Origin of the sequence: Iningainema tapete BLCC-T55, assembly GCF_014698965.1 — a bacterium.
GTDB classification, from domain to species: Bacteria; Cyanobacteriota; Cyanobacteriia; order Cyanobacteriales; family Nostocaceae; genus Iningainema; species Iningainema tapete.
This window is the reverse complement of sequence record NZ_JACXAE010000063.1, coordinates 1-57,671: the sequence shown is the minus strand read 5'-3', so window position 1 is coordinate 57,671 and position 57,671 is coordinate 1. Positions and strand designations below refer to the sequence as shown.

General features: G+C 43.2%; 45 protein-coding genes. 24 read left to right on the top strand and 21 right to left on the bottom strand.

Annotated features, from left to right (window positions below; genetic code table 11):
* The first annotated feature begins 74 nt into the window (after positions 1-74).
* Positions 75-1,265, top strand: a complete 1,191-nt coding sequence (hpsP, locus tag ICL16_RS18610) for a hormogonium polysaccharide biosynthesis glycosyltransferase HpsP (RefSeq protein WP_190830525.1) — start codon at positions 75-77, stop codon at positions 1,263-1,265.
* A 139-nt stretch (positions 1,266-1,404) separates the two neighbouring features.
* On the top strand, positions 1,405-2,043 hold the full coding sequence (locus ICL16_RS18605; protein ID WP_190830522.1) for a peroxiredoxin: 639 nt from the start codon (positions 1,405-1,407) through the stop codon (positions 2,041-2,043).
* A gap of 78 nt (positions 2,044-2,121) precedes the next feature.
* On the opposite strand, the gene ICL16_RS18600 is transcribed toward ICL16_RS18605, so the two are convergent.
* Complete coding sequence (locus tag ICL16_RS18600; RefSeq protein WP_190830520.1) at positions 2,122-3,201, bottom strand: alpha/beta hydrolase; 1,080 nt, start codon at positions 3,199-3,201, stop codon at positions 2,122-2,124.
* 148 nt (positions 3,202-3,349) lie between these two features.
* Between ICL16_RS18600 and ICL16_RS18595 the strand changes: the two genes are divergently transcribed.
* The gene (locus ICL16_RS18595) at positions 3,350-3,934 is read left to right on the top strand and encodes a Uma2 family endonuclease (protein ID WP_190830518.1); all 585 of its coding nucleotides are present in this window, start codon (positions 3,350-3,352) and stop codon (positions 3,932-3,934) included.
* A gap of 101 nt (positions 3,935-4,035) precedes the next feature.
* Positions 4,036-5,016: a cysteine synthase A gene (locus tag ICL16_RS18590; RefSeq protein ID WP_190830516.1), complete on the top strand. Its 981-nt coding sequence runs from the start codon at positions 4,036-4,038 to the stop codon at positions 5,014-5,016.
* Between the two features lie 179 nt (positions 5,017-5,195).
* On the opposite strand, the gene ICL16_RS18585 is transcribed toward ICL16_RS18590, so the two are convergent.
* The 4 genes from ICL16_RS18585 to ICL16_RS18570 all read right to left on the bottom strand — a co-directional run bounded on the left by ICL16_RS18585 (position 5,196) and on the right by ICL16_RS18570 (position 9,278).
* On the bottom strand, positions 5,196-6,518 hold the full coding sequence (locus ICL16_RS18585; protein WP_190830514.1) for a cytochrome c peroxidase: 1,323 nt from the start codon (positions 6,516-6,518) through the stop codon (positions 5,196-5,198).
* A gap of 55 nt (positions 6,519-6,573) precedes the next feature.
* Positions 6,574-7,536: an N-acetylglucosamine kinase gene (locus tag ICL16_RS18580; protein ID WP_190830513.1), complete on the bottom strand. Its 963-nt coding sequence runs from the start codon at positions 7,534-7,536 to the stop codon at positions 6,574-6,576.
* 13 nt (positions 7,537-7,549) lie between these two features.
* Positions 7,550-8,827: an MFS transporter gene (locus ICL16_RS18575; protein WP_190830512.1), complete on the bottom strand. Its 1,278-nt coding sequence runs from the start codon at positions 8,825-8,827 to the stop codon at positions 7,550-7,552.
* A 61-nt stretch (positions 8,828-8,888) separates the two neighbouring features.
* Positions 8,889-9,278, bottom strand: a complete 390-nt coding sequence (locus ICL16_RS18570) for a GxxExxY protein (protein WP_190830655.1) — start codon at positions 9,276-9,278, stop codon at positions 8,889-8,891.
* A 128-nt stretch (positions 9,279-9,406) separates the two neighbouring features.
* On the opposite strand from ICL16_RS18570, the gene ICL16_RS18565 reads away from it, so the two are divergent.
* The gene (locus tag ICL16_RS18565; RefSeq protein WP_190830510.1) at positions 9,407-12,397 is read left to right on the top strand and encodes a valine--tRNA ligase; all 2,991 of its coding nucleotides are present in this window, start codon (positions 9,407-9,409) and stop codon (positions 12,395-12,397) included.
* 5 nt (positions 12,398-12,402) lie between these two features.
* Entirely contained in the window at positions 12,403-12,846 is a 444-nt protein-coding gene (locus tag ICL16_RS18560) for a hypothetical protein (RefSeq protein ID WP_190830500.1), read from the top strand.
* Positions 12,847-12,889: 43 nt separating this feature from the next.
* Here ICL16_RS18560 and ICL16_RS18555 read toward each other — a convergent pair whose 3' ends face one another.
* Complete coding sequence (locus ICL16_RS18555) at positions 12,890-14,914, bottom strand: ABC1 kinase family protein (RefSeq protein ID WP_190830497.1); 2,025 nt, start codon at positions 14,912-14,914, stop codon at positions 12,890-12,892.
* A gap of 267 nt (positions 14,915-15,181) precedes the next feature.
* On the opposite strand from ICL16_RS18555, the gene recN reads away from it, so the two are divergent.
* Positions 15,182-16,930, top strand: a complete 1,749-nt coding sequence (recN, locus tag ICL16_RS18550; RefSeq protein ID WP_190830495.1) for a DNA repair protein RecN — start codon at positions 15,182-15,184, stop codon at positions 16,928-16,930.
* Between the two features lie 25 nt (positions 16,931-16,955).
* On the opposite strand, the gene ICL16_RS18545 is transcribed toward recN, so the two are convergent.
* Positions 16,956-19,967, bottom strand: a complete 3,012-nt coding sequence (locus ICL16_RS18545; RefSeq protein ID WP_190830493.1) for a UPF0182 family protein — start codon at positions 19,965-19,967, stop codon at positions 16,956-16,958.
* Between the two features lie 76 nt (positions 19,968-20,043).
* Positions 20,044-21,615, bottom strand: a complete 1,572-nt coding sequence (locus tag ICL16_RS18540; RefSeq protein WP_190830491.1) for a cation:proton antiporter — start codon at positions 21,613-21,615, stop codon at positions 20,044-20,046.
* A 105-nt stretch (positions 21,616-21,720) separates the two neighbouring features.
* Between ICL16_RS18540 and ICL16_RS18535 the strand changes: the two genes are divergently transcribed.
* Positions 21,721-22,602 (top strand): universal stress protein, encoded by an 882-nt coding sequence (locus ICL16_RS18535; protein ID WP_190830489.1) that lies wholly within the window; start codon positions 21,721-21,723, stop codon positions 22,600-22,602.
* A gap of 3 nt (positions 22,603-22,605) precedes the next feature.
* Here ICL16_RS18535 and ICL16_RS18530 read toward each other — a convergent pair whose 3' ends face one another.
* Together ICL16_RS18530 and ICL16_RS18525 are read right to left on the bottom strand one after the other, a co-directional pair.
* Entirely contained in the window at positions 22,606-23,634 is a 1,029-nt protein-coding gene (locus ICL16_RS18530; protein ID WP_190830487.1) for a DUF389 domain-containing protein, read from the bottom strand.
* 57 nt (positions 23,635-23,691) lie between these two features.
* Entirely contained in the window at positions 23,692-24,228 is a 537-nt protein-coding gene (locus ICL16_RS18525) for a general stress protein (RefSeq protein ID WP_190830484.1), read from the bottom strand.
* Between the two features lie 782 nt (positions 24,229-25,010).
* On the opposite strand from ICL16_RS18525, the gene ICL16_RS18520 reads away from it, so the two are divergent.
* From ICL16_RS18520 to ICL16_RS18495, 6 genes are all read left to right on the top strand, one after another.
* On the top strand, positions 25,011-26,660 hold the full coding sequence (locus tag ICL16_RS18520) for a fasciclin domain-containing protein (protein WP_190830482.1): 1,650 nt from the start codon (positions 25,011-25,013) through the stop codon (positions 26,658-26,660).
* A 71-nt stretch (positions 26,661-26,731) separates the two neighbouring features.
* Positions 26,732-28,018 carry a TIGR00341 family protein gene (locus tag ICL16_RS18515; RefSeq protein ID WP_190830480.1) on the top strand — a complete coding sequence of 429 codons (1,287 nt, stop codon included), beginning with the start codon at positions 26,732-26,734 and terminating at the stop codon, positions 28,016-28,018.
* 9 nt (positions 28,019-28,027) lie between these two features.
* Positions 28,028-28,840, top strand: a complete 813-nt coding sequence (locus tag ICL16_RS18510) for an ion transporter (protein ID WP_190830477.1) — start codon at positions 28,028-28,030, stop codon at positions 28,838-28,840.
* Between the two features lie 163 nt (positions 28,841-29,003).
* A complete protein-coding gene (locus ICL16_RS18505; RefSeq protein WP_190830474.1) occupies positions 29,004-30,005 on the top strand; it encodes a mechanosensitive ion channel family protein in 1,002 nt (333 codons plus the stop codon).
* Positions 30,006-30,013: 8 nt separating this feature from the next.
* Entirely contained in the window at positions 30,014-31,348 is a 1,335-nt protein-coding gene (locus ICL16_RS18500; RefSeq protein WP_190830471.1) for a DUF2254 domain-containing protein, read from the top strand.
* A 60-nt stretch (positions 31,349-31,408) separates the two neighbouring features.
* Positions 31,409-31,681: a hypothetical protein gene (locus tag ICL16_RS18495; RefSeq protein ID WP_190830661.1), complete on the top strand. Its 273-nt coding sequence runs from the start codon at positions 31,409-31,411 to the stop codon at positions 31,679-31,681.
* On the opposite strand, the gene ICL16_RS18490 is transcribed toward ICL16_RS18495, so the two are convergent.
* The 4 genes from ICL16_RS18490 to ICL16_RS18475 all read right to left on the bottom strand — a co-directional run bounded on the left by ICL16_RS18490 (position 31,627) and on the right by ICL16_RS18475 (position 38,235).
* Entirely contained in the window at positions 31,627-32,523 is an 897-nt protein-coding gene (locus ICL16_RS18490) for an S-layer homology domain-containing protein (RefSeq protein ID WP_190830468.1), read from the bottom strand. The genes ICL16_RS18495 and ICL16_RS18490 overlap by 55 nt on opposite strands.
* A gap of 91 nt (positions 32,524-32,614) precedes the next feature.
* Positions 32,615-34,474, bottom strand: a complete 1,860-nt coding sequence (locus ICL16_RS18485; protein WP_190830465.1) for a response regulator — start codon at positions 34,472-34,474, stop codon at positions 32,615-32,617.
* Between the two features lie 186 nt (positions 34,475-34,660).
* Positions 34,661-36,001, bottom strand: a complete 1,341-nt coding sequence (locus ICL16_RS18480; protein WP_190830462.1) for a fasciclin domain-containing protein — start codon at positions 35,999-36,001, stop codon at positions 34,661-34,663.
* A 170-nt stretch (positions 36,002-36,171) separates the two neighbouring features.
* On the bottom strand, positions 36,172-38,235 hold the full coding sequence (locus ICL16_RS18475) for an ATP-binding response regulator (RefSeq protein ID WP_190830460.1): 2,064 nt from the start codon (positions 38,233-38,235) through the stop codon (positions 36,172-36,174).
* Positions 38,236-38,518: 283 nt separating this feature from the next.
* Between ICL16_RS18475 and ICL16_RS18470 the strand changes: the two genes are divergently transcribed.
* From ICL16_RS18470 to ICL16_RS18435, 8 genes are all read left to right on the top strand, one after another.
* Positions 38,519-38,872, top strand: coding sequence for a hypothetical protein (locus tag ICL16_RS18470; RefSeq protein WP_190830457.1), 354 nt, complete (start codon positions 38,519-38,521; stop codon positions 38,870-38,872).
* A 27-nt stretch (positions 38,873-38,899) separates the two neighbouring features.
* The gene (locus ICL16_RS18465; protein WP_190830455.1) at positions 38,900-39,166 is read left to right on the top strand and encodes a hypothetical protein; all 267 of its coding nucleotides are present in this window, start codon (positions 38,900-38,902) and stop codon (positions 39,164-39,166) included.
* Positions 39,163-39,543, top strand: a complete 381-nt coding sequence (locus ICL16_RS18460) for a response regulator (protein WP_190830453.1) — start codon at positions 39,163-39,165, stop codon at positions 39,541-39,543. Before ICL16_RS18465 ends, ICL16_RS18460 begins: the two co-directional genes overlap by 4 nt.
* 71 nt (positions 39,544-39,614) lie before the next feature.
* Positions 39,615-40,757 (top strand): mechanosensitive ion channel domain-containing protein, encoded by a 1,143-nt coding sequence (locus ICL16_RS18455; RefSeq protein WP_190830451.1) that lies wholly within the window; start codon positions 39,615-39,617, stop codon positions 40,755-40,757.
* Positions 40,758-40,766: 9 nt separating this feature from the next.
* Positions 40,767-41,891: a mechanosensitive ion channel family protein gene (locus tag ICL16_RS18450; RefSeq protein ID WP_190830449.1), complete on the top strand. Its 1,125-nt coding sequence runs from the start codon at positions 40,767-40,769 to the stop codon at positions 41,889-41,891.
* 205 nt (positions 41,892-42,096) lie between these two features.
* Positions 42,097-42,735 carry a hypothetical protein gene (locus ICL16_RS18445; RefSeq protein WP_190830447.1) on the top strand — a complete coding sequence of 213 codons (639 nt, stop codon included), beginning with the start codon at positions 42,097-42,099 and terminating at the stop codon, positions 42,733-42,735.
* A 45-nt stretch (positions 42,736-42,780) separates the two neighbouring features.
* Positions 42,781-43,350 (top strand): DUF3611 family protein, encoded by a 570-nt coding sequence (locus ICL16_RS18440; protein ID WP_190830445.1) that lies wholly within the window; start codon positions 42,781-42,783, stop codon positions 43,348-43,350.
* Between the two features lie 31 nt (positions 43,351-43,381).
* Positions 43,382-44,020, top strand: coding sequence for a Rossmann-fold NAD(P)-binding domain-containing protein (locus ICL16_RS18435; protein WP_238360831.1), 639 nt, complete (start codon positions 43,382-43,384; stop codon positions 44,018-44,020).
* A gap of 24 nt (positions 44,021-44,044) precedes the next feature.
* On the opposite strand, the gene ICL16_RS18430 is transcribed toward ICL16_RS18435, so the two are convergent.
* On the bottom strand, positions 44,045-45,127 hold the full coding sequence (locus tag ICL16_RS18430) for an AI-2E family transporter (RefSeq protein ID WP_190830443.1): 1,083 nt from the start codon (positions 45,125-45,127) through the stop codon (positions 44,045-44,047).
* Between the two features lie 260 nt (positions 45,128-45,387).
* On the bottom strand, positions 45,388-45,936 hold the full coding sequence (locus ICL16_RS18425) for a M48 family metalloprotease (protein ID WP_190830441.1): 549 nt from the start codon (positions 45,934-45,936) through the stop codon (positions 45,388-45,390).
* Between the two features lie 503 nt (positions 45,937-46,439).
* Between ICL16_RS18425 and ICL16_RS18420 the strand changes: the two genes are divergently transcribed.
* Together ICL16_RS18420 and ICL16_RS18415 are read left to right on the top strand one after the other, a co-directional pair.
* The gene (locus ICL16_RS18420; protein ID WP_190830439.1) at positions 46,440-46,949 is read left to right on the top strand and encodes a PRC-barrel domain-containing protein; all 510 of its coding nucleotides are present in this window, start codon (positions 46,440-46,442) and stop codon (positions 46,947-46,949) included.
* A gap of 22 nt (positions 46,950-46,971) precedes the next feature.
* Positions 46,972-47,829: a DUF1206 domain-containing protein gene (locus tag ICL16_RS18415; RefSeq protein WP_190830436.1), complete on the top strand. Its 858-nt coding sequence runs from the start codon at positions 46,972-46,974 to the stop codon at positions 47,827-47,829.
* Positions 47,830-47,869: 40 nt separating this feature from the next.
* Here the strand turns inward: ICL16_RS18415 and ICL16_RS18410 are convergent, their stop codons facing one another.
* The 5 genes from ICL16_RS18410 to ICL16_RS18390 form a co-directional block, all read right to left on the bottom strand.
* Positions 47,870-53,428: a translocation/assembly module TamB domain-containing protein gene (locus ICL16_RS18410; protein ID WP_190830434.1), complete on the bottom strand. Its 5,559-nt coding sequence runs from the start codon at positions 53,426-53,428 to the stop codon at positions 47,870-47,872.
* A gap of 125 nt (positions 53,429-53,553) precedes the next feature.
* Positions 53,554-54,060, bottom strand: a complete 507-nt coding sequence (locus ICL16_RS18405) for a PRC-barrel domain-containing protein (RefSeq protein ID WP_190830431.1) — start codon at positions 54,058-54,060, stop codon at positions 53,554-53,556.
* A gap of 163 nt (positions 54,061-54,223) precedes the next feature.
* Entirely contained in the window at positions 54,224-55,306 is a 1,083-nt protein-coding gene (gene pstS, locus ICL16_RS18400) for a phosphate ABC transporter substrate-binding protein PstS (RefSeq protein WP_190830429.1), read from the bottom strand.
* Between the two features lie 138 nt (positions 55,307-55,444).
* Complete coding sequence (locus ICL16_RS18395) at positions 55,445-55,882, bottom strand: hypothetical protein (RefSeq protein WP_190830427.1); 438 nt, start codon at positions 55,880-55,882, stop codon at positions 55,445-55,447.
* Between the two features lie 374 nt (positions 55,883-56,256).
* Positions 56,257-57,492 (bottom strand): HhoA/HhoB/HtrA family serine endopeptidase, encoded by a 1,236-nt coding sequence (locus tag ICL16_RS18390; protein WP_337907081.1) that lies wholly within the window; start codon positions 57,490-57,492, stop codon positions 56,257-56,259.
* Positions 57,493-57,671 lie beyond the last annotated feature (179 nt).

Here is a 57,671-nt window from a genome sequence, read left to right as displayed (position 1 = left end):
AAGTGACGCTTCGGAGTTAGATAGAGTATCTTTTATTATATGGTGTGATCTTAACACCTAACTCCTAACAAATAATGCGCATCCTGCAAATTGTCCCTTCAATTTCTTTAATTTACGGTGGTCCTAGTCAAATGGTACTAGGACTAGCACCAGCATTGGCACGGGCAGGAGTGGAAGTCACAGTTCTCACAACCGACAGTAATGGCGATATAGATCAAAAACCTTTGGATGTTCCCCTCAATTCCCCAGTGCAACAGGATGGCTATCAAATAATTTACTTCCGTTGCGCCCCGTTTCGTCGCTACAAATTTTCTCTTGACTTATTAAAGTGGTTAAATCATCACGCCCACGAGTTTGACTTAGCCCATATTCACGCTTTATTCTCCCCTGTAAGTAGTTTTGCGGCAACTGTGTGTCGTCGGCAAAAACTACCTTACATTCTGCGTCCTTTGGGAACTCTCGATCCAGCTGATTTACGCAAAAAAAGGCAGCTAAAACAGCTATATGCCGCACTTTTAGAACGTCCCAATTTAGCTGGTGCAGGGGCAATTCATTTTACTAGTGTTCAGGAGGCGAAAATCTCCGAAAGATTTGGTGTAACTACGCGAGATTTGGTGATTCCTTTGGGTGTGAACCCCCCTCAGTCCCCCCTTAAGAAGGGGGGAAGTGTGGTGCGGAGTCAGTTTGTGATAGCAGAGGATGTGCCTTTGGTGCTGTTTATGTCGCGCATCGATCCGAAAAAGGGGTTGGATTTGTTAATTCCAGCTTTATCCAAGCTTTTAGAGCAAGGGTTGAATTTTCACTTTGTCTTAGCTGGTACTAATCCTCAAGATCCAAATTACGAGAAGAAGATCAAATTGCAGATCCAGAATTCTCCCTTACGATCGCACTCTACCATCACTGGTTTTGTCTCTGGTGAATTAAAGTCTGCCCTATTGCAAGCTGCTGACTTATTTGTTTTGCCATCCTACTACGAAAACTTTGGTATTGCCGTAGCCGAAGCGATGGTAGCAGGAAAGCCTGTTATTATATCCGACCAAGTACATATTTGTCAAGAAGTGCTTGAAAGTGAGTCGGGATGGATAGGCGCCACAGATGTGCAAGCAGTTTTTGAGTTACTGCGAAACGCTTTGCAAAATCCGGAAGAACGTCATCGACGGGGATTAAACGCTCAAGAATATGCATTGAAACATTACAGTTGGGATGCGATCGCCAGTCAAATGATCCTGGCATATCAACAAATTTTATCCAAATCAGGGTTATAATCTTAACTCAGTTTCTTGTGATATGTTGCACATCTTAAAATTTTGTTGCAAACAGCCCAAGCTCAATCGGTGAACCGGGGATATATGTCATGATGGCAAAGTATAATACACATGGCATTTTGACCACAGGGAAACTCACATGGCTCTCCGTCTAGGTGATACAGTACCGAACTTTACCCAAGCATCTTCACACGGCGACATAAACTTTTACGATTGGGCAGGCGATAGCTGGGTAGTCTTGTTCTCTCACCCCGCAGACTTCACACCTGTTTGCACAACCGAACTAGGGACAGTTGCTAAGTTGAAGCCAGAATTTGACAAGCGTAACGTCAAGGCGATCGCTCTGAGCGTTGATGACGTTGAATCTCACAAAGGATGGATAGGAGACATCGAGGAAACTCAGAACGCCTCCCTCAACTACCCCATCTTGGCAGACGCAGATCGTAAAGTTTCCGATCTTTACGACATGATCCACCCCAACGCCAACGCAATGTTAACAGTGCGTACCGTCTTCATCATCGATCCTAACAAGAAACTGCGTTTGAGCTTAACCTATCCTCCCAGCACCGGACGTAACTTTGATGAGATTTTGCGCGTAATTGACTCACTGCAATTAACCGACAACTACAGCGTAGCGACACCAGCAGACTGGAAAGACGGCGATGATTGCGTGATTGTCCCCTCACTTAAAGATCCCGAAGTACTCAAGGAGAAATTCCCCAAAGGATATCAGGAAATTAAACCCTACCTGCGGATGACTCCACAACCCAACAAGTAAGTTTTGAATTGAGCACAAATCTCACCTCCATTTACGGTGGTGAGATTTTTGGTCATAAGCATAGTATTTGCGCATCACTCATATACTGCCAAAGGCATTTTGCAAGGCACTAGCAGACTGTTGAATCAATCGCTTACCTGCATCAGTGGCTCCTGCCATGAGGAAAAAATCATGAATCATGCCAGGGTAAACTGTTGCTGTCACAGGAACACCAGCCGCTTGCAAGCGCTTAGCGTAAGTTTGACCTTCATCACGGTAGGGATCAAATTCACCATCAACAACTAATGCTGGGGGCAACCCTTTTAAGTTTGGTGCGAACAGAGGGGAAACGTAGGGTTGCTTAGGATCGATACCCGCAGGTAAATACAGCTTGTGGAATCCTTCGTACTCGCCATCCCTAGTTAACCACGGTCCGTTGGCAAATTCCTGCCAAGATTGGGAACTGAGGGTAACATCAGTCACGGGGTACATCAACAGTTGAAAGACAAGTTTTGGTCCTTTTTGATCACGTGATCGCATGGCAGTTACCGCTGCTAAATTACCGCCTACACTATCGCCTCCCACAGCAATTTTCTCAGCATTAGCCCCGATGCGTGCTGCATTTTCTGCTACCCACTTTAACGTAGTAAAGGCATCATCAATCTGCGCTGGAAACTGATGTTCTGGGGTGCGACGATAATCAACAGCTACAATTAAACAACCAGCGCGATTAGCAAGGGAACGCAGTGCGGCATCGTGGCTATTTAGATCACCCTTGTTAAATCCGCCACCATGATAGTAGACTAGAACTGGTAGCTTACCCTCCTTCGGGCGGTATAGCCGAATAGGCAGTTTTCCCCCGGAACTGGCAATCGTCAGGTTTTCTACTTTCAAGATAGCTTCTGGCGGTCCTGAGAGCAGATTGAAGATTTTGTTAAAAGCAGCACGCTTGCCGGGAATATCGGTGGGAGGTGGTCCCCCTTGTGCTACTTTAGTAAGCACTGCTAGAGCCTGCGGATCAAGTCGCTGGTTAATAACCTCGCCTGTAACCAAATTCTTGAAGCTTGGTTGCGTCGTCATCTTGACTTGGATACTGGAAGAACCTGGTAAAGCCAAAAGATTGATAGCAGGAATCAACAGCAATACTGCCACTAACGATGCCACGGTTGTGGTTTTCATAGGCGATCGCGTAACTACATCTTTCCATTGAACGCTGATTTGGGTCAGATGAAAAGAGGCAGTTTTTTAGAGAGGCGATACCTTAGCTTTCAAGGTCTATTTGGGTCAGAATAAAAGCATATTGGAAAGGCACTTTGAGGAAACAATCATGCTTTCATCTCCTATAGTGTTACGGATGCCACCAGAGTTGCACATGACAGACGAGCAGTTTTTTGAGTTCTGTCAAATTAACCGTGACTTACGCATTGAGCGGAATAAATTTGGAGAAATATCAATTAAGTCCCCCACTGGTGGAATAACAGGTAATCGCAACTTCGGTATATTAGGAGAACTATATATTTGGACAAAGCGAGATGGTACAGGACTTTGTTTCGACTCTAGCACAGGATTTAAACTCTCAACAGGTGCAGACAGATCGCCCGATGCTTCTTGGATGAAACTGGAAAGATGGAATAGCTTATCACTAGAACAGCAAGAAAAGTTTGCCCCAATTTGCCCAGATTTTGTAGTTGAACTTAGGTCGCCTTCCGACAATCTTAAACCTTTACAAGAAAAAATGGAAGAATATATGAGGGAGCCTGGTGTACAACTGGGCTTGTTGATTGACCGAAAAAACCGTAACGTATATGTTTACCGTTCTGGTTTGCCAGCAGAATGTTTAGAGAATCCTGCTAGTGTCAGTTGCGATCCAGTTTTACCAGGTTTTATTTTAAGCATGAGTACGGTTTGGTAGAGCGTGGATGGAATTGGCTTGTCTTATGACATCGCACTCACAAAAACTGATACCACTAGAAGCCAGAATTTTTATAGGTAATAAATAAGGTAACTTGAACAATGGATATTAAAAATGGATTTATAGGCGCTGTCGGCAACACACCACTGATTCGCTTAAACAGCTTTAGCGAAGAAACAGGTTGCGAGATTCTTGCCAAAGCAGAATTTCTCAATCCTGGTGGTTCCGTCAAAGATCGTGCCGCACTATATATTATCAAAGAGGCAGAAGAAAAAGGCTTGCTCAAACCGGGCGGTACTGTAGTCGAAGGAACTGCTGGCAATACTGGTATAGGACTAGCACATATTTGTAACGCCAAAGGTTACAAATGCTTAATAATTATTCCTGATACTCAATCCCAAGAAAAGATGGATGCCTTAAGAGCATTAGGCGCAGAAGTTCGTCCTGTTCCCGCAGTTCCCTACAAAGACCCCAACAACTACGTCAAACTATCTGGTAGAATAGCAGCCGAGATGGAAAACGCCATTTGGGCAAATCAATTTGATAATCTGGCAAATCGCCGCGCCCATTATGAAACCACAGGACCAGAAATTTGGACACAAACAGACGGTAAAGTAGATGCTTGGGTAACTTCTACCGGAACAGGTGGTACTTATGCAGGCGTAGCAATGTACCTCAAGGAAAAAAATTCCGCCATCAAATGTGTTGTTGCCGATCCAATGGGTAGCGGACTTTACAGCTACGTTAAAACAGGCGAAATCAAGCTAGAAGGCAATTCCATCACTGAAGGCATAGGCAATAGTCGCATCACAGCGAATATGGAAGGCGTACCATTTGATGACGCCATCAGAATTGATGACCAAGAAGCCTTAAAAGTAGTGTATCAATTACTACAAAAAGATGGATTATTTATGGGTGGTTCCACAGGCATTAACATCGCCGCAGCCGTTGCCATAGCAAAACAAATGGGACCAGGACACACCATAGTAACAATCTTATGTGATAGCGGTTCCCGTTACCAGTCCCGTATATTCAATCGTGATTGGTTGGAATCAAAAGGACTACAAGATTTTGGATTTTAGATTTTAGATTTTAGATTTTGGATTTTGGATTTTGGGAGACGGGACTCAGGAGACAGGAGCCAGGAGTTACAGAAATTCTCTGTTGTCTCACTTGTCTTCTCAGGTATTCAAAAATCCCACAGCCAAAAGCTGTGGGATTTTCAACTTAACCAAGCAGTATTACATGAGTTGTATTTTCACTACTCCAGGAAATTTCGCGGTGGAGTAGCAACACCATTTCTGCCAACGGCTGGTATTTCCAGTAGTTGATCTGTGGCAGTAGGAGTTCCATTAGTATTACCACTGGGAGTAACTGAAAATTGATTACCAGGATGTCCATTGGGGATGAACAGTTGTGGATGGTCAAAGGGTGCTTTCTCGTAGAGAACTCGCTCATCAGTAAGTCCGGTTCTCAAGAAAGTGACTAAATCAGCTTTTTGAGCATTGCTTAAGCCCAAAGGCGCTGCTGTTCGTCCACCGTCGTCACCTCGACCACGATTGTAAAAGTCAACAACTTGCTCCAGAGTTGCCATCCCACCATTATGCATATATGGAGCTGTCAAGGCAATGTTACGGAGGCTAGGTATTTTGAATCTTGATGTGGTAAAATCTCCGGCTCCTGGATCTTCTGAAGCTGGTCTGACACCGTAGTTAGCAATGAAGCCATTGGCAGCATTATTAATGAGTGGATTGCCAGAATCAGTTGAAGCAATTCCTGCGGTTCTTCTCACTGAAGCTCTGGTGAATTCTGGAATTGTATGGCAGGTGTTACAATTTCCACCACCATTAGTTCCAGGAGTTGTAGCTGTGCCGTTTGTAGCAGTGACAAACACACTTAAACCTCTTTTTTCCTGATCTGACAGAGCAGTGGTATCTCCCGCCTGGAATTCGTCAAAAGGTGTTTGGTCAGACACAAGAGTAGAGATATACTTTTGCATTGCTAACCCAGCAAACAACGAGAAGTTCCAATCCCTCAGTTCAAACTGATTTTCCGGTAAAGACTGTCCAACTGCACCTTGTTGTAGAATTGTTCGACTTCCATCGGCATTAACTCTAATAATTCTATTAGAGTTCCACCATTCGTTCTTAAAGGCTTGCTTAATAAGATTGTCGTAGCTTGGTATGTTCAGACCGAGCTGAGGTGATCTGCTGTCAGCACCTAAAACACTGTCTTGCGGATGTACAATTTGCTTGCCTAGTGGTCTGAGGGTTTTTAATTTCTTACCTGCTCTCGACAGAAACTTACTGCCGATTTCCCTTAACTCACGATCGCTCGCAGACAGCTCAAATGGACTCAATGGTGGTTCTGTGATTAGAGAAGCTAGAGAGGAATTGTTGAGGGCAACTGAAACTTCAGTTAGTGTGTTTGGTCTGTCTGCTTTGTAGACTTTAGCATTAGAGTCAGCTGCACCTTTGCTATTCACTCCATTGAAGGTTTCCTTGGCGCGACCATCCCAAAACTGAAGTTTATTAAAGATAGCATCAATTACCGTTGGAGTATTACGCGGCTCAACTCGGCGCACATTGATTCCATTGACTTGAAAGCCGTCATGATCAGGCGTAGATCTAACATTAAGATTAGGAGTTACAGATATCTCTATTCAAAGCCAACAAACCAGCCCCAAATGCAGGTTCATAGCGAGGAAAAATCACTTTTGCCAAAGGAAAACTTTTGACAACAGATGCTGCAAATTTCTCGTGCATCTTAGCTGTACCTTGCCAGACACTTCCCGTTGTTACTACTTCAAAAACTGACTCAGGGCTAAAAATAGCATCAATAACCGTACAGGTAGCTTTTACCAAATCTTGCACAGCTTCCTCAATAATTTTACTTGCTACTTCATCGCCCTTAGCTGCAGCACCATCTACAATCGGTGCTAAAGCAGCTATTTCTTTGACACCCCATTCTCGTCGATATATTACTTCCACCAAATCTTCAATACTTGCCAAATTAAAATACTGTTGGAAATCGTCTACAAGACTTGTTGACATCTCACGTCCATCATACGCTTTTAATGCTGCTTGCATCCCAGCAACAGCAATTTTATAAGCACCACCTTCATCCCCCAAAATATGTCCCCAACCACCAACCCGCTTAGTATCTCCCTGATGATTTCGCCCAAATACAATAGAACCAGTACCAGCAGCAACCACAATTCCAACAGGTTCACCAACTCCCCCCACTAAAGCGATCAAAGCATCGTGACAAATTACTACATTGGATGGTTGCAACGCCCAGTTAATAGGTAGTAAAATACTATTTTGTAACTCTTGTACTAAACCTTTTACTACTGCGATATCGTCTGCACGACCTACACCTGCTAATCCCAAACAAATAGCCTCTACCCTAATAGTATTTGTTTGCGCGGAGGCGATCGCCGACAAAATTGCCGATTGAATTGATTGTAATGTTGCCTCGATACCAATAGTTTGATAATTAGATGCTCCTGCTTCACCACGACCTAAAACCTTTGCCGTATCATCCATTAAGATGCAAATGGTTTTGGTGCCACCGCCATCAATTCCTAAAACGTAAGTCATAGGATTTTAGATTTTAGATTTTGGATTTTGGATTAGTAGAGTTGTTAGCTTCGTGCAAAGGAATGAAAAATAGAGTAATCATACCGGGAATGGTTAATAAACAAACCAAGATAAAGAATAAGGGATATCCTACTTGTTGCTGAATCAAACCACTAATTATACCTGGTAACATCATGCCTAAAGCGACAATACCAGTGGAAATGGCAAAATGGGAAGTTTTGTATTCTCCTTGGGAGATATACATTAAATAAACACTAAAAGCTGTATACCCAAAACCATAACCAAATTGCTCTAAAGAAACCAGAGGATAAACTAAAGTAAGCGTAGGTTTTGCATAAGCCATGTACACATAAAATATATTAGGCAAATTCATAGCTAAAGCCATAAGCAAAAGACACTTCTTTAACCCATATCGAGAAATCACCATTCCGCCTAAAATTCCTCCGGTAATTAGGGAAATTACTCCAAAAGTACCGTATACTAAACCTACATCTGATGTGGATAGACCCAAGCCTCCTGCCGCTGGTTTATCTAGGAGAAATAGAGAAGCTAATTTAAGCAGCATTGCCTCACCTAATCTGTAAAGTAAGATAAATGCTAAAATAGCTCCAATCTTCTCTTGCTCAAAATATGAACCAATGATAGTCCAAAAAGGAGTGTTTGCTTGTGTTTGACGTTGGTAATCTGATTCAGGCAAAGGAATAATTAGACGATGAAAAATAAAAAGTATTGCTAAAATAAAAGCAGAAAAGCCGATAGCTACAGTCCAGCTTAAAGGAATATTATTAAGCTCTTTTTCTAGTTGTCCTGCTAAAAATACCAAACCACCCGAACTGAAGATCACAGCTAGTCTATAGAACAGGGAGCGAATTCCGACAAAAAATGCTTGTTGCTCTGGATTTAAAGCTAGGAGATAGAAGCCATCAGTAGCAATGTCGTAGGTGGCAGAAATGAAAGCTCCTATTGTGAATATTACCAGGGAGACGAAAAAGAAGTTGGGTAGTTGTAGAGAGAGGGCGACTAAACCTAAACAGCAGAACATGGCAAATTGAGTGGCAAGTATCCATGTTCTTTTGGTTGAGTATATATCCACAATTGGTCCCCAGAACATTTTGATTACCCAGGGTAGGTAGAGAAAACTTGTCCATAAGGTGATTTGAAGGTTAGTTATTTCTAATTTTTTGTATAAGATTCCAGAGACGTTGTTGATGATGATGTAGGGTATGCCGGAGGTAAAGTAGAGGGTGGGGATGAAGATCCAGGGGGAACGGGATGTGGGTGGGTTTTTCATGTATTGAACCGCGTTCGCGAAGCGTCTCGAAGAGAAGACGCGAAGTACGCGAAGAAAGAGTTTAAGAGGAGAGGATGATGCGTTTGATGCCTTCTTTGAGGATGGGGACGTTGAAGTTGATGAGGAGGGCGAGGTGGTTGCTTGTTGCTCTCAGGTAAGAGATGGTTTGAGCTTCATGGATGGGAGCAAATCTCTCAACTGCTTTGAGTTCAACAATTAGAATATCACCAACAAGAAAATCTGCTTCGCCCTCCCCGACAAGATGACCTTTGTAGTTCACTGCCACAGGATACTTAGAATAATGAGGTATCCCCCGCATCTTAAATTCCAATTCTAAAGCCTTGTGATACACTGACTCCAAAAACCCAGATCCCAACACCCGATGCACCTCAATCGCCGCCCCAATCACAGCATACGCCAGCCGCTCCACCTCATCACCAAGCTGCCTCATCCTTCTTTCTTCTTCCTTCGCGTACTTCGCGCCTTCTCTTCGAGACGCTTCGCGAACGCGGTTCAAATCCATAAAATCACTCCTGTGGCAAAATTGATAAAAGTCCTTCCACATTTAGTATTCCCAACATGACCGCAACAACCAACCTCCCCAGTCTTTACGATCCCTTCTCAACCGAAGCCAAATGGCAAAAATTTTGGGAAGAAAATCAAATTTACAAAGCCGATCCCAATAGCGGTGGCGAACCATACTGCATCGTCATTCCCCCACCCAACGTTACCGGTAGCTTACACATGGGACACGCCTTCGAGATGGCAATAATTGATACCCTTGTGCGCTACCACCGCATGAAAGGATTCAATACCCTGTGGCTACCCGGAACTGACCACGCTAGTATCGCTGTGCAAACAATTCTGGAGAAGCAACTCAAGGCAGAAGGTAAAACTCGCTACGATTTGGGTCGCGAAAAGTTCTTAGAACGCGCTTGGCAGTGGAAGGCTGAGTCTGGGGGGACGATTGTTAATCAGTTACGGCGCTTGGGTGTATCGGTAGACTGGACGCGAGAACGGTTTACCTTGGATGAAGGTTTATCTAAAGCTGTTTTGACGGCTTTTGTTCGCCTTTATGATGAAGGGCTGATTTATCGCGGTCAGTATTTGGTAAATTGGTGTCCAGCGTCACAATCTGCGGTTTCCGATTTGGAGGTGGAAAACCAGGAGGTTAATGGTAATCTGTGGCACTTCCGTTATCCTCTTACGGATAAGTCTGGTTATGTGGAGGTGGCGACTACTCGCCCAGAAACTATGCTGGGTGATACTGCGGTGGCTGTGAATCCTGGTGATGAACGCTATCAGCATTTGATTGGTAGGACTTTGACTCTGCCAATTATGAATCGGGAAATTCCAATTATTGCTGATGAGTTGGTTGATTCTTCTTTCGGCACTGGTTGTGTGAAGGTGACTCCGGCACACGATCCTAATGATTTTGAAATGGGTCGGCGTCACAATTTGCCGTTTATTAATATTATGAATAAGGACGGCACTTTGAATGAGAATGCTGGGGAGTTTCAAGGTCAAGACCGTTTTGTTGCTCGCAAGAATGTGGTTTCTCGTCTTGAGGCGGACGGTTTTTTGGTGAAGGTTGAGGATTATAAGCATACGGTTCCTTATAGCGATCGCGGTAAAGTCCCTATTGAACCTTTGCTTTCTACTCAGTGGTTTGTGAAGATTCGTCCTCTGGCTGATAATACTTTGGCATTCCTTGACGAGAAAAATTCTCCGCAGTTTGTCCCTCAGCGCTGGACTAAGGTTTATCGTGACTGGTTGGTGAATCTTCGCGATTGGTGTATTTCTCGTCAATTGTGGTGGGGACACCAAATTCCTGCTTGGTACGCTGTTAGTGAAACAAATGGTGACATTACTGATAGTACGCCGTTTGTTGTCGCCCACAATGAAGTGGAAGCAAAGGAGAAATTAGCGGCACAGTTTGGTGAAAATGTCAAGCTTGAACAAGACCCAGATGTGCTGGATACCTGGTTTTCTGCTGGTTTGTGGCCCTATTCTACCTTGGGATGGCCTGAACAAACCAAGGATTTAGCGACTTATTACCCGACTGCTACCCTTGTGACTGGCTTTGATATCATCTTTTTCTGGGTAGCACGGATGACGATGATGGGTGGGCATTTTACGGAGCGAATGCCTTTTAAAACTGTTTACATTCACGGCTTGGTACGGGATGAAAACAATAAAAAGATGTCTAAGTCGGCTAATAATGGGATTGACCCACTGTTACTGATTGACAAGTATGGTACGGATGCTTTACGCTACACTTTAATTAAGGAAGTGGCTGGAGCGGGTCAAGATATCCGCTTGGAGTATGATCGCAAAAAGGATGAGTCGTCATCGGTAGAGGCTTCCCGTAATTTTGCCAATAAGTTATGGAATGCTGCCAGATTTGTGATGATGAATTTGGATGAGCAAAGTCCCCAACAACTGGGTAAACCAATCGCTACTGAACTAAGTGACCGCTGGATTCTCTCGCGTTACCATCAAGTTGTCAAACAAACTACTGGTTACATTGATAACTATGGATTGGGAGAAGCTGCTAAGGGGTTGTATGAATTCTTCTGGGGTGATTTTTGCGATTGGTATATAGAACTTGTTAAATCTCGCCTGCAAAAGGGTGCTGATGCCCAATCCCGGGGGGTAGCACAACAAACTCTCGCTTATGTATTGGAAGGGACTTTAAAGTTACTTCATCCCTTTATGCCTCATATTACTGAGGAGATTTGGCATACTCTTACCCAGCAATCAGTAGATTCTGGGCAAAGTTTATCTTTGCAACCTTATCCAGAAGCGGATATCAATTTAATTGACGCCGCGTTGGCAGAACAGTTTGAATTGCTGATTGGTACAATCCGGACAATACGCAATCTACGCGCTGAAGCGGATGTTAAGCCTGGGGTGGCAGTGCAGGTGAATTTGCAGCCCGGTAGTGAAAAGGAACAGCAAATTCTTGATGTTGGGCAGTCTTATATTAAAGATTTGGCAAAGGTCGAGACTTTAGCGATCGCTCTGGGGCAAAATAAAGATGCTGTTGCTAAAACTCAGTCGGGTTGGATCAAAATAGGAGCGATTATCGGCGCAATTTTCTTACTTAGAATTGGTTACGTAGTCGCAGATGCGGTTGATGATATTCCTTTTGTTGGGACTTTCTTTGCCAGCGTTGGTTTTGTTTATTCAAGTTGGTTTATGAGCCGAAATTTTGTCTTGGCTCAGGCTAGACAAAAGTTTTGGCAAGATTTGTTGAAACAAACTGTTGGCAAGCAACAACAAGAACCAGTGAAAGAACCACAAAAGGCGATCGCCTCAGTTGTTGGTACAGTACAAGTTACACTTCCCCTTGCTGGAGTGGTAGACATTGAAGCGTATACTGTTAAACTACAGAAGCGTTTGGAGAAAATAGAAAAAGAAATCACGTCTCTGACAGCTAGATTAAGCAATTCTAATTTTGTGCAGCAAGCCCCAGCGGACGTTGTACAAGGAGTTAAAGATAATTTAGCAGAGGCTCAAAAACAAGCAGAAATTTTGCGCGATCGTTTGCGTGAGTTGGCATATTAAAAGTCATGCTCTATCTAGCTCAGGTGCATAGAAACGAATTTTTAGATCAGCCCCAGTTGCGGTTATTGGCACGTCAGGAAGCTGAACACATGTGGGCGATAATTCCCGAAGAGTCTTTGATTCTACTGGGAAAAGGCAACACTCTCACTGAGAATTTGCTCGTGTTAGTTGAGCTTTCGTCTACAGGTAACATTGAAAGACTCGAAGACGCCACCAAGTGGGTGCTTTATTTAGTGGAAACCTACCTGACTACTGGTATTACTCCAGAGTTTCTCCAACAAGAAACAGAACGAGCCGAACAATGGCGACAAACCCTGACATTGCAAAACCAAGACTTGGCACGTCGTACCTTAGAATTGGAAGCACGTCGGGAACAAATTCAAGCCCTAGAAGAAAGTCTCAAACGAGATAAAAACGGTGTTCACAAAGACGAGGAAACCGAGTCTTAAATTTTACCAAGAACCCCGACTTCTTGAAGAAGTCGGGGTTCTGTTACACGCTTGCCGGAGGCAAAGATAACCTTGCTGGTTCTAACTCAACATTGTTCTTACTATTTACTTGCTCCGCTGCCAGTAATTCTCGAATCAACTTTGCTACAGCTTTTTGCACTAACTGGTTAGCAACTTGTTGCCCTAAACGTTGTACTCCTGGGTTAACAATTAACTGCGCAATTTGAGGGACAAGTTTTGCTGAATCAAAACCACGGGTTTCTTGGAGAATTTGTAATATACGTTTAATATGCTCCAAAGTTTGTTGTTGCTCAATAGTAGCGCCGGGAGTTTCATTGACTGCTGTCAAACCAACTCTTTCCCTTAGTAAATAAGTAACTCTGTGCAACGCATTTTTACTTAAAGCATCAATTCCCTTGACAACTTCATCTACTAATTTATCGCGAATAAAAGAGCCGCGATCGCTAGACAAAAAGTCTACAGTTTGATTCAGCACCAAGTTAAAGTCGTAGTCTTGACTGCTACGAGCATTACGTAGTAAATTTTCTAAACGATTCCATCTAAATTTCCCATCTTTGAATAGTAAATCTCGCAAAGATGCTCTTAATTCTGGTGATGAATCAGTTAACAAGCGCTTGGCAACGTAGGGATAAGCTTCACTAAGAACTTTAAAATTGGCATCAATATTAATGGCGATACCTTCGAGCGTTACCAAAGAACGAATAATCAAAGCATAGTAAGCTGGTACGCGGAAAGGATACTCATACATTAGTGCTGATAGTTCATCAGTGATGCTTTTGATGTTCATTTCAGCGACGCTAGCGCCTAAAGCGTTGTTAAACACTCTAGCAAATGCGGGAATAATTGGTCTTAAATCGGTATCTGGTGTCAAAAATTCCAGCTTGACGTAATCATAAGCCAAAGCATCAAAGTCACGGTTGACTAAGTGGACTATAGCCTCAATTAAACCATAGCGCTGCGGTGGTTTAATCTCGCTCATCATTCCAAAGTCGAGATAAGCCAGTTTACCATCCAGTGTGGCTAGCAAATTACCTGGGTGAGGATCGGCGTGGAAAAAACCATGTTCCAATAACTGACGTAGGGAACAATTTACACCCACTTCAATTAGATAACGAGCGTCTATACCTAAAGAGTTAATTTCTGCTGTTTGAGTTAATTTAACTCCATTAATCCACTCCATCGTCAAGACGCGACGATTAGTGTATTCCCAGTATATTTTCGGAACATAAACGTCTTTAAGATGACCATATAACTGGTAAAAACGTTCAGCATTTTCTCCTTCGTGAATGTAGTCCATTTCTTCAAAAATGCGACTACCCAATTCATCTAGAATAGCTGCAAGATCGCTGCGGATCCGTTTAATGTTTGTTTGCGCCCATGTTGCTAGTCGGCGTAGGATGAACAAGTCTATGGTGATGCGTTCTCTTAAGTCGGGACGTTGAACTTTGACAGCAACTTCCTCACCTGTTTTCAGCTTACCTTTATAAACTTGCCCTAAGGAAGCAGCAGCAATTGGTTCTGGTGAGAGTTCGGCGTAAACCTCATTTGGTGGCTGACCCAGTTCTTCTTCTATAAACTGGTAAGCTATTTCATTGGGAAAGGGTGGTAATTTGTCTTGTAGTTTGGTTAGTTCCTCTAAATACACCGGAGGAACCAAGTCTGGTCGGGTGGACAATGCTTGTCCTATTTTAATGTAAGCAGGTCCCAGTTGCGTCAAAAGTTCTCGCAGCCCAATTGCGCTTCGACGGTCATTTTTAACGACAATTCCCCTTTTGCTCTTCCACCATAATCCAAAAATAAAGGCAAAAGTTGGTGTTAAAACTGAGAAAATACGCCGCAAAACTTGCAGGGGTCTGTTTTGGTAATATGCTGTTATTACCTGAGCATCGTATCTTAACTCAGTTTGAATATTTTTGGTCACTACCGCCTTGTATTCTTGGGCTTGTTCCAAGGTGGGTAAGGTGACGACTTTAACTATTGCGCCGTTTTCCGGCGTGTGTTTTGTCTCTATTGGTTCATTCAGGGGGGGATCGGTCTTAGCTATCATGCACTTACCACCGCGTTGGAATATATATGTTAAGTATTGTAACAATTTGTGGCGCTAGGGACGCTTGGACGCTTGGACTAGTTCGGAAACTATAATTTGTGTCTCGCTTACTCCATCTTCTTTAAACTCAATTTAATCTAGGTTTGGTACACTCGGATAAGCATACTTATTCAATAGTATTAGGTATTGCTGCTTGCTCAAAGTTAATCCTTAGTGTCCCTTATTTTGGACATATCCGGCGTCTGTCCTGACGGAGAATTTAGCTAGATGTTGCTCTCCCTGCGAATAGAAAATTTTGCCTTAATTGACCTACTAGAGTTAGAATTTGGCGCTGGACTAAATGTTTTAACAGGTGAAACTGGCGCAGGAAAGTCGATTATCTTGGACGCGATTGATGCGATCCTGGGTGGAAAAGTCTCTAGTCGAGTAATTCGCACCGGGACTAATCGGTCGATGGTAGAAGGTACTTTTACCTCAAACTCTGCTTTAGCTGCTTGGTTAAGCGAACAAGAAATTGATGCGCTTGATGAAAATTCGGTAGTTATCAGTCGAGAAATTACAGCCACCGCTAGTAATATCCGTTCTCGATCGCGAGTAAATGGTGTACTAGTAAATCGCCAAGTGATGAACGGATTACGAGAACGCTTGGTGGAAATTACCGCCCAAGGTCAAACTGTACAAGTGGGACAGTCGGCACAAGTTCGTGATTGGCTAGACGTTTATGGTGGGGAAGCTTTGTTACAACAGCGCTCAATCGTTTCTTCTAGCTTTGCTGCTTACCAACAAGTGCATCATGCTTTAGAAACACGCCGGAAATCAGAACGCGATCGCTTACAACAACTTGATTTGCTCACTTATCAAGTCAAGGAACTGGGAGATGCTAATCTGGGTGAACCTGATGAATTAGAACAGCTGACGCAAGAACGGGAACGTCTCAATCATGTTGTAGATTTGCAACAAATGAGTTACAAAATCTACCAGGCTTTGTATCAAAATGACAATGAAGCACCCGCAGCAGCAGATTTGCTGGGAGACAGCGAGGTGACATTGAATGACATGGTTGAGTATGACACTCAGTTACAACCGCTGTTGGACTTAGTCAGGGATGCTCAAGCTACTGTGGTGGAAGTAGCACGACAAATTAATGCTTATGGGGAAGGTTTGGAAGCAGATCCCCAACGTTTGGAAGAAGTGGAAGAACGGATACGGGAGTTAAAGCAAGTTTGCCGTAAGTATGGTCCTACGTTGACTGAGGCGATCGCCTACTACCAACGTATACAAACAGAATTATCTCAGCTTAATGATAGCGAACAATCGATTGAAAGTCTAGAGCAACAAGAGCAAGAGTGTTTTGACAAGCTGACTCACAATTGTTACCAGTTAACTCAATTGCGGCGTGCTACTGCTTCTGGCTTGGAAGCGGAACTAATTAGGGAACTTAAACCCTTGGCGATGGAAAAAGTGCAGTTTCAAGTGGAAATTGTACCTTTGACTCCAACCGCAGCCGGAGCAGACAAAATTACGTTTATGTTTAGTCCTAACCCAGGGGAACCACTACAACCTTTAACAGAAATTGCTTCGGGTGGGGAAATGAGCCGCTTTTTACTGGCGCTTAAGGCTTGTTTTTCTACTGCAGATACTATTGGAACACTGGTGTTTGATGAAATTGATGTTGGAGTTTCCGGAAGAGTGGCGCAAGCGATCGCCGAAAAATTACACCAGCTAAGTCAAGGTAATCAGGTATTATGTGTTACACACCAACCTTTAGTAGCAGCAATGGCAGACCGTCATTTTCGAGTTGCTAAGCAAGTTATTAATCAAGCCAAAGGTAAAAAAGAAAACAACGGGCATAGTGAGGAGCGTACCGTTGTGCGCGTAACTACCTTGGACAATTTAACCAAGCGCAGGGAAGAATTAGCTCAGTTAGCAGGGGGTAAATCAGCGCAGGAGGCGATTGCTTTTGCCGACTCGCTGTTAACTCAAGCGGCAAACCATCGACAAAAAATTAAAAATTAAGGTCGTTCTCACAGCTATTATTCGGTCATTGTGCTGGTTCTTCCAAAGGACGGACAATCGGAGGAGCAGTGATTTCTTTTTCTTGGAAGATAGTTCGCAATGCTTGTTCTAGAGTTTGTGCCATTACAATCCGGTTTTCGTATGCCACAATCACTCTCACCAAAGTTGGCAGGCTATTCTGCTCTGCTTCCAAATAAATTGGTTCCACATAAAGCAACGATTGTTCAATGGGAATTACCAGAAGATTACCTTGAATAGCTCTTGAACCTTGTCGATTCCACAAAGAAATTTGCTGCGAAATTATCGGATCTTGGTTAATTCGTGCTTCAATTTGTTCAGGACCATAAACCAATCGCTGCTTGGGAAATTGGTAAAGCAACAACTTACCGTAGTTTTCGCCGTCTGCTCTAGCTGCCAACCAAGCGATTAAATTAGTCCGTTGCCTGGGAGTATAAGGTAGAAGCAGAATAAATTCTTCAAAGGGTACTGTTGGCAAACTCGTAATCAAGTAGTATGGTTCTACTAGTTGGGGTTTATTACCGTAAACCTCATTAGGTATCTGCCATTGGTCTTCCCGATTGTAGAAAACTTGTGGATCGGTCATGTGGTAGGTTTTCAATCGTTCAGACTGAATCGTGAACAAGTCCACTGGGTAGCGAATGTGACTGCGCAGAGTCATTGGCATAGCACTAAATGGTTTAAACATTTCAGGAAAGATGCGCTGCCAAGTGGCAATAATTGGATCGCGTGTATCGGCAATGTAGAAGTTAACGGTGCCGTGATAGGCATCAATCACTACCTTAACAGAGTTACGGATGTAGTTAATTCCCTCTTCTCCTGTGTCGGAATAGGGATAGCGATCGCTCGTTGTATAAGCGTCAACAATCCAGTAAAGATAACTTTGTTGTTGCTCCCCCTCTTGAGTATCAGCGACTACTAAATACGGATCGCGGTCATACTGTAAAAAAGGTGCGATTGCCTGAATCCTTTGGTTGATGTTACGTCGGAACAATAGCTTTGTTTCTGGCACAAATTCTCTAGTTAGCAGCATTTGCCAGTCATTCAAATACTTAGCAAACAAACATTGCCGCCAAAAAGAACCAATATTAATCCCACCCCGACCATCGTAGGTGTTGTAAACATTATCACTACCGCTGGGGTAGTCTAATTCTTTAGCAAGTGTACCCGTCATCACATAGTTATTGGTTATTTCTCCGTAATAAATTCGGGGTTGCCCAATTGGGATACTTGCCCGGATGGCTGGGCTAGAAGTACTTAAAGAGCTACCTTCACTCACACCAATATCTTTGATAAAATACTCAGGCAACCCCCCTGGGGCAACAGTATTTACTGGGCTAAGGGTAAAGCCGTAACCGTGGGTATAAATCAGGTGTTTGTTCACCCATGTCTGTGCTTCCTGAGGCACTGCACTGTAATCTAACTCCCGTGCGGCAATTAGTGTCTGTTGCCTTTCTGTGTTTGCTACATTCGCAGAAGTTCGCGCAGGCTGAGTTTGCTTTTCGGGGGCACTTGGTTTTTCACCAGATACATTTTGTTGCAAAGTATAACGGTCAATATCGGCATCAGGAAAGCGGTAGTAGGGACGAATTTGTTGCAACTGGCGGTTGGTTTCTAGGAGTGGGCGCTGATCCCAAAGACGAATATTGCGAATCGTCAAGTCGTTTGCTTGAATGTCAGCGTAAGTCAGTTGACCTTGAGGAGCGAAGGTTCTGGCATCAATTTTTTCTAAATCAAAGGCTTGTCGAGTCAGGGCAATACTGCGCTCAATGTATGGTCGTTCTAATGCTAGTTCGTTAGGTTGTACTATAAAACGTTGGACAAGTGTGGGCAATACTGAACCAGCACCCACTGCCATCACCGTATAAACTCCTAATCCATAAAGTAGAAACCTACGGTTAGTTGCTTTAGGTTGCCAGAAAATCATTTGCCAGAATAAAAAAGTGGCGATCGCCGCCGCGATCAGACTAAGAGCGGTATAAACTGGCACATCTACTCTTACATCTGTATAGCTGGCACCGTAAGCTACGCCACGAGGGGAATACAGCAGTTTATAACGACTAATCCAATAGCTCAGGGCTACCACTAGCATCCAGCAACCAGCCAAGCCGTGTATATGACGCCTCTGTGGGAGCGAAAACCCGCGAAAATTACCTTCACTCAGACTGTTGCCTGATAGTAAGTAGGTAAGGGCGACAGCTAGTAGACTATACAAAAATAGTCCCCAAAACCAAAATTCTAATAATTCCCAAATTGGTAGGGAAAATATATAAAAGCTGATATCGCTATTAAATACAGGCTCAGATTCTTTGAACGGAGTCGGATGGAAATATTGTAACACATAAGCCCAATGTCCAGACAGTATTAGACCAAAAATGGCACTCATGACAATCGCAATTACCCTGAACAAAAATCGTGGGTAAATTAATAGTGCGATCGCCAATCCAAAAAGCAAACCAAGATACCAAATTTGAGTTTGTAACTGTTTTACCAGTTGCCAGATTACCTCTAGTTTAAATAACGTTGGCAAGACTGGCGAGACATTTGGCTCCATAACGGAGGGATGCCAGTATCTTAGTGCGACTTGACCGTAGTGAAACAGCGTCAACTCGATCAGTAAGCTTAATGCCAGTACTACGGGAACAAGCGAATTTAACCTGTAAGGGCGGAGTATTTGGTTGCCAAGCCTGCTTTGAGATGGTTCACCACTCACCCACATGCTTTGCTGGTGTGGAACTGAGGAGTCCAAAGAATATCTCTCATCTCGAACCAGATCACCACTTACTGTTTGGTACTCGAGCCGCTGCGCCAGAGTTAAGTTGAACAGCAAATAGCCAGCACTGATACCAAACGCAATCACCCATAACACTCCTTGTGTTACCAGCTTCAGGAGAAAAACTTGTAAGTAACCAACTTCTTGAAACCAGAAAATTTCTACTACTAGGCGAGCAACCAAGTCAAAAATCAGCCACAGCCCAAGAAGCACTATTACCAATCGAAAGCAAAGTTTCCAAAACACAGCAGTAGTTCACCAATCTTAGCTAAACATTAGGGTTGCAGATTCTTTCACCTTTTGGGCGATTGTTTCAAAGCTATTAAGTAGCATCATTGCCTTCGGCAAAATCTTGATTGAGGAAAGGAGACAATTCCCGATTCAGCCGACCTGCTTTCACAAATTCAGCATAGGTATCTGCCTCAATCCCCAACAGTTCTAAGCGTAGCTGTTGGGCTGTAAAGTTCCGCAAATTGGGATACTCATCTTGCAGTTGGTCAATCTCTTCAAGCAAACGGTTCAACTCTCCTTTGACAAGCGTCTGTTGGTAGCGGTAAAATTCTGGTTCCACACCAGGACGTTTCTCTACTTGATTGAGATGTTGCAGAACACGATTAAGTGCTGTCAAACGTGCAATCGCTTCCGAATAGCGCTGGCGTAGAGGTTGGTCTCCTAGAAGATCTAGTTTCTCCAACAAAGGTTTAACAGTCAATCCCTGCACAAGCAAAGTAAACAACACCACCCCAAAAACTGTGGCGATGATTTCTTCCCGTTCAGGCAGGATAGCAGGTACACTTAATGCCAGAGCGACGGATACTGAACCTCGTAGTCCACTCCACCAGAGTATTGTTTGCTCCTGTAAGGGAATGTCCGAGTTAGCTAGCCGATTGCTTAGGTTGCTGAGAGCGTAGATCGCGATCGCCCGTGTTAAAATTATTGCGAACACTGTCACGACAATAATTCCCCAATTTTCTCCCAGAATGGCAAAGCGAATCTGATCGCCAATCAGTAGAAACACAATGGAGTTAACAAAAAACGCTAGAAACTCCCAAAATTCAGTCACAATAATTCGGGTGCGCGGGTTCATACCGATGCGAGAGCCAAAGTTACCCAGGATTAAACCCGTAGTGACTACTCCAATTACTCCCGATCCGCCCAAATCCTCGGTAATCAGATAAGTGCCGTATGCCGAAATCAGAGTTAATGATTGCTCTACCAATGCCAAATCGAATCGTTGAGTTAGATAGGAAATACCAAAACCAATCAAACCGCCGACAGCAATACCAATGCCGACAACTGAAAACAATTGAACTAAAATAGATTGAACCGCCAAGTTAGCAGTACCCAGAGGAAGAGCCACCAAAAAACTGAAGGCAACTACCGCCATCCCGTCGTTAAACAGGCTCTCACCTTCCATCAACGTTGTGAGACGACCTCCCACGCCCAGTTCACGAAACAACGCTGTGACAGAAACTGGGTCAGTGGCTGACAGACTCGCCCCAACAAGCAAAGCTGTAGATAAAGACAGTCCAGTTAATTGATTTAATCCTAAGGCTATTCCCAAAATCGAAATCACTACCCCAATCACGGCATACAGGCAGATGGGAACTAGATCCCGCTTCAAGTCCTGCCATTTCAAATTCCATGCCGCTTCAAACAGCAGCGGTGGTAAAAAAATTGACAGAATCAATTCTGGTGAAAGGTCTACTAGGCGGACATCCACAAATGCCAAACCTAAGCCTACAATCACTAATAACAAGGTATAGGGAATCAAGCGAAACCAGCTAAAAATCTGCGGCAGCGTTGCCACACTTAGAGACACCGAGAGTACTAAGAGAAATTGCTTCAGATTGTCTTCAATGACTACCGAAGATTGTACTGTCTCAAGCGTCATAATAATTACATGCTCCTTTTTTATTCGTCACATTAAACGGACTGTCCTTAATTATGCCGTTACTGGGGATTAGAATATTTATAAATCTCTTTTACTAGTTATTTTATGTTTCAACGAGTTTTAATTTGCACAGATTTTTCTGACGGTTTACACCGTTTAGCACATTTTGTTTCCAGTCTTGCGCAGGCGGGAATCAAACAAATAGTTTTTCTGCACGCCGTTCCGTTGTCGGAAAAAGGTATTATTCCACGAGTCGATAGTGAGAAAATAGAACAAGCTCAAACTCGATTGGCTTCTTCTGTTGGTGAAAGTTCTACGGATGTAGAAGTAAAAATAGAAGTTCAATCGGGAAAGCCTGTTGAGATCATCCTTCAGGTTTCCCAAACCTATCAGTCTGAATTAATTATATTGGGTTCTCAAAGTCGCAGCTTACTCACGGAAAAATTGGTGGGTAGTACAATGGCTGAGTTATCTCACAAGATCAAGATTCCTCTACTGGTACTGCGTCCTCAGTTAATCTCTACCTATACGAATGAGGAATTAACACTCCGTTGTCAAAATCTTTTCCGCTCTTTGCTACTTCCCTACAACGGTAGTAAAGTGGCAAATTATCTGGTGCAACAGGTGAAGCAATTGGCTCAACAACAATCTGGTAGATTTTTAGAACAGTGTACGCTTTGTTGGGTTTTAGAAAATAGCGATCGCCGAGAAATACCAAACAAAATACAACCACAGCAAGCTAGCGAAATCATATCTCAGATTAAAGCTGATTTGGAAGAAGCAAATTTATTTGTTGAGACACAAGTGCTGGAAGGACAGTCGCTCACCAAGATTTTAGAAGCAGCTGCAATGGCGGATATCAGCGCGATCGCGGTGTCTTCAGGAACTATAGGTAAACTCCAAGAATGGTTGGTTTCCAGTTTTGCCGCTGAATTATTGCGTTCTAGCTGGTATCCCGTACTGTTTTTTCCAGCCCAAGGTGGCTAATATTTAAGGCGTTTTTTGAAATTGGGAATTATTCGGGTTATCTCGCCTAACTTCCTCTATTTGACCAACTTCAAAAATTAAGGTGAAAGGTTGACCCATTTGTTTTGCTAAAAATTCTTCTAAAAGCCTTACTTGTGTGGGTGTCACAGGTTCCTTAGTCCGAACATTCAAACGGACGGATGGTGGATTGCTTAACCAATTCACATCACTATCTAACAGTACCATTCGCTGAAAGGTAATAGTTCTATTCAATAATGCTTGTCTAATACTAGCTTCGAGTTGGGCTTGTCTAACTAACCGAAAAAAACTCACGCTTAAGGGAATAAAAAGTATTGCTGTAAAAGCTAGCGTCCATCCGAGGGCTTTCCTAGCACGTTTAAATGAAGTGCAACCCGTTAGTAAAAACGTTAGCATACAAGAAAGAGTTATTCCCAATAAATTGGTGAGATAAAGTAGCGTTGCACCGATACTAAGTGACCAATTTACCTGAGATAAACCCAAGCCAATTACACAAACTGGTGGCATAAGTGCAACTGCGATCGCTGTTCCAGCTAAACTTTCAGAAATTTTCGGCTGAACTTTCGCAAAACTACTAATTCCTCCAGCAGCAACGGCGATTCCCAAATCGAGTAAAGTAGGTCGAGAACGGCTAATAATTTCGCTGCCAAATTGTGGAATTCTTACCAATAAGCCGACAAATAAAGCCAAAAAAATTGATATAATTGTTCCAATTATAATGGCAGTTAAACCTTTACGGAATAAAACTACATTACCTTCTAAAGCTCCAAATGCTATGCCCCGAATTGGTAACATTAAAGGTGCAATAATCATAGCACCGATAATCACAGCAGCACTATTAGAAAGAAGTCCTAAGGTAGAAATTATACACGAGCCAAAAATTAACACAATATAGTTAATATTTATTGTTGATTCTTCTAATAGTCCATTGCGTATTTCCTCAAGCGTCTGGGGCGGAATTCTTCTAGTTTTGAAATTATTAAAACGGTTGCGAATAGAATTTATATTGAGCATCACGTACCAAGTCACTAATTTTCAGGGAGTCACGAGACGAGTGCGAATGCCACAACTTCAACTCGTGTTCATGTCAAAAACTCGCCACTCCTGAATTCCCCAACGGCTAAGAATACGTTCGGCGTAACGGATATCTTCTTGTGTACCTTCTATCGTCAGCAAATAATCTCCTTGAAATACTCGCTCGTTATAGAGTTGGGCGGCTTTTTCGGGAACAAACCAACCCCGTAGTGCGCCAATCAAACCGCCAGCAGCAGCGCTAGCTCCACTCCCTAAAAGAGTGACTAAAATTGATTCTGCTGCCAGCGTCGGACCAAAGCCTGGAATCAACAAAACACCCAGACCCACGCTTAAGGCAAGTAAACCTCCTGCTGTAGAACCTGCTACTCCACCTGCTGCTGCGCCTTCAGCTGGAGTGATAGTAGGTTCACTTATGTTAGCATCCTTAAGTTGCTCATTAAAGTTGGGCTTTTTAGTAATGATAGAAATCTTATTCATCGGAAAGCCACTACTTCTCAACTCGTCGATCGCCTGTATGGCAGTTTGGCGGCTGGCAAATATACCAATAGCGTGTTGGAGTTGATCGTAAGCCATTTTACCTCTCAAAAAGTACTGATGAATCTACAAGGTTATTCCTATTGCCTGATCTGTCTCCAGTGTTAACAATAAATGTGAAGAGAAAGTGATAGCACTTGTGAGCAGTTAGGGTTTATTCCCCAACCGCAACGTAGTTCTGTATACTACACGAGAGCGATCTTCCTATACTCCAAGGCTGCCAAGCTTGCGCCTTAACTTCAACATTGATAACCAAATGCCATAACTACTCCGGCGATCGCATCTTTAAAATTCCAAACCAAATATAGCGCTTTTCATCTGAGTGAGGTACACAACCCCACCCAGCCCTCCCCTTGGAAAGGGGAGGGTTTGGGAGGAGTTAGGATTAAGATGCGTTTGCTCATAGTAATTGTTCGGGTTCCCAGTGCAGCTTTAACTTAGCTATTAGTATTACTAAAAGTGTATGGCGTTGCTGATTTAAAGTATGAAAAGTTCACGCAAAAAAACAATTCCTAATTGTATTTGGCAATGCCCTAGTTCTCCACGAGTTTTCCACTATCTGGATTTAACTTTAAGCTATAGCTAGATGTGAGTGATTAATTCAATGGAATTTTCTCTACTCAACTTCCCTTTTGACTTGATGTCTAAAGGAACTTCAATTATGTAGCAGCATTATTATAGTCAGTTTAAAATTATAACACAAATAAAATATAATTAACTGTATTTTTGCACAATTACCTTTGCATAAGAGTGTTGAATACCACTCACTTACTGTAGGAGGCATGTTTTAGAGATTACCCTACTTTTTTCAGGAGGAATTCATGTGTAGTTTATTTAGTTGGTCATCAGCAAGTACAGCATTGCTAGCGCTTGGTGTGTCAGTCGGTATAGTAACTCCGACAATAATTTCACATCCAGCTTCGGCTCAAGTTACAAGTCCAACTACAACACCAACCACAACGATTGCATCTACCTTTTCTGACGTTGATCCTAACTACTGGGCGCGTCCATTTATTCAAGCTCTAGCTGAAAAAAACGTAATTACTGGCTTTCCTGACGGCACTTTTAGACCAAATCAACCTGTGGAGCGTAGTGAATTTGCTGCAATGATTCAAAAAGCTTTTAACCAAACCCAAGTTCGCCAGTTAAGTCCGGGTGGGTTTCGAGATGTTCCTGCTGACTACTGGGCTGCTTCTGCAATTGAGTCAGCTTACGAAACTGGATTTATGACAGGTTATCCAGACAACTTGTTTCAGCCAAATCAGCAAATTCCCAAGGTTCAAGCGATCGTTGCTTTGGTAAATGGTTTGCGTTTGACTGCTAGCAATAATGTCTCAGATGTTGTGAGTACTTACTACACCGACGCTACAGCAATCCCGAACTATGCGATTTACGAAGTAGCAGCGGCAACACAAGGCAATATTGTTGTCAACTATCCGGATGTGAGAGTTCTTAATCCCCTAGTGCCTCTAACTCGTGCGGAAGCAGCGGCACTTTTGTATCAAGCTTTAGTTAAGCAGGGACAAGTGCAACCTCTTGCTAGCAATGTTTTGGCTACTCAATATATTGTTGGTAGAACCACTAACGGCGCTCAAACCGCTAACGACATTGTTTCCCTGGCTGCGTCTAGTAATTCTTTTACAACGCTGACTTCTTTATTAAAGACAACAGGTCTAAGAGATACCCTACAGCAACAAGGTCCGTATACAGTTTTTGCTCCAACTGATGCAGCGTTTGCGGCTTTGCCTAAAAACACTCTACAACGTTTACTGCTGTCAGAGAATAGAGAAACACTGATTAAGATTTTGAGATATCATGTGGTTTCTGGTGAATTAACTGCTAGAGAACTTTCAACTGGAGAACAGAAAACCCTTGAAGGCAGACCTGTTAACATTCAAATTACTCCTGCAACCAGTCAAATTGCAGTAAACAAAGCAAGCGTAATTCAGCCAAACGTCCAAGCAAGCAACGGCGTTATCCATGTGATTAACCAAGTCCTCCTCCCACCTGATATTAACCTTGCTCAGCAGCCGCAGGATGGTATTACGCCCGGTAGAACTACTCGTGGTGGCTCTAGCTATATCGGGGTTGGTGGCAATATTGGTCTGGGCGGTGATTCAGCTTTAAGTGAAGGCAATTTTGCCGTGTTCAGCAAAATTGGACTGACACGCACCATATCAGCCCGACCTTCTGCGGTGATTGGGGACGACCCTATTGTTTTAGTTCCAGTCACCTTTGACTTTGCCGGACGCTCAGCTAATCCCTTTGGTGAACCAACGTTCACTATAGCTCCTTATGTAGGTGCAGGTGTAGCGATTGAAACTAGTGATGATGCTGACGTTGGTTTACTATTAACTGGTGGCGTAGATGTGCCTTTAAGTTCTCGGTTTACACTAACAGGTGCTGTCAATGCAGCTTTTCTGGATGAAACTGATGTAGGGCTGATGTTAGGAGTTGGTTACAACTTTTAGCAAACAACAATTTCTTTGGCTAGAAAGCCATTGCCTCAACAATACGAGATAATTAGCAACAGGAGGGTAAAATGCGTCAGCTAATTATCCAAGTGCCACAGGGTCATGGAAAAGCAGTTATTGACATTGCCAAATCTCACAAGGGCGTAAACCTGGCGCAAATTGAAGCAAAGGGTAGTGAAGAACCGATAGATGTGGTGATTGTTCACGTTTCTAATCGAGAAGTTGGAAAGGTTGTGGATCAGTTGCAAGACTTGCCTAAAGTACATATCACGCTCATACCAACTGGCGTGATGGCTCTGCAGCCACCGGCTTCCGAAGCGCCACAGCAGGTTCTGAATGTGGAAGAACGCAGTCCGTTGGAAGTTTTTCTTTCTGGACTGCAAAGCGTTGGTTCTTGGCGGGGTTTTCTGGGGTATGCAGCGCTAGCAGGCTTCGTGGTTTGGATTGGCTTGTATACTAATACAAGTTATTTGCTGGTGGCGGCAATGCTTATTGCACCGTTTGCGGGTCCGGCAATGAATACTGCAATTGCTACGGCACGGGGCGATCGCCAACTACTCTGGCGCAGTCTTTTACGTTATTTTACTGTCTTAGCTGTCACAATTATAACAACTTTTTTACTTACCCTACTCTTACAGCAAGAAATTGCAACTAGTTTAATGGTAGAAAGTAGCCAGGTATCAACAGTGGCAGTGCTTTTACCTTTAGTAGCTGGGATAGCTGGGGCGCTCAGCTTAGTTCAGTCTGAGCGTAGTAGTTTAGTATCTGGAGCAGCAACCGGGATGTTAGTTGCTGCATCTCTTGCTCCACCAGCAGGAATCGTGGGTATGGCAAGTGCGATCGGTAGGTGGGATATGGTAACGGATGGGCTGTTTCTGCTGTTGCTGCAACTATGCGGCATTAATTTGTCAGCCTCCCTATTGTTCAGAATGTACGGCTTGTCTAATCAAGAAACCCGTTATCAGCGTGGTAAAAAATGGGTGTTTGGTTCTGCCTTGACAATTACTGTATTAGCATTGGCAGGTTTACTCACCTGGCAATTTTCCAATCCTCCAAATCTAGAACGATCCAGCCGTGCGCAACGTACTAATGCTGAACTCCAGAAGGCAGTTAAGCAAGTCAATTTAGCACAATTAGTCGAGTCTAATGTTCGCTTCACCCGATCCAACATCAAAGGACAAAACACTTTACTTTGTGTTGTTTATGTCCAGCGTAAACCCGAAGTTACTGTACCAACTGAGGAAATTCGCTCCCGCCTCACTCAAGCAATCCAAACGCAAATATTACAACAAGGCTTCAATGTAACACCTTTGGTGGATGTTAACGTTCTGGAAACCCCTCCTGGCAAAAGATAAAACCAATATATGAGCGATCTGAACTTGACAGAAAAACAAGCCTTTGACCGAGAGCGCGGCGAAGTCTTGCAACAATTGGAAGACTGGCTGGAAACCCCCATGCTGGTACTGGGCTTTGCGTGGCTAGCGCTATTCGTCATCGAGCTAATTTGGGGACTCAACCCTCTACTAGAAGCAGTTAGCACTAGTATCTGGATTATTTTTATCCTAGATTTTTTGGTCAAACTTGCCCTTGCTCCTCGCAAGCTCTCCTATCTTAAAAGCAACTGGCTAACGGCTTTCTCTCTAATGTTGCCAGCTTTGCGTACCTTTCGGATTGTGCGGGTGGTGCGGACGCTACGAACAGTAAGGGCTGTCCGAGGGCTGCGGCTGTTGCGGGTAATGACTCGTGCTAATCGCTCTATGCGGGCTTTAGGAGCGAGTGTTAGCCGTCGGGGTTTTGGTTATGTGGTGATGTTGACAGCGATTGTTACGTTAGTAGGAGCAGCGGGGATGTATGCGTTTGAAAACGAGGTTGATGGTGGTGGGTTGAACAACTACGGTGCAGCTTTGTGGTGGACGGCAATGCTGATGACGACGATGGGTTCTGAGTATTGGCCCAAAAGCCCTGAAGGTCGAGTGCTTTGCTTTATCTTATCGCTATATGCGTTTGCTGTGTTTGGCTACGTAACTGCAACCCTTGCCACGTTTTTTGTTGGTCGTGATGCAGATGACGACGAAGCCGAGTTGGCAGGAGCTAAATCGATTGAAGCGCTTCAAGGTGAGATTACCGCGTTGCGGGCTGAGATTCATATATTATTGGAGCGGAATTCAAAGACATGAAAAAAGACATTTATCTTGGAATGTTCAAAGAACAAATCTATTATTAATAGCAGGCAAAAAGACTGTTTATCATAGTATAGCAGAAATCTACAGTCTTCAGATAGATTTGGTTAATTGCTAATTTTTACTAACATAATTAACAATTGATGACCGAGGAAGCTTCATGAACGCAGAAATATCTCTAGCTTGGGACAAGGTTCAGGGGATGATCAACGGTTTCTTTGCTCTGATACCGAGCATTGTGTTAGCATTGATTGTCTTTACAATATTTTTGTTTGTTGCTAGGGGAATCAAGAAACTGGTCAAGCGAGTTACCAGCAACCGCCGCCACGCCCGGAATTTAGGACTGGTACTCGGACGATTGGCGCAGGGTGCGACAGTTTTGATTGGTTTGTTTATCGCCTTGTCGATTGTGATTCCTTCCCTCAAAGCCGGTGATTTGGTGCAACTGTTGGGAATCAGTGGGGTGGCAATTGGTTTTGCCTTCCGGGACATTTTGCAAAACTTCCTGTCTGGCATTTTGATTTTGCTGACTGAGCCGTTCCAAATTAACGACCAGATTGTGTTTAAGAACTTTGAGGGAACGGTGGAAAACATTGAGACACGAGCGACAACAATTAAAACCTATGATGGTCGCCGAATTGTGATTCCTAACTCTGAATTGTTCACTAATTCAGTGACTGTCAACACCGCCTTCGATAACCGCCGCATAGAATACGACGTTGGCATAGGCTACGGAGATGATATTGACCAAGCTAAGCAGTTAATGCTGGAAGCGATCCACAGTGTAGACGAAGTTTTGAAGGACCCAGCTCCCGACGTGCTGGTGATGGAACTTGCCGAAAGTACCGTCAATATTCGCGCCCGGTGGTGGATCAAACCGCCACGACGTGCAGATGATCTCACCTCGCGAGACAAGGTGATCTGTGCCATCAAGCAAAAGCTATACGTTGAAAACGGCATCGACTTGCCCTACCCAACCCAGCAAATTCTGTTTCACGACCAAACCGAAGAAACAGATGGCGATCGCTCCCGTCAAAGAGAAGGCTGGCCCGCAGGTAAAAGCGAAGTTCCCAAGCCACGCAGCATTGGCGGTTCCCTCAGGCGGCTTGCTGAAATCCGAGCGCAAAGAAATGGTAGTGAAGGCGATGGCAATGTTTCATAAAAAAGCGAATGAAAAATATTAAGCTAGGCAAAGTTTGGGACTCACTCCACTCCAGCTATTGGTTTTTGCCATCAATTATGGCAATTATAGCATTTGTGCTGGCGCTGACAATGTTACATTTTGATCGGGCAGGCATTTATGGACCGCTCAGAGAGTGGGGCTGGATCTACTCAGGCGGACCTGATGGTGCGCGATCGCTGCTTTCATCGGTTACTGGTTCGATGGTTACCGTAGCCGCTACAGCCTTCTCGATTACAATCGTTGCTCTCCAACTCGCTGCTTCAAATTTCGGTCCGCGACTATTGCGTAATTTTATGCAGGACACGGGCAATCAGATCGTCCTGGGTACATTCATTGGCACGTTTGTCTACTCCTTACTGGTACTGCGCACTATCCGGGGAGAAAACTATGAAGAGTTTGTGCCACATTTGTCGGTAACTGTGGGCATAGTACTGGCGATCGCGAGCATCGCTGTGCTAATTTACTTTATCCATCATGCATCAACCATAATTCAAGCATCCCACATCATATCTGAAGCTAGTGCCGATCTAGATAGTGCGATTGATCGGCTGTTTCCTCAAAAAATCGGACACCCTTTACCTGAACATCAACGAAAAGTTGGGGAAATACCAGCAAATTTCGACAGAGAAGCTTACCCAATTAGAGCTAATGGCACTGGTTATCTACAAGCAATAGATGACGAAAAATTGATGAAGATTGCCTGTAAGCACGATCTCCTGTTGCGTGTCAAGTCTCGACCGGGAAAGTTTGTTGTCAAGGATAGCTTTCTCGTCATGGTTTTACCTGGGGAAAGAGTGGTAGATTCGCCCAAAGCGTCTTTAAACAAACAGATTAACGAAGCCTTTATTCTCGGGAAGGAACGTACCGAACAGCAGGATGTATCGTTTCCCATTGCTCAACTGGTTGAAATTGCTTTGCGTGCCCTCTCTCCTGGCATTAACGATCCGTTCACGGCGATTCGGTGTATTGATAGACTTAGTGCCGGACTGTCTCGCCTAGCCCAAAGGGATTTTCCTTCGCCTTACCGCTACGACGACAAACAAAATTTGCGCGTAATTGCAGAGCCAGTGACTTTTAAGGAGTTGGTTGACCTTGCCTTTAACCAAATTCGCCAGTATGGATCGTCTGATGCGTCTGTTACCATCCGCCAAATAGAAGCGCTGGCAATCATTGCCACTTATTCTCGCAATCCCAAACAGCAAGCAATTCTAAAGCGTCATGCTGAGATGATTTTAAGGGGTAGCCGTGAGGGTTTGCCAGAAGAACAAGACCGCCAAGATGTGCAGGAGCAGTATCACAATTTCCTCAAAGCATTGGAGTAAACTATGAATTTTAAATTTTAGATTTTGGATTGTTTTGCCAGTAAATAATGGGGCATTGATATGTTAAGTACTAATTGGCGAGGGTATCGAGTTGCCGCATGGGTTGGACAAGCTTTACTCACAATCTTTGTAATAGCTGCAGCAGTTCAAGGAAATTGGCAAAATGCTTTTGCTCTCGCCTGCTTTCTTGTTGCTTCTGTTGCGTTTGTGGTTATGGATGATCCAGTGGCGATCGCTGAAGCCCTACGTCAGTTTTTGTCGGGAGCGTCTGCGTACAGCTACTGCTGTGTTTGTACATTTGAGTCACTTATTTTACTACGTCCCACAATGTAGTTAGAAGCTGCTGTAGTGCTTTTGATCGGTTCCAGCCTTCCCTGATTGACTAACGCTTGATGAACAAAAGCAGCAACGGCTCCACGAGTGGCAGCTTGATTAGGATTGAGTATCCTGGTATTAGGATGATTGACAACAATAGCTGCTTGAGTTGCTTTTGCTACTTCATCAACAGCATACTGAGGAATTTTTTCAGCATCTGCATAATAATTGCTGACTACAGTCGATACAGGAGGTTGAGGCACAGTTTTAGCTGTGGCTTTAGCAGTCATGATTGGCTGCATTAAAGTAGTCATTGGCAGCGGAAGTAAAAACAGGTTTCTTGCCGTTCGACGGGTAGTTTGAGCAGGTACTTGATTAGCTGAGGAATGCAAATCTAAATTCTGTGTCAATGACACTAACGCCTCTACCCTGGTAACTGGCTGTTTTGGTCGAAAATATCCTCCCGGATAACCATGCATAAATCCTGTTTCGTAGGCTTCTTCAATCGGCGCAGCTGCCCAATAGCCAGCAGGAACATCTTTATAAACGGTGCCACTGGCTATCTGCCGCTCCCGGTTTTGGTTAAAAGCTTGGCGAATGATGGCGGCAAATTCATCCCGAGCAACCGACTTATTCGGTCTATAAGTGCCATCCGGGTATCCGGTGATAATTTTACGTTCTGCTAAAGCTTCAATGAATGGCTGCGCCCAATGGTTCTTGGTATCAGGAAAGTTAGCTGCTGACTCTGGTGCTGCAGTGACTGTGGGAACTACAGCAAAAAACGATGTGGCTGCTCCTGTTACCAGTCCTAAGAAAAGTGAAGTTGCATTTGCTAATGACCAATTCTGTAATTTAAACACAATAATTCTCCAATAGTTTTCAATTATCTGAGTAGATGAGTCAAGTCGATTCCGCTATTTTGTTGTAGACACAGGCTCACATCTGTCCTCTCTATTTCCTAAGTAGTTGGGTTCGCTGTAAACGGTTAAAAATTCGCGTCACTAGTTGTGATTCTACGATGGGCTTGCTCACGCAGTCGTCAGCACCTGCTGCAAACATCCGCTCCACAGTATCTGCTTCTACGTGAACAGTCAAAAACAATACAGGTAGTCTTTTCCAGTACGGGTCGTTACGCACCACCTGACACAGTTCAATTCCATTTATATGAGGCATTTCTACATCTAAAATCAACAAATCTGGGGATACTTCTGTCAAAATTTCCCAGAAGCGTCGTGGATCTTCGAGAGTTGTTAGCCTAAATCCCCAAGGCTCTAGTAGTTTTTGTACAATGGTCAGCACATGCGGATCATCGTCTACAACCATGACTCTCGACGAGCTAGCGCTATGGCGTTGCAGTACCTGGGTGACTAACTCCAACATTTGGTTTGGAAGCATGGATTTGTCCAAAAAACCACGTCCCCCAGCCCGTGCTACTTCTACGCGCTCAGTAAAATTACTTTGGTCTGTGAACACCATTACTGGTATTGGCGGTGTCCGATTAGACAACTCTGCTACTAGCTTGAAGCTTTCCTTAACGTCATCATAACAGCAAAGGTCCAGTAGTACAACATCGGGTTGTAGAGACTTGCTATGGCGCGTCTCTACATTTGCGATCGCACTTCTTGCCGCCGCATTATCTGTAGCAATATTTACTTGTATTCCTTGAGTAGTAGCCTCATTGACCAACTGCTCAACAACTTGGCGATCGCTACTAACAAGCAATATCATATTATGGCATTGCGAACTTTCCATCGACTCAACACTAATTGGTTCAGCTGGTTGCTCTAACTCCTGCTGCAATTTCATCACTAGTTTACAAAGGCGTGGAGACAAGAGGCTGTGATTAATAGAAGATTGAAGCAAATGCTCGATCTCTTGAGCTAGTAGCGAACCTTGAGCAAAGCCAAAACTTCCCAAAGAACCAGCCAGCTTGTGAGCTTCTTGCTCTGCTTTTTGTCGCAGTTGAACATCAACAGTCCCCTCCCTTAAGGCATTAGTTGCTTGCTCCAACACTGCGATGCGCGAACCAACCTTAGCTTTGAACTCCTCCCGCGCCTTCGCGAGGGCTGCCCACATAGCTTGCTGCTGCTCCGAATTTGGCTCTTTTTCCGTTGGCTGACAACTTTGCTCCTGGGGTAGAGGCTTCAGCCGATAGCCTATTCCGTAAACTGTTTCAATTAAATCATAGTTAGCACCTGCTGCTTTCAATTTCTGTCGTAAACTTTTGATATGTGATTTAATTGTGTTTTCTTCTGGTGGGTCTTCATCTGCACCCCAAAGATGATCGATAATTGCACTGCGGCTAAACACGCGCTGGTTGTTGCGTAAAAAAAGCTCCAGAACGCTAAACTCCTTTGGTGTTAAATGCAGCGCTTGGCTTGCATAAGTCACCTCACAACTACTAGGATCGAGGTGCAAGTTTCCCCATTCTAAAACAGGAGGTAAAGAAGAATTTCCCCGGCGTAGTAAAGCGCGAATGCGAGCTGCTAACTCTTGAAAGTCAAAAGGTTTGACGAGATAATCATCGGCTCCGGCATCTAAACCCATAACTTTATCAGTTCTGGTGTCCTTTGCCGTTAATAGAAGAATGGGCATTTGATAACCCTCTTGACGTAATTGCCGACAAAGACTAATCCCATCTAGCTTCGGCAGCATGACATCTAGTAAAATCAAATCATAGCTACAAACTTCTGCCAAGTCCCAACCATCTTGACCATCAGCAGCAATATCAACCACATAATGTTGCTCACCCAGAACTGCCGCAACAGCTTGAGCAAGTGAATTATCATCTTCAACTAACAGAAGTCTCATGCTTAATGTTTGCTTTTTAAAGCACCTCTGGGCATCAACATCAATCTACAAATAGGATAAGCCTGTTTCAAAGCCTCTTGACATCTACCAAAAGCAATGAAAGTTTGGTCATCTCGGCTGTAAATATGCCCAAATTGATGCTTGAGGGAGTAAGCTAATTTCTGCATCTAGGGCAAACAGAGGCTTTTACTTCCCTAACTTGTTCAGGTCAATGTTAGGCGGTAGCAAAACTTTATCAACCGCATGGATGACACCGTTGCTTGCCTGAATGTTCTGCTGGGTAACATTCGCATTGTTCACGTCAATTTGATTAGTGGCACGATTAATTTGAACATTGAGAGGTCTGTCTGTGAGCGTTTTTATTTGTCCTCCCTTAAGTTCATTGGTAGTGAATTTACCAGGCACCACATGGTATCTCAAAATCCTAGCCAATGTTTCTCGGTTCTCAGGTTGTAGCAATTTGTTCAAAGTATCTTTAGGTAAAGCAGCAAATGCTTGGTCTGTGGGAGCGAAAACTGTATAAGGACCTTTATTTTTGAGAGTATCTGCTAAACCTGCTGTTTTCAATGCAGAACTTAGTGTTGTAAAGTTCAGTGTAGAGAGGGCATAAATATCACCTGGCTCTGTCGTGGAGGTAGTTTGAGTAGTTGTGGTATTGGAACCACCAGTACCTGATGTAGATGTAGTTGTTGAAGTAGTTGCGGTAGTGGAACCACTAGTATCTGATGTAGATGTAGTCGTTGAATTGGTTTGACTAACATTACTATTGCGACCCACAATGTAATTAGTAGCCGTAACATTATTTGCTAGTGGTTCGAGCTTACCCTGCTGCACCAAAGCTTGATACAAAAGTGCTGCAGCTTGAGCACGAGTCAGAGGCTTGAGTGGATCGAGGACTTTTACATTGGGGTAGTTGACGACAATATTTCTCTGTGTGGCAGCGGCTATGGGATTGATGGCATAAGCTGGTATCCAGTCAGTATCTTGGTAGTAAGTTCTGAGAATATCTGCAGGCGTACCATCCGTGGACAAGCGCAAACCCTGTGCCAAAGCAGTTATCGCCTGCGCCCTAGTAATAGGTTGCTCTGGCAAAAACTGTCCACCACCATAACCTTGCATAAATCCTGTTTGGTAAACTTCTTGAATTGCAGAAGTAGCCCAGTAGTTGGCAGGAACATCTCTGAATCCAGATTCTGCTAAAGGACGAATTCGATTCTGCTCAAAAGCTGTGGCAATCATTGCAGCAAATTCTGCACGATCTACAGGCTGCTCTGGTTTAAAGGTTCCATCAGGAAAGCCTGTAATAATTTTTTTCTGATACAGGGTTTGAATAAACGGTTTTGCCCAGAAATTAGCTGCAACATCAAAAAAGTTGACATCAGAATACTTGGCATCTCCACTCGGTGTGGGAGATGGAGAAGTGTTCTGAGCAATGGCGGGAGCAGACACTATGGGAGCCATTGTGCCAATCATAGCCGCAGATAGCAAGGTGGCGCTACTTGATGACCATTTTAAGAAACTACACATTTTTGAAAATATCCTCCAAATGTGGGGCGAGCTCTCAAGTTTCACCCCTTTTAGCTTGAAGATATCTTTATAAAGTGGAAAACTTGTGGAGCATTGAGCAATTTTGCTAAAATGGCTTTGCTAAACACAATATGAATCTGGGTGTATGAACGCTGCGATCGCGTCTCTACTCATTGTGATTCGGAAGTATTGGCAAGGCTAGCAACGATCACCACCAACTCAGCCGCCCTGACTGGTTTAGCTACATGTAGCTGGAATCCTGCTTCCAGTGCCTCTTTGTAGTCTTCTACTCTAGCATACCCCGTAAGTGCAACAGCCGGAATACGTCCGCCTAACTTTGGCTCCAGTTCCCTGATTTTGCGCATCAGCTCATAGCCATCCTCGTCTGGCATCCCAATGTCGCTGATCAGCACATCTGGTCTTAATTGTTCGAGCGCTGCCAGCGCCTCGCCTACCGAGCCAACAGCAATCACTTCGGCTCCACACTTTTCGAGCACTGTGCTAATCCACAAGCGCGTGTCAGCCTCATCATCCACAACTAGCACTCGCAAGCCATTAAGGCTTGAAGGACAGGACTCGGAAGAATTTATTTCCTCCTGACTCCTGTACAGATGTTCCGCCGGAACGTCTCTACTGACTCCTGTACAGATGTTCCGCCGGAACGTCTCTACTGACTCCTGACTCCTCTGTTCCAGAATTGGCAACTTCACTGTAAACGTCGCCCCTTGTCCTATTCCCTGACTCTGTGCTTGGATAGTGCCGCCATGCAATTCTACCAGATGACGTGTGATCGCCAAGCCCAATCCCAGCCCTTTATTTGACCGAGTACTTGTGCTATCTGCTTGACGGAAGCGGTCAAAAACATACGGTAGAAAGTCAGCACTGATACCTTTACCCGTATCGCTCACTTGAATTTGAGCAGAGTTATCTGTTGCAAGTTGTTCGTTGCCACTAACCACTGACAATCGTACCTCAACCCGTCCGCCATTTGGTGTAAACTTGATTGCATTGGAGAGTAGATTTAACAAGACTTGTTGCAAGCGCTCTGAGTCGCCCCAAATCTGCTCTACTGAGTTATCAAGCACAGACTCTAGTTGAATACCCTTAGCATCCGCCGCCCCTTGCACAACCTCAATTGCCGGTGTAATCACTTCAACCAGGTTAACTCTGCCTCTGTTGAGCGAGAGTTCCCCCCTAATAATACGTGAAATATCAAGCAGATCCTCAATCAGTTGCATCTGCAAGTTGGCGTTGCGCTCAATTGTCTCAATTGCATCTGCAGCCCTAGACTCATCTAGCATACCTGTTTGCAACATCCCTGCCCAGCCAACAATTGCGGTCATGGGGGTACGTAGTTCATGGGAAACTATTGCCAAAAATTCGTCCTTTGAGCGGTTAGCTGCCTCTGCAGAAGCGCGTGCGGCTTGTTCGCGCAGCAGTAGTTGGTTGCGTTCTTCCTCAGCCAGCTTGCGCTCAGTGATGTCTTGCATAATTTTTGAGAAACCGCGTAGATTTCCGTCTTCATCTTGTAAGGGTGTGATGACACAATGCGCCCAGAAATGTGTGCCATCCTTACGGACGTGCCAATGGTTCTCCTTGGAAAAACCTTCGGCTAATGCTTTTCTCAATGCTTGCTCAGGTTGTCCGCGCTCAATCGCCTCTGGTGTAAAAATTTGCTCGAAAGGCTGACCAATAATTTCTGCTTCCTGATAGCCTAAAATGCGTTCTGCTCCGATGTTCCAACTGACAAAATGACCTTTGGGACCGAGCATGAAAATTGCATAGTTTGTTACTCCTTCTATGAGTAAGCGGTAACGTTCTTCGCTATCACGTAGGGTTTGCTGGCTTTGACGTAAGTGATCGTAATTTTGCTGGGCGGCTCGCGCGTTCATCTCAGCTTGTCGTCGCGCATAACGTAGTGCCGCATTTAGTGAGTTGATCAGCAGTGCCACTAGCACAAACTGAATTAGCCCCACTAGACTAGGCAAATTAAAGGTCAGCGAATAAAGTGGAGGTAGAAATAAGAAGGCGCATGCTAAAGTGGACAGAACAGTTGCTAGCAGTCCTGGTCCTATACCACCATACCAGGAACTAATCATCACAGCACCTAAAAAAAGTGGGTAAATTGTCAGCTTTTGCAGCTGCCATAGCAGTCGTGTAAGTAGCACCGCCAGTAAAAACGTTATTGTAGCAACGCCATAGCGTTTTAGCTGGGAGCGCGTCAATCTCAGCATATTTTTTTCTCTCTAGTTACGCAGCAGTGTTCTTGGGGCAGGAGACACGTACTACTGCTATTATGTCGCCTGTGTTAAAACCCGCCAAGTATCCTCCTTGACAGTGCTGTGATGCGTCTAGTGCTAGTTTAGCAGGTAGATTTTTCCTCGCGCTTTTTTGGGATCTTCTGCTTTTGCCCGACTTTTCCACTTTTAAGTCTTAACTTCAAAGATAAATATAAAAAAATGGTCGTCCTAAATAAATAGGGTACATTTTTGGCAACATAACTCAAGTAAATCCAAAATGAAAACAACAACGAAAAGATCCGGCACTGAAACCGTTCAGCTTAACTCCCTAGCTGATTTAGACCAGATTGTATCTGAACAATTCAATTTACCTGCACGTCCATATTCAACCGATATTAAGGCAGCTTTAGAAGTCGTTGTCTATGCTTTGGAAAACTCTGAGTGTCCTCGCTTTGAAATATACCGCTCTGACTCTAATGCTTTCCCCGGTCTACCTTTTGTAGTAAGCTTTGATCAAGAGGCATGGACTCATGGAAAAACTGCACCTTTAGCAATTTGTCATGATGCTCTCCATCGACTTAAAGGAGTGGTAGTAACAATTCCTGACCATTACTATTGGAATTTAGACTAACAGACCGAAGAGGGCTGCTTGTAACGCATGCGCACATCGCCACTGGCAGATGCTCAGACAATGAACCAAAATCTCTTTCGCCGAAATGCTTGTTTTTGCAGCGTTTCGGCGGCGAAGGACTGCATGTGTACGGATAGTCCACAAACCACAAATCGAGTATCCTGGAAAAAATTAAAACAGCAAGCGGTGTTTGATGAACAGGCTCCACTGATGGCTTTGAAAAGCCGCTCTCCGGACGTATCTACGTCTACTACGCCTGATGATTCAAGACAGGAAGGAAGACCAGAACAATGACAGCCAAGCAAATCCTAGTTATTGATGATGAAGATGACATCCGTAAATTAATTCAGACCTGCCTGGAGATCATGGGGGGTTGGCAGGTACTAAGCGCCTCTTCAGGTAGTGAAGGGTTGCACTTGGCTCAGACTGCTCAACCTGATGCCATCCTTCTGGATGTAATGATGCCTGAGATGGATGGTCCGACCACCTTTCAAAAATTACAGGCAAATCCGGCAACTAAGGATATCCCTGTAATTTTGCTAACAGCTAAAGGGCGCACCACTGAGAGTCACCTATTTGCTGAACTGGGTGTAACAGGCGTACTCAATAAACCCTTCAATCCTCATAAACTAGCTGACCAAGTAGCAGCAGCCTTAGGCTCAAGTGTTTAAGCGGATCGGTGTGATAGGCAGAGCTTTTGGAATTCATTAATATAGATCAGTCGAAAAAATGGAGTTTACTAGTGCTAGATTCCTTACTTGAAGTTTTGAATAGCGATGGAAAATTACAAATCAGTTGGCTAGGATTGGTTGGGTTGCTGGCTTTCATCAGTGGTGGCTTGTTTTTCCCTATAGTAGGTTTGCGAAGTGTAAGCTTTGCACAATCGCTACTTACTCCTTTCATTTCTGTGAGAGAAAGAGTTGCTTATCGAAAAGTTGTGAAGCCATATGAGAACTGGTTAGGCGTTGCCTTTGGTCTTTTACTTACGGATGTCTTCGCAATTTCACTACCAGAATCTGATTGGTCTCGGCTGTTAGAAATTCCCATTGGCTTATCCTTAACTATTACTGCCAGTTGGTTAGCTTCTCAACTGTTCAAGCAGTTTTTTGATTTCTATCTGTTAGAAGCAGCAATTAAAAGTCGGCGGAAAGTTAATAGTGAATTATTACTTCTGACTAAGTTATTTGTCAATATAATTATTGTAGTTGTAGCGACTATTCTTTTTGCCGAAATTCATCAAATCAATATTTTTGGTTTGTTAGCAAGTTTAGGAATTGGTGGTTTAGCCATAGCTTTTGCTGCTCAGAAGACACTGGAACAAGTATTAGGTAGTGTAGTTATTTATCTCGATCGTCCCTTTGTAATCGATGACTATATTGGCTTACCCGATGGAACTTTTGGTCGAGTTGAATCAATTGGCTTACGCTCCACCAAAATTCGCACCTCTGGTAAAGGTACACTGATGATTGTCCCTAACAGCTCGCTCACCCAGGTTAATATTGAAAACTTTACTGGTGCTAAGAAGGTGATGGCAATTATTTATTTAAACTTCTATCGTGCCGTCAAGAATGAAGAACGAGCTTTGATTCGCCAGGTTATCCTTGAAAGTACTGTCGATATTTTTGGCATTGATACGCGCAGCACCGATGTTATTTTTAGAGATTTTTCAGAGCAAGATCTGCTGTCTTCTCACCTAAAAACAGTAGAGCGAACGCAAGCACAGATTACCTTTTTTATCTTAGGTTCTGGTGAAGTTTCAATGGAACTGCGCCGCCAACTACTCGATCTTGCTAATCAGAGTATTACCCAGCGATTGAAGGAATATGGTATTGCCTTTGATATTGATGAGCCTACTATCTATGTTGATTCTCCTATTACAATTTAAAACTAATTTATGAATTTATCCGAAATTATTCAAAATTTTGTTTTGTTGGGAAAATTAGCTAAACCTGTATTAACTGAAATTGGCATATTTCTCATATTTATATTGTTATCTTTCCTTGTAGGAAGATATACACCGTTACTTATAAGATTGATTCTCAAATATTTTTTCCCACAGCAACTGACAGTAGTTTATGAAAAATTAATCCACCCAATTAAAAACTTATTCAAAATTGCTAGCACCTTCATCCTAATTTCTTTCTCTTTGAATCTAATTAAAGAGTATGAATTAATCTATAATTTTATTAAACCTTTTATTGATTTGGCAGTAATTGCTAGTGTTGCCTGGATAACTTCCCGTTTATTTCGCCAATTTGTCCTTGTTTATGGAATAGATTTGTTTAGCAAGTTCGGTAGGGAAGTTGATGAGCTACTGCTGGTATTTGAGACTTTAGCAAATGTGATTATTGGCTTTTTCGCAGTGCTAGCTTTTGCCAAGAACCGATTTGATTTAGTTGGCTTAGTCACAGGCTTAGGAATTGCGGGAGTCGCGGTTGCTTTTGCCGCTCAAAAGACATTAGAACAACTGCTGGGAACTATCGTATTGTATTTAGATCGCCCCTTTGTTCCTGGAGAATATATTCGTTTACAACGTTCTCAACAAATTCCCGAAGGTCTATTTGGTCGCGTTGAGTCGATTGGTTTACGCTCTACCAAGATTCGCACAGCAGCAAAAAGTACACTTTTTATTGTGCCAAATTCCATATTAGCAAATTTAGAAGTTGAAAATGTTACTAGAGGCAAGAAGGTGATGGTCTTGCTTTACATCGAGTTTTTAAAGTTTCTGGAAGAGCGAGAGCAAGCATTGGTGCAGCAAGTAATTGCTAAGAGTACTAACTCATTGTTTGGAATTGACCCTGGTAGTACTAATATTACTTTGACAGATAATTCTGAAGATCACACAACTCACGCCAGAGTGACATTTTTTATACTAGGTTCAAGTGAAAATTCAATTCAATTAAGAAAGCGGTTGCTGGAGTTGGCAAATGAGAAAATTTCTAAGCATATGCTCAGTTATGGAATTAAATTTAAAATGCAAGAACCGACTATATATGTAGAGTCGCCTGTCACAATCTGAGTGGTTGAAGAACGGTTGATGTTTGATAGACCACGCACTTGAATTCTTCACGAGTTTTCCACTATTAAGGCTTAACCTTAAATTATCAAAAGTTCTTGAGTTCTTCTAATAAGTTGAGCGGCTCAACTTCTTCTCTAACTTCACTTTTACTTGTTTGAAGTATAAATAAAATTTTTTCAATTCATCTTTGGGAGGCATTTATATTATGTATCAACTCAATCAATTGCCCCAAAAAAAGTTTGGGCTAATAGGAACAATCTTTGGGGGCTTACTCATGAGTATACAATTTGTTCCGCAAGCGGTAGTAGCACAGCAGCCTACTTCCAAAGTTAACCCCTGTCCCAGCATTTTCTACGAAGAACCACATAACCATCGTGTTATGGTTCCCCAAGGATGCCCGCCTAATGCTGCAACTCTAGGACAGACACAGCAAGGGCAAATGCCTGGGATGCAAGGGGGTTTGGTTGTTCCTATTATTAGGCGCCCGAATGTTATACAACCACCTTTACCACAGACAAGACAGAATGCTATTGCTACTGTTGTGCCAATGGCAGGTAAGGTGGATGTGAGATTGAAAAATAACACTAACGCCCGTATTTCTTATCAGGCGAGCGCCCATACCCAGCCCCGAATTCTCACAGGTAGAGAAGAAGTTGTCTTGAAAGATTTACCAACGCCTGTCACGATCACAATGGTGCGCGAAGATGGAGGACTGCTCAAAGTTATACCTTTATCTACATCTGATTCAGGGGTGCTGGCAGTTTCGCTGGATGAAAAAACTACCTCAGATAATAACCAGGGTGTCTTGAGAATTCAAAGAGATGGTCAGGTCTTTTTGAACTAAGTAACTGAGCATCAAATATTTTAATTATACCATCTCAGGGGGTATATGTTGAATAATTTGGAACCTTTCTCGCATCCGCCGTCTAAAAAAGAATTTGCCGCCACCTTCGGCGTAGTCAGTCGATTTAGCTTTTGGATACAGTTAGCGCTAGGTAGTGTTTCTGGCATCGCTTTATTGTTTGCGTTCTTTAGCCGTAACCTCACTGCTCAAACGAATAATTCAGGCATTGGGTTTGGCATATTTTTAGCTATTGTTGGCATTTTATTGTTGTGTTTCCGAGTCTATTGGGCTTGGCGCTACAGAATTTTAGCCAAACGTTTACAAACACCAAATTCAGCAATACATCCCAAGAAAGAAGACATAATCAAAGTTTTACGCCTTGGGTTAATCGTTAGTTTGGTAGGACTATTAATAGCTTTTGTTGGCTCGGAAGTAACCGTTGTCGTGGTACTAGCAAAAGCTCTAGCCCAACCTCAAGGAGTAGCAGTTTATAACCCAGAACATGTCATTCGTTCGCTAGATCTTTTTGTCATGCTAGCAAATGTCAATATGATTGGTGCTCACTTTTTTGGTGGAGTTACTTCTCTTGGGTTACTAGAGTGGGTAGAGCAATAAGCAAGTAAAGCGAATTTAAGGAGATTTTGCAATGTTGAATAGACTTTTTCAAAGTAGCAGCTTTATCCACAAACTATGGAGTTCCAAGGGATTTATTGCTCTAGCGCTGGCGGCTGTAATACTTCCCGCTTGTACCAACAACTTAGAAGCACGCGCTCCAGGTTCGCCAGAAAGCAATGTCACCGCAGAGGAAGTTGCCGATAATACAAACCAACTTCTTGGTAAAACAGTTACCGTTAGAAGTCAACCGATTAGGAAAATTGCTCCATCGACCTTCACGATCAGCGATCAGCAATTCTTTGGCAGTGAACCTATATTAGTTGTAAACGCTTCAGGCAAACCTTTTGTTCTGCCTGCTGACTCAAATACACCGATTCAAGTTACCGGTCCAGTGCGCAAACTTGCGGTTGCAGAGATTAATCGAGATTACAACTTGGGTTTAGATCCAAAATTGTATGTAGAGTACGAGAATAAACCCGCGATTGTTGCACAATCGATTGCACTAGCACCCAAACCAGGTGAAATTACTACAAACCCCAGGCAATACTACGGCAAAACACTAGCGGTAACAGGTGAAGTTGAAGACATCAGAAGCCCGAACGCATTCACGTTGGATGAAGACAAGTTGCTTGGTGGACAAGATTTGCTGGTAAGCAAAGTTATCCGTTGACAATTTCCCAAAACTCATTTTTACCTATGAATTATCTTTACCATCTCGCACATTTAATGCATCTTGCATCCGGCTTTCTTTTTCCTGACCTCGCCAATTGTTAAGTACATCTTTGACTACAACTTCTTTAATCCAAATTTGTAGCACAATCACTAATGGAATAGCCAGGAATAAACCTAAGAAACCGAAAAAGTTGGCGAAAACTACCACTGCTAATATGGTAACTGCTGGCAGCAAAGATACCTGATTTTCCATAATCAAAGGCACGACAATCAGGCTTTCAATCTGCTGAATTCCAAAGTATAACGCTATCACTGCCGCTGCTTTCCAAGGTGCATCAAGTAAAGCAAGCAGTGTTGGTGGAATCACACTTAAGGTCGGACCAATATTAGGAATAAACTCTAATAAACCAGCCAAAACTGCATTAACAAGTGGTAGTGGCACCCGTAAAAGTAATAGTCCAATATAGCTTAAACAAGCGATGATGAACATTGTAATTAGCGTGCCTTTAAACCAACCAACTAAAGAAGTTTCACACTCACAAAGAATTTCATCAACTCGCCGACGGTAAAAGGCAGGAAATAGCAGTACAAAACCACCTCGGTATGGTGAGGGATTTGTTAAGAGCATGACGGTTAAAGCAATGAATAACAACAATGTCAAAACAATGGTAAGCGAGCTACTAACCCAGGTAAAGAAGTTGTTAATTAGCTGATTTAACCAAGATTGCAAACCTTGAGTGAGATATTTAAGACCACGGATATTGTCTATCAATTGGTCTGGAATCACATTTTGTAGCCAGTTATTCCACGAACGCATCCTTTGTAATGCCGCAGGACCAAAGTCACTGAATTGTTGCAATTGGTCAACAAGACGCGGCACAATCAGTGCCAAAAAGCCTCCGACAATCCCCAGTACAAACAAAACTGAGATGGCAACGGCAATGCCTCGCTTGATCCGCAATTTTTGGAGAAATTGCACAAGTTGGTTTAATACTGTAGCCAAGACTACAGCTGCAAATACTACCAAAAGTATTTGCCTAATTTGCCAGATAATGTAAAGAGATATAACAATAGCTAGAAAACCGAGCAATTGCCCTAAACGCACAATAGTGCCTCCATTTTTTGCTATTTCCAGCAGTTGTGCTGTTCTTTAATTATTTCAGATTAACTGTGTATTAATCATTAAAAAAAACCACTTAAAGACTGATATATAAATAAGCTTTCTATATCATTCTTTAGATAGAATCGAGGTGTTTGACAGCACAGTAATCTGAAATCAAGGTAAGTTCAATCTTTACAAATCACTACCAGATTATTGTCAAGACAATTTCCACCAACCATGAAAAAACGGCGGACTCACGAACCTTACAAAAACCCGTTTCTTGTACCGTGGAGCAGACGTGCGCTTGTTGGCATGGCTGGATTTATCCTGTTTTTATCACTGTCTCGACTACCCAGTTTGGCTCGAGGTGTACCTGCTATTGTGGTAGCATTATTTTGCCTGCCACTGGTGAAACCAGTGGTAACATAGATATAGCCTCCTGCAGTTGCAAAGGCATTGATACTGTCATCTCGAACTACTTGGAATGTGTAGGGAATATTGGGACGGGTACTATTTGCAGCCAAGCGCTGACCGATTTGATTCACATAACGATTAGCTTCTTGATTGCGGTAAATTTGTATTTGACCGCTACTAATTAATTGTTGATTAATCTGTTTGCCAAGTTGAACTTCTTCTTGAGCAGAAATGTTATACAATTGAACGACTCGTGCGCCTTGCAGTAGTAATTCCAACCAGGGAATTGCTAGGGATGCTTCAGCCGAAGTGATAACAATACCAAATGCCATCAAAAGCGACAAAAAAGGGGAAGAAAAGCGACGGTGAAAGTGAAATTTAGAAAAAATATTTAACATAGTTGTACTCAACCTTTTCTAAGTGTTCAAAGTTAGGTAGGTTTTCAACTTGCTCCTTGGTTAGACCGTGAAATTAAATCTTTTTGCTCCTTAATTACGCCAATTGACATGAGATTGGTGCGAAGAAACTTCGCAATTTTAACAAACATGATGGTTAAATCCTCTTTAATGCAACACAAGAAAATTAACTAACGAATTGCGGCATTTGCTTTTCTAAGCTACTACGAACAATTACCCAATAGCTCAACAATCACTCGTTATTTTTCAACTGGCAGAGAAATTAGTTGACAATTCAAATCATTAATATTTACAGCTTAACCCTAAATTGTGAAAAACTGGTGGAGAATTACTGTGCTTTCTTAAAAATGCTACTAAAGAAATATACTGAGACACTAATTATCAAAGATTAATGGCATTTTCCACTAGTTTTCCACTATTAAAGCTTAATCTCAAAATGTTTGGACTTGAACGTAATAAATAATAGTAATTAGCAAAGGAAAAACATGGCTTTGTACAAACTTGATGAATACGATCCCAACTACGCTAATGACATTTTTGATGGTTATGACATCAAAAACTTTGATGTTTATGCCGATGATGACAAGGTTGGCTCAGTTACCAACGTGCTAGTTGATGAAAATGATGGTCGTTTCCGTTATTTCATTATTGATACAGGCTTCTGGATTTTGGGCAAAAAAGTATTGCTTCCAGTTGGTTTGGCTCGCCTAAATTATGATGATAAACGATTGTATGTTCTAGGATTGACTAAAGAGCAAGTAAAAAATTTACCCGAATTCACTGAAAATTTGGCACTCGACAATGATTATGAGGAGCGAGTGAGAGGAGTTTATCGCCCGTTAGTAGGAACAACAACTCTGAGTCAGTTTTCTTATAACCCCGGCACCTACAATTATTTGCAAGAGCCTTACTTTTACGATTTGGGCGATCGCAATCTCAGAACCTATGAAGAACGGCTGATAAGCCGGAGGAACCGTATTCAAAAAATGAGATAGCACAAATGAAACAGTAAAAATCATGACACCACGCGATCAATTGCCTGAGAATATTAAACAGCCAGTTCAGCAAGTTGTTTCTCATCCTTGGGTTGAGCGACTGGCAAGACTAGGCTATGCAGCAAAAGGCGTAGTTTATTTTGTAGTCGGCTTGCTAGCAGCACTTAAAGCATTTGGTTCTGGTGGTAGAACTACGGGTACTAGTGGTGCACTGAAGACGATTGTTACCCAGCCTTTTGGAAAATTTCTACTGAGTATCGTTGCCCTTGGGTTGATTGGGTACGCACTTTGGCGTTTGTTACAGAGCATTCTTGACCCCGAACACGTTGGACGTGAAATGAATGCAAAATTAATAGCCCAACGCCTTGGCTATGCTTTTAGTGCTTTTGCCTATGCAGGTTTGGCTGTAACATCTGTAAAATTGATTATGGGTTCAGATGGCGGTGAAAGCAGTTTGATTGAGGATTGGACCTCACTACTGCTTATTCAACCCTTTGGGCAATGGCTGGTGGGATTGGTTGGAGCCATTGTAATAGGTGTTGGTGCTTATTATGTTTACGAAGCATACGAAGGGAAGTTTCGACGCAAATTAAAACTGCACGAAATGACATCCACTCAGAGAATTTGGGCAACATTTGCAGGCAGATTTGGCATTGCTTCCCGTGGTGTTGTTTTTGGCATCATTGGCATTTTCTTGATTCAAGCAGCACGTTTATCTGAAGCTAGCAAAACTAAAGGACTTGATGGAGTACTAACAATTCTAGCACAGCAACCTTTTGGAGCATGGATTTTAGGTGTAGTGGCTTTGGGTCTAATTGCCTATGGTGTCTATTCAACAATCCAAGCTCGTTATTGGTCAATTAATAACCCAGGTGGCTAGTTACCCTCCTAGCATATTCAATGCGATCGCCATCCTTCACCTAAAACTGTGTCTCATACTGAATTTCCAATCTACTTTCGTCTTCCAAATCGGTAGAGCCTCGCATCAGAATTTCGTCGTTGACTCGATAGAGCAAACCGTAACGGAAAGACTCATTAGTTAGAAAAACCCGTGATAGGGAGACAGAGAAATTCTCAGTGATATCAAACACACCCTCTGCGGCTAAACTCAGAACCGAAGCCCTGGATGATTCGTTGGCGACAGTGGTGGGATAGATACGGAAGGCACTAAAGCCGATCGCCTGTCCTATTGCACTAATGTTTCCCTGCAAACCACTGAACAGAGTAGAACCAGCGATGGTAGCAATTCCCAATGCTGAGTCTGCTTGACCTAAAGTATTAATAATTGAACCGCCCAACAGCGCAATAATTTCTGATTCACTGCGTCTTGGTTCACTAGTAAATTCCAGATTGTCAGTCAATTCACTAGCGGCTCCTGTCACTCTGGCTTCAACGCGAACGGTTTGTAAAGTACCTAAGCTGGTTATGGCTGGAATATCACTAATGTCGGCAGAAAAAGGAGAGCTTTGAATACGGTTTCCAGTCGCTAACCCTCCAGTCGTCTCTGGTACAAATGCTACAAGTCGGACATCCAAAACTGGGTTGAGTCCTCCACTAGGAGTAAACACTGCGGTGTGTTCATAGCCCCGCGCTAAGGTAAACTGAGTGGTAAATAAGTTGACTTGTCCTCCTGTGAGACGGATGACTCCTTGAGGGCGGGGATTAGCTAATGTGCCATTGATGGTCAGGTCGCCTTTTGTTTCAAAGCTAAGTATGGACTCACTCAGGAGGTCGCCTCCTGGGACAAAGTCTCCAAATAAGGGCTGAGTCGTGATCCGAACATCATCGCCTAGAACAAGCCGTAAATTTTCAAAGTCTATGGGTATAGGTGAGCGGGCGGTTGTAGTTGCAGCGCTTCTGGTTGAACTACCTGCTCCCCTGCTCCCCTCAGGGGCTGTGGTTGCTGATGTACGGGTATTAGCGTTTTGTCCAATCTTGACTTGACCATCACTCAAACGAATCTCTCCGCCAATTTCTGCGTTAAATACTGTTCCCCCAATTACAACATTACCACTAACGTCGCCTTGATACAACTCCTGTACTTGCAAATCCAGGTTTTGTAGCGATACTGTGAGGGGATTATTGGCGGCTTCTTGTTGTGCTTGAGGTGTTGCATAAATGGGGATGACTCCCTGCGCAGTTAATTGACCCTGATTGTATTCCCCTTGAAGGCCTTCTACTACCACCCTATTGCCATTAAATTGCAGCGTTCCTGTCACATCTGTTAATGGTTCAGTTAGCGCAGCGGCTTGCAAAGTTGCATTTTGGACTGTGGCATTTCCTGAGATAATCGGTTGGTTTAAGGTACCGCCAACTTCTACATTCAGTTGTCCATTACCATTTACCCAAGTAACTTGATCGGTAAATACATTTAACAGCCCTAAGCCCTCATCTTGCACGTTGGCTGTGATGCTAATTTGATTGCTATCTGGCTGCGTGTCAGCGCTCGGCAAGGCAAGAGGTACGCTTCCTTGGATTTCCAGTGGCTGTGTACCTGTGACTAATACCGTACTGGCAAAATTGAAACGAGTATCGTTATAGTTGAAGCTCAATTCTCCTGTCTGCACGGGTTGCTTGTTTATAGTTGCATCCACCAACGTCACTTCCCCTATTGCTTGGGGGTCTTCTAAACTTCCTCCCAGGGTGGCGACAGCATTTACCTGACCTGTGACATCAACTGGGTATCTTTCTATAAAAGGCTGTAATAATGATAGAGGTAGATAAGAAGCGCGCACCTGTCCGGATAGTTCTTGACTTCCTAACTGTCCTGTGAAAGCTAGAAGTCCTTGTTCTAAATTAACACGCAGGGGTAACAGTGTGACGATACCATCTGCATAAGTCCCTCTAGCTATAAATTGTTCAATCGTGTATTCTCCCCATTGCGCGTTGGCGCTTTGAAGATTAAAGTCTGCATTTAACCCTGTTTGTAACGAGCCTGTTACCTCAATTTGTCCGGTAAGATTCCCCTGTAATTCTGCAAGTGTTGGCAATCTCTGCGTTACTTCACGCTGTGTGCGCTGTTGTGCTACCCGGTTTTCGATTTTCTCGAAAAACTCCAATTGGGTGAGCAAATCTGCATTGGGTAGACTGATAGGCTTTGTTTGAAGTACTTCTGCTCCCCCCAATTCCGGAGTCTGCAATCCGGAATAAAGGTCTTGATAACCAAAGATGTTGAATGCTTGTAATATTTTCTGGATTCTGGCAGAGTCAAAACTAATTTGGGTTTGAAATTGGGGGTTGTCTCCAGTTTGTAAGTTTCCACTTAGGGATATGCGGCTATCATCTAGAAGCAACTCCCCATTGGTTAAGGTTGCAATGCCATTGGCAAAATTGATCCGCCCTCGGAATTCATTTGCTGTGGCTCTACCAACTCTAGGTTGGGCGATCGCTACGTCTCCTACAACTGTAAACTGGTCTAAATTAATCGCTAAATCCCCGGATATTTGTCCAGCGAGAGGTTGTAAATTGGGATTATTGCCTGGAATGAAGTTTTCCAGAAGCGCCACGTCAAAGTTTTGCACGTTGACAAGTAAGTTTTCTCCCTCTGCTCTACCAGTTGCTACAGATCCATCACGTCGAACCAAAAATGAATTTGGGCGATAATCGGAACCGAGGTTAACTGCAATCAGGTCTTGAGTACCTGCAAGTTGCAGCTCTGTTCCTTGTCCTCCCTGAAAATTTACACTACCAGTTAGTAACGGGTCAAATGCCAAGCCATTAAGATTGAGATTTTGCAGCCGGATGTTTCCTTGAGCATTAGGAGAAGTTGGGGTACCTGTGACTTGTCCATTAAAGTCTAACAACCCTGCTAGAGCTACGTTACCAGGAAAGTTGACGGGAATCTGTTTGAGGTTGTAACCCTGAGCTTGTACATCTAAGTTGAACCCAGCGATTTGCGGTGTTCCTGTTTCTGGGACTTGAAGGGCAATTGTACCATCAGCGCTCAGTCCTGGGGCAGTTGCGCTTTCAACAATAATCTGCTGTCCATTCCACCGGATTTGGGCTGTGAGTGGTTGCTCGAGCAGCGCTAACTGTGAAAAGCGTACTTGTCCTGCGGCTCTGAGATCCGAAAGCTGAAATGATTCTGTCGTTCCTGCTACACGCAGATTGGTGCTAAGTTGTCCCCGCAACTGAGCGGAAATCCGGTTAAGTTCAAGTTGGGAAACATTTGCGATCGCTTGCCAACGCCCATTATTTAAAGTAATATTGCTGAGTTTGACTGTGCCTCTCGCTACATTTTTTATGTTTGCCTGTCCTGTGGCTTGGATGGTTTCGGGTTGGAAGGAAGTGGTGGTTCCCGACAAGTTCAACTCACTGCTTAAGACTCCTTGGAACTGCGGTGGTATCTGGGCGAAACGACTTAATTTTATCTGTTCGGCGTCCACGAAAGCTTGCCAACGTCCTTGTCCAACCTGACCTTTAGCAGTAACTGTACCACCTGCAAGGTTCACAACAGCATTTTGGAAGAGAATATTATCCCCCTGTTGAGCGATGACAACTTGTCCAGTGGTAGGGTAAAAAGCTTCAGGTGCTTTCACAGAGGCTACTGCTCGCAGGTTACCCAGAGTGCCAGTCACTTTGGCATTTGCAGAAACATTGCCAATGTTGATCGGAGGTGAAGTGTTGTAAGCTTTTGCAATGGTGTCTCCTGGGAGGTTTTGTGCTTGCACGTTCAATGATACCCTACCTTGGGGTGAGAGTTGAACTTGACCATTCGCCATAATTTGTCCTCCGGCGGGTGGAGTCGCTTGAATTTTGGAAATGGCAACTTCCAATAATTGTGTACCGCCAAGAGAGCCGGAAACTTTAGCGTTAGCGCTGACAGCACCAATGTTGATGGGAACAGAAATGCCGTAACTTTTGGCGATGGCGTTTGCTGGTAAACCCTGAGCTTGAATATTCAGCGCTACGTTACCTTGGGGTGAGAGTTGAACTTGACCGTTCGCGGTAATTTGTCCTCCGGCGGGTGGAGTCGCTTGAACATTGGACAGAGTAAGCGTCAGAGGCTGTTCACCACCAATAGAGCCTGTAACTTGAGCATTGGCTGTGACATTACCAATGGTGATGGGGGTTGAGAAACCATATTTCTGTGCGATCGCATCTGCTGGGACACCTTGGGCTTGAAAGTCAAAACTCACCTTACTTTGTTTGCGTCCCAGTTGAACTTGACCGTTCCCGACGATTTGCCCCCCTGCGGCTGGGGTTAACTGCAGGTTGGACACAGCAAGTTGAGACGCAGCCTCTGATATATTCAATCGAAAGGCACTACTGATAGCGTTGAAGAGAACGCGGTCAATTTGAGTGGGTTTTGTGGTACTAGCGGTTCCGCTCAAAACTGGTTGTTTAATAGATCCGGTCAACTTAATGTTTGCTTGCAGTTGTCCCACCACTGGAACTGGCAAATTGACATTCAGCGTGTCTACAGCATTTTTAGCGCTAACTGGTTTGGTCTGAGCTACGACATTGAATCCTGTTTGAGTACCGACTGTTCCATTTGCTACAAAGGGAACTTTGCCATAGTTTGCGCTCAGATTCTCTAAAGTAACCTGTTGACCCTGGAAGACTAATCTCCCACTTGCATTAGTGAACTTTTGTGGAACATTTTGAATTTGAGCAGTGACCTGATTAACGTTAGCTGTTCCTGTCAAAGCGATTTCTGGTTGAGCCGTCGGTTGGTATTGAAGCGTTAGATCACCATCCACGCGACCCGCTTGCAAGATAATTGGCAACTCAACTAATCTACTAAGGTCAGCCGCTTGTGCATTTTGCGCTTGGACTTTGAGGTTTGTTTGCAGTGTTTTAAGTTGCGTATCTCCAGTTAATTGTAATACGCCTCCTCTGGTAGGTTGAGCGCTAATTTGATAGCTAATCTCTTGATTTTGAGATGAAATTCGAGCAATCCCATTGACAGAGTCTAACGTCACATCACCATTCGGTTTACCTGTTCTAGGTATTGGATCTAATACCACATCACCATTCTGAAGCCGAAGAGTCCTTAACTCAGTTTGAATAAAACCTCTTCCCTCTCCAGTATTAAGTTGAGTAGTTACCCAGCGCCCTTGCTGATCCTGGTTAACATAAACATCCGGCTGAACGAGAGTGACATCTAATTCCAAAGTCCGGGTGAGGAGGAGTTGCAACGGGGAAAACTGGACTTCCACGCCTTTTGCAGCCACTCTATCTGGATCTGTAGAGGTTGCTGGTATTGATAGGGAGCCAAACCTAAGACTAGTTAGGGAAAAACGCTCAACTTTTCCTATTCTTATCGGTCTTCCTAGTAACTGCTCAAGATTTCTCTCAACTAAAGGCGCTAAATCTTGATAGACAAAGTTTCTCAACCACAAAGCACCGCCAGCAATTGCAACTAGCAGAATGACACATAAGATAAGACTAGTACGTCCTAATAGGAAGAGCCTTAAACGAGGATTACGTGGACGATTTTGATCCTGCTCATTTCCTGAATGTGGAGAGCGCGTCATAAGTCGTTACCAGAATAGCTTTGGTAGAAAGTCAATTTGACTTTTTACCATTTTTTACGGCTGGATTATATTTCGGACAGGTCTAATTAACCAGTTAATCAATCTGGAATCAAAGGCAAATCTGTTTATAGTATATATGTTCTGCGACGGTTCGTTCTTGCTCGGAACCGTTCTTCATACATTCTGAGATTTTGATCGTTGAGATCATAAAAGTAAGGCTCGTGCATATAGTTATAGGTATCAGCACTATAAATAAAACCTGTTGTCGGTGTTGTCATATAAAGACGATAAACACCTCTAACTCGTTCTTCATAATCTCTGTTGAGCGCCAAATCTTCGGTAAATTCGGGTAAATCTTGCACTTGCTGTTTAGTTAATAGAGGCACATATACCCGCTGATAGTCGTAATTAATACGAGCCATTCCCACAGGCAGCAATACTTTCTTACCAAAAACCCAAAAGCCTGTATCAACAATGAAATACCGAAAATGACCTTCGTCATCAATCATCATGTTGGTCACAGAGCCAACTTTATCATCTTGAGCATAAACATCAAAATTTTTGATTTCATAACCATCAAAAATTTCATTCTGATAGTTGGGATAATATTCATCCAGTTTGTAAAGAGCCATATTATTTCTCCAAAACGAACGACATTAACTGTAGGCTAAATGAACTGGTTATATTTTCAAGATAGATAGGGATAGTGGAAAACTCGTGGAAAAATGATCATCTATAACTCTTGTAGGACATATTCTTCTCCACCTGCAAGAATTCGGGTTTAAGTCTAGGCGATCACTTTGCTGCAATTTTTTCACTAACTGTTGATTGCACTCTTTGCGCAAGGTCATTTGATATAGGTATGTATCCAAGCCGTAAAGCGTATTGATCACCTTCAGTCAGTGCCCAATTAATAAAGTTTTTCAGAGCAGTTGCTTTGGCAGGATCACTGTACTGGTTATACAACAGCAGCCAAGTTAGACCGACAATTGGATAGGCTTGCTGTCTGGAAGGATCTGAAATTTCTAGAGCAAAGTTGTGTGGAATTGTCTGCCCTTCCAAGGCTCTTGCAGCGGACTCTGGTGATGGATGTACAAATTGACCTGCCTTGTTTTCTAGAGTTGCCATGCTTAAGTTATTTTCCCTGGCATAGGCATACTCGACATAGCCAATCGCTCCCTGAGTTTTTTGAATTTGGGCTGTTATCCCTTCATTGCCTTTAGCTCCGATACCCACAGGCCAGCTGATTGATTTACCAACACCTGCCTTCCAGTTGGGACAAGCCTTACTAACGTGATTGGTAAAAAGGAAGGTAGTACCGCTACCGTCAGCACGACGAACAAAGGTGATGGGAGTATTGGGTAGGTTAACGTTGGGGTTTTGCTTTGCAATCAGCGGATTGTCCCATGTTTTGATATCACCCTGGACAATGCCACAGTAGGCTTGGCGTGAAAGCCTTAAATTTTTGACATTACCTCCTAAATTGTAAGCAAAGACGACAGCACCACCCGTTAACGGTACTTGAATCGGTTCAGCATTGTATTTTGCTCGGAATTTTTGACGTTCTTTTTCTGTTAGAGGTGCATCGGTAGCTCCGAAGTCTACAGTTCCTTCTAGATACTGATTAACGCCAGCACCACTACCTATAGACTGGTAGTTAATTTTGACATTTGGGTTTTGTTGGTTATACACATTGAACCAAGCTTGATACAAGGGATTAGGAAAGGATGCTCCAGCACCAGTAATAGAGACTTGGTTGGCTGGGGTCTGTGGTTGGCAAGATAATAAACCTGTAGTCAGTGCTACTCCAGTTACTGTGAGAATCCAACGAGGAGCCTTTGTATGATTATATATTAAGTTGCCGAATTTTTGTAACATGGTTACACCCTACTTTGAGAGATATTTAACTGTGCAGAGAATTTCGTCATTCCAATGATGGAGTTATTTTTAATTGAAAACTATAGCGATACGATTAGAAAGGGGTTTGGTCGAAATAGTCATAACAAAAGGCTATTACTATGGTCTTTTAGCGAAAGTATTGGTAATTTTAGATAAAATCCCCAAGTAGCCAGGATGATTAGTTAAAAGTCGAGCTATTAATGGCAAAATAACCAGTGTTATCAATGCAGCAAAAATTAGCGATCGCGTTAAAAAGATGATTCCCAAAAATAACAACCAACTGGGAATAATTAAGACAACTAAAAGTATGGTTGTACGTTTAGCTAACTTATACTTTCTCCAGCGAAGCATTAACCAGCAACCTAACATTTCTCCCAAGCTTGCACATATTATTAAGCTAAATATTAGAGAAGTTGTTGCGAGAGTAAGGGGTTCAATTTGAGTCAAGTAAAACCCTGCTAGAAAAAGTCCTAACGCTATAAATGTTAATGCACCACTGAGTCCCCCAACTACAGATGCTATGTATCCTTTTGATTTTTTATTTGCATAACTCATATAGCTTGAACTTTTAACCTCCATGCTTATCCAATAACACTAAGCAATTGTAACAAGTAGATAACCGCAAATACAGCAAAAAAGGGTTTAACTTGATTCTCTAAATATTTTTTTATTCAATCTGGTTAAATGTAAAGCATCAGAAAAGGTTGAACTGATCGATTTTTTAAAGGAGTTATGAAAAACTTCCCATAGCTAGAGCTTAAATCTTAATAGTGGAAAACTAGTGGAAGACTTTAAAAATTTTTTAAAAGTACTACTTGAGTTTAGCGTTGCACAACTAAAGTAGGAATTTATCCACGATATCTCCACTATCTATACTTACTTTTTAGCTATAGTTATTTACAGTATTTAAGAATTTCTATTTTCTAATACTACTGATTGGAATTGGTATTCGTTTGAGGTGGAAGTGGTTCAGGTTTTACAGTGAATTGCAAAGTCTGTCCGTTACGCTGCACTTCGATTTGCAAGTTGCTACCTACGCCATTCTTGTCAAGAATCTGTAGAATTTCGTCAGCAGTAGTAACGGGTTGGTTGTTAATTTCTTGGATGACATCTCCTACACGCAATCCGGCTGTGGCTGCTGGAGAACCAGGAATTACATTGGCAATCAGAAGTCCTCGGTCGGCTTCAATACGAATGTTACTGTTAGGATAATTGTTGATTCTTTGTTTAATTTCAGGTGTTAAGGGTAGCATCTGGATACCTAAGTAAGGATATTCGACTTTCCCTTCAGTAATTAACTGCTGGGCAATTCTTTGCGCCTTATCGATAGGAATGGCAAAGCCGATACCTTCAGCACCCTGGATAATTGCTGTGTTGACTCCTAATACTTGACCGCGAGCATTTAGCAGTGGTCCGCCAGAGTTTCCGGGATTAATTGCGGCATCGGTTTGAATATAGTTAGAGGGTCTGGTGGAAAGATTTAAGGAGCGGTCTATAGCACTAATAACGCCTACTGTTACTGTTTGTTGCAATCCCAAGGGATTACCGATCGCAATTACCCACTGTCCCGGCTGCACTGAGTCAGAATTTGCAATTTCCACTGTTGGTAAGTTATTATTGCCTGGAATTTGCACGACAGCAATATCACTTACAGAGTCTTGTCCCAATACCTTACCTTCAAAAGTACGACCATCAGAAAAAGATACTGTAACTGTGTCAGCATTGTTAACAACGTGAGCATTAGTGAGAATTCGCCCATTAGAATCTATGACAAAACCAGAACCAACACCGCGCACAACTCGTTCTTGAGGTTGTATTGGTATAGCTTCACCAAAAAACCGTTTAAAGAATGGGTCATTAAACGCATCTGGCAGTTGTGGTACTTGAGTTTTGATAGATCGGGAAGTATTAATTTGAACTACCGCAGGCGAAACTTTTTTGACTACTTCAACTACAAAGTTGCGGTCATCAGCAGTTGGTGTCAGAGGGCGATCACTTTGATTTTGTGTCTGATTAATTGTTGGAGTTGGAGAAGAAGTTCCTGAAGGATTAACCTCTCTAGATAAATCTCTTTGGCAACCACTCAAAACTCCTATCGCTATGCTAACTAAAGGTAGCAGGAGATAAGTTCTTGGTTTCTTCCACGAGAAGCCTATTGAATTGATTTTTTTCGCAAAAGCATTTGACGTTTGTTGATTAAGTTGTCTGTTCAGATTTAATAAATTTGACTCAGAATGATATTGGTAATTATATATACTTCTTGTGATCAATACCTTTGCCAAAAAAAGAGGATGAAGAGAGAGGGCAGATGTAGTAGAGTTATGGTCTCTCACAACGACAACTC

Bases quoted from the DNA above. Each gene is read 5' to 3' on its own strand.
- hpsP (WP_190830525.1), top strand. From the start codon at position 75: ATGCGCATCCTGCAAATTGTCCCTTCAATTTCTTTAATTTACGGTGGT.
- ICL16_RS18605 (WP_190830522.1), top strand. From the start codon at position 1,405: ATGGCTCTCCGTCTAGGTGATACAGTACCGAACTTTACCCAAGCATCT.
- ICL16_RS18600 (WP_190830520.1), bottom strand. From the start codon at position 3,201: ATGAAAACCACAACCGTGGCATCGTTAGTGGCAGTATTGCTGTTGATT.
- ICL16_RS18595 (WP_190830518.1), top strand. From the start codon at position 3,350: ATGCTTTCATCTCCTATAGTGTTACGGATGCCACCAGAGTTGCACATG.
- ICL16_RS18590 (WP_190830516.1), top strand. From the start codon at position 4,036: ATGGATATTAAAAATGGATTTATAGGCGCTGTCGGCAACACACCACTG.
- ICL16_RS18580 (WP_190830513.1), bottom strand. From the start codon at position 7,536: ATGACTTACGTTTTAGGAATTGATGGCGGTGGCACCAAAACCATTTGC.
- ICL16_RS18575 (WP_190830512.1), bottom strand. From the start codon at position 8,827: ATGAAAAACCCACCCACATCCCGTTCCCCCTGGATCTTCATCCCCACC.
- ICL16_RS18570 (WP_190830655.1), bottom strand. From the start codon at position 9,278: ATGAGGCAGCTTGGTGATGAGGTGGAGCGGCTGGCGTATGCTGTGATT.
- ICL16_RS18565 (WP_190830510.1), top strand. From the start codon at position 9,407: ATGACCGCAACAACCAACCTCCCCAGTCTTTACGATCCCTTCTCAACC.
- ICL16_RS18560 (WP_190830500.1), top strand. From the start codon at position 12,403: ATGCTCTATCTAGCTCAGGTGCATAGAAACGAATTTTTAGATCAGCCC.
- ICL16_RS18555 (WP_190830497.1), bottom strand. From the start codon at position 14,914: ATGATAGCTAAGACCGATCCCCCCCTGAATGAACCAATAGAGACAAAA.
- recN (WP_190830495.1), top strand. From the start codon at position 15,182: ATGTTGCTCTCCCTGCGAATAGAAAATTTTGCCTTAATTGACCTACTA.
- ICL16_RS18540 (WP_190830491.1), bottom strand. From the start codon at position 21,615: ATGACGCTTGAGACAGTACAATCTTCGGTAGTCATTGAAGACAATCTG.
- ICL16_RS18535 (WP_190830489.1), top strand. From the start codon at position 21,721: ATGTTTCAACGAGTTTTAATTTGCACAGATTTTTCTGACGGTTTACAC.
- ICL16_RS18530 (WP_190830487.1), bottom strand. From the start codon at position 23,634: ATGCTCAATATAAATTCTATTCGCAACCGTTTTAATAATTTCAAAACT.
- ICL16_RS18525 (WP_190830484.1), bottom strand. From the start codon at position 24,228: ATGGCTTACGATCAACTCCAACACGCTATTGGTATATTTGCCAGCCGC.
- ICL16_RS18520 (WP_190830482.1), top strand. From the start codon at position 25,011: ATGTGTAGTTTATTTAGTTGGTCATCAGCAAGTACAGCATTGCTAGCG.
- ICL16_RS18515 (WP_190830480.1), top strand. From the start codon at position 26,732: ATGCGTCAGCTAATTATCCAAGTGCCACAGGGTCATGGAAAAGCAGTT.
- ICL16_RS18510 (WP_190830477.1), top strand. From the start codon at position 28,028: ATGAGCGATCTGAACTTGACAGAAAAACAAGCCTTTGACCGAGAGCGC.
- ICL16_RS18505 (WP_190830474.1), top strand. From the start codon at position 29,004: ATGAACGCAGAAATATCTCTAGCTTGGGACAAGGTTCAGGGGATGATC.
- ICL16_RS18500 (WP_190830471.1), top strand. From the start codon at position 30,014: ATGAAAAATATTAAGCTAGGCAAAGTTTGGGACTCACTCCACTCCAGC.
- ICL16_RS18495 (WP_190830661.1), top strand. From the start codon at position 31,409: ATGTTAAGTACTAATTGGCGAGGGTATCGAGTTGCCGCATGGGTTGGA.
- ICL16_RS18485 (WP_190830465.1), bottom strand. From the start codon at position 34,474: ATGAGACTTCTGTTAGTTGAAGATGATAATTCACTTGCTCAAGCTGTT.
- ICL16_RS18480 (WP_190830462.1), bottom strand. From the start codon at position 36,001: ATGTGTAGTTTCTTAAAATGGTCATCAAGTAGCGCCACCTTGCTATCT.
- ICL16_RS18475 (WP_190830460.1), bottom strand. From the start codon at position 38,235: ATGCTGAGATTGACGCGCTCCCAGCTAAAACGCTATGGCGTTGCTACA.
- ICL16_RS18470 (WP_190830457.1), top strand. From the start codon at position 38,519: ATGAAAACAACAACGAAAAGATCCGGCACTGAAACCGTTCAGCTTAAC.
- ICL16_RS18465 (WP_190830455.1), top strand. From the start codon at position 38,900: ATGCGCACATCGCCACTGGCAGATGCTCAGACAATGAACCAAAATCTC.
- ICL16_RS18460 (WP_190830453.1), top strand. From the start codon at position 39,163: ATGACAGCCAAGCAAATCCTAGTTATTGATGATGAAGATGACATCCGT.
- ICL16_RS18450 (WP_190830449.1), top strand. From the start codon at position 40,767: ATGAATTTATCCGAAATTATTCAAAATTTTGTTTTGTTGGGAAAATTA.
- ICL16_RS18445 (WP_190830447.1), top strand. From the start codon at position 42,097: ATGTATCAACTCAATCAATTGCCCCAAAAAAAGTTTGGGCTAATAGGA.
- ICL16_RS18440 (WP_190830445.1), top strand. From the start codon at position 42,781: ATGTTGAATAATTTGGAACCTTTCTCGCATCCGCCGTCTAAAAAAGAA.
- ICL16_RS18435 (WP_238360831.1), top strand. From the start codon at position 43,382: ATGTTGAATAGACTTTTTCAAAGTAGCAGCTTTATCCACAAACTATGG.
- ICL16_RS18425 (WP_190830441.1), bottom strand. From the start codon at position 45,936: ATGTTAAATATTTTTTCTAAATTTCACTTTCACCGTCGCTTTTCTTCC.
- ICL16_RS18420 (WP_190830439.1), top strand. From the start codon at position 46,440: ATGGCTTTGTACAAACTTGATGAATACGATCCCAACTACGCTAATGAC.
- ICL16_RS18415 (WP_190830436.1), top strand. From the start codon at position 46,972: ATGACACCACGCGATCAATTGCCTGAGAATATTAAACAGCCAGTTCAG.
- ICL16_RS18410 (WP_190830434.1), bottom strand. From the start codon at position 53,428: ATGACGCGCTCTCCACATTCAGGAAATGAGCAGGATCAAAATCGTCCA.
- ICL16_RS18405 (WP_190830431.1), bottom strand. From the start codon at position 54,060: ATGGCTCTTTACAAACTGGATGAATATTATCCCAACTATCAGAATGAA.
- pstS (WP_190830429.1), bottom strand. From the start codon at position 55,306: ATGTTACAAAAATTCGGCAACTTAATATATAATCATACAAAGGCTCCT.
- ICL16_RS18395 (WP_190830427.1), bottom strand. From the start codon at position 55,882: ATGAGTTATGCAAATAAAAAATCAAAAGGATACATAGCATCTGTAGTT.